General features: G+C 71.5%; 53 protein-coding genes and 2 pseudogenes (2 of these 55 running past the window's edge). 26 read left to right on the top strand and 29 right to left on the bottom strand.

Going from position 1 to position 56653, the window contains the following annotated elements; all coding sequences use genetic code 11:
* Positions 1 to 1727 carry the 5' portion of a transglycosylase domain-containing protein gene (locus ACFP3R_RS02575; protein WP_380632299.1) on the bottom strand. It extends 733 nt beyond the left edge of the window, so only the first 1727 of its 2460 coding nucleotides appear in the window; the start codon lies at positions 1725 to 1727; its stop codon lies beyond the left edge, outside the window.
* A gap of 260 nt (positions 1728 to 1987) precedes the next feature.
* Here ACFP3R_RS02575 and ACFP3R_RS02570 point away from each other — a divergent pair, with 260 nt between their 5' ends.
* Positions 1988 to 2278, top strand: coding sequence for a WhiB family transcriptional regulator (locus ACFP3R_RS02570; protein WP_380632297.1), 291 nt, complete (start codon positions 1988 to 1990; stop codon positions 2276 to 2278).
* Between the two features lie 15 nt (positions 2279 to 2293).
* Here ACFP3R_RS02570 and bagB read toward each other — a convergent pair whose 3' ends face one another.
* From bagB to ACFP3R_RS02555, 3 genes are read right to left on the bottom strand one after another with little or no spacing between them, the layout of a single operon-like run.
* A complete protein-coding gene (gene bagB, locus ACFP3R_RS02565) occupies positions 2294 to 3406 on the bottom strand; it encodes an ATPase BagB (RefSeq protein ID WP_380632296.1) in 1113 nt (370 codons plus the stop codon).
* The gene (gene bagA / locus ACFP3R_RS02560) at positions 3403 to 4395 is read right to left on the bottom strand and encodes an ATPase BagA (protein WP_380632295.1); all 993 of its coding nucleotides are present in this window, start codon (positions 4393 to 4395) and stop codon (positions 3403 to 3405) included. Before bagA ends, bagB begins: the two co-directional genes overlap by 4 nt.
* Positions 4396 to 4451: 56 nt before the next feature.
* Entirely contained in the window at positions 4452 to 4703 is a 252-nt protein-coding gene (locus tag ACFP3R_RS02555) for a hypothetical protein (RefSeq protein ID WP_380632293.1), read from the bottom strand.
* A gap of 288 nt (positions 4704 to 4991) precedes the next feature.
* Here ACFP3R_RS02555 and ACFP3R_RS02550 point away from each other — a divergent pair, with 288 nt between their 5' ends.
* The 4 genes from ACFP3R_RS02550 to ACFP3R_RS02535 all read left to right on the top strand — a co-directional run bounded on the left by ACFP3R_RS02550 (position 4992) and on the right by ACFP3R_RS02535 (position 7634).
* Positions 4992 to 5147 (top strand): DUF4177 domain-containing protein, encoded by a 156-nt coding sequence (locus tag ACFP3R_RS02550; protein WP_380632292.1) that lies wholly within the window; start codon positions 4992 to 4994, stop codon positions 5145 to 5147.
* Positions 5144 to 5605, top strand: a complete 462-nt coding sequence (locus tag ACFP3R_RS02545; protein WP_380632291.1) for a RidA family protein — start codon at positions 5144 to 5146, stop codon at positions 5603 to 5605. The genes ACFP3R_RS02550 and ACFP3R_RS02545 overlap by 4 nt, the downstream gene beginning before the upstream one ends.
* Position 5606: 1 nt before the next feature.
* Positions 5607 to 6209, top strand: a complete 603-nt coding sequence (locus ACFP3R_RS02540; protein WP_380632290.1) for a hypothetical protein — start codon at positions 5607 to 5609, stop codon at positions 6207 to 6209.
* A gap of 87 nt (positions 6210 to 6296) precedes the next feature.
* Positions 6297 to 7634: a hypothetical protein gene (locus ACFP3R_RS02535; RefSeq protein WP_380632288.1), complete on the top strand. Its 1338-nt coding sequence runs from the start codon at positions 6297 to 6299 to the stop codon at positions 7632 to 7634.
* A 275-nt stretch (positions 7635 to 7909) separates the two neighbouring features.
* Here ACFP3R_RS02535 and ACFP3R_RS02530 read toward each other — a convergent pair whose 3' ends face one another.
* Both ACFP3R_RS02530 and ACFP3R_RS02525 read right to left on the bottom strand, forming a co-directional pair.
* Positions 7910 to 8851 (bottom strand): Gfo/Idh/MocA family protein, encoded by a 942-nt coding sequence (locus tag ACFP3R_RS02530; protein WP_380632286.1) that lies wholly within the window; start codon positions 8849 to 8851, stop codon positions 7910 to 7912.
* Complete coding sequence (locus ACFP3R_RS02525) at positions 8848 to 9228, bottom strand: hypothetical protein (RefSeq protein WP_380632284.1); 381 nt, start codon at positions 9226 to 9228, stop codon at positions 8848 to 8850. Before ACFP3R_RS02525 ends, ACFP3R_RS02530 begins: the two co-directional genes overlap by 4 nt.
* 69 nt (positions 9229 to 9297) lie before the next feature.
* Here ACFP3R_RS02525 and ACFP3R_RS02520 point away from each other — a divergent pair, with 69 nt between their 5' ends.
* Together ACFP3R_RS02520 and ACFP3R_RS02515 are read left to right on the top strand one after the other, a co-directional pair.
* On the top strand, positions 9298 to 10062 hold the full coding sequence (locus tag ACFP3R_RS02520; protein ID WP_380632831.1) for an NUDIX hydrolase: 765 nt from the start codon (positions 9298 to 9300) through the stop codon (positions 10060 to 10062).
* Positions 10063 to 10205: 143 nt separating this feature from the next.
* Positions 10206 to 10973 carry an MBL fold metallo-hydrolase gene (locus ACFP3R_RS02515; protein WP_380632830.1) on the top strand — a complete coding sequence of 256 codons (768 nt, stop codon included), beginning with the start codon at positions 10206 to 10208 and terminating at the stop codon, positions 10971 to 10973.
* A 274-nt stretch (positions 10974 to 11247) separates the two neighbouring features.
* Here the strand turns inward: ACFP3R_RS02515 and ACFP3R_RS02510 are convergent, their stop codons facing one another.
* From ACFP3R_RS02510 to ACFP3R_RS02490, 5 genes are all read right to left on the bottom strand, one after another.
* On the bottom strand, positions 11248 to 11832 hold the full coding sequence (locus tag ACFP3R_RS02510) for a hypothetical protein (protein ID WP_380632283.1): 585 nt from the start codon (positions 11830 to 11832) through the stop codon (positions 11248 to 11250).
* 30 nt (positions 11833 to 11862) lie between these two features.
* A complete protein-coding gene (locus ACFP3R_RS02505; protein ID WP_380632281.1) occupies positions 11863 to 12147 on the bottom strand; it encodes a hypothetical protein in 285 nt (94 codons plus the stop codon).
* A 510-nt stretch (positions 12148 to 12657) separates the two neighbouring features.
* The gene (locus tag ACFP3R_RS02500) at positions 12658 to 13902 is read right to left on the bottom strand and encodes an MFS transporter (protein WP_380632280.1); all 1245 of its coding nucleotides are present in this window, start codon (positions 13900 to 13902) and stop codon (positions 12658 to 12660) included.
* A 465-nt stretch (positions 13903 to 14367) separates the two neighbouring features.
* Positions 14368 to 15042, bottom strand: a complete 675-nt coding sequence (locus ACFP3R_RS02495; protein ID WP_015097742.1) for a Crp/Fnr family transcriptional regulator — start codon at positions 15040 to 15042, stop codon at positions 14368 to 14370.
* A 201-nt stretch (positions 15043 to 15243) separates the two neighbouring features.
* Positions 15244 to 15495 (bottom strand): hypothetical protein, encoded by a 252-nt coding sequence (locus tag ACFP3R_RS02490; protein ID WP_015097743.1) that lies wholly within the window; start codon positions 15493 to 15495, stop codon positions 15244 to 15246.
* Between the two features lie 206 nt (positions 15496 to 15701).
* Between ACFP3R_RS02490 and nth the strand changes: the two genes are divergently transcribed.
* Genes nth through ACFP3R_RS02470 form a run of 4 tightly spaced genes read left to right on the top strand, consistent with a single transcriptional unit; the run spans position 15702 to position 18905 of the window.
* Entirely contained in the window at positions 15702 to 16469 is a 768-nt protein-coding gene (nth, locus tag ACFP3R_RS02485; RefSeq protein ID WP_380632279.1) for an endonuclease III, read from the top strand.
* On the top strand, positions 16466 to 17053 hold the full coding sequence (locus ACFP3R_RS02480; protein ID WP_380632277.1) for a TlpA family protein disulfide reductase: 588 nt from the start codon (positions 16466 to 16468) through the stop codon (positions 17051 to 17053). The genes nth and ACFP3R_RS02480 overlap by 4 nt, the downstream gene beginning before the upstream one ends.
* Positions 17054 to 17088: 35 nt before the next feature.
* Entirely contained in the window at positions 17089 to 17721 is a 633-nt protein-coding gene (locus ACFP3R_RS02475) for an NUDIX hydrolase (protein WP_380632827.1), read from the top strand.
* A complete protein-coding gene (locus ACFP3R_RS02470) occupies positions 17718 to 18905 on the top strand; it encodes a MarP family serine protease (RefSeq protein ID WP_380632275.1) in 1188 nt (395 codons plus the stop codon). Before ACFP3R_RS02475 ends, ACFP3R_RS02470 begins: the two co-directional genes overlap by 4 nt.
* A 33-nt stretch (positions 18906 to 18938) precedes the next feature.
* On the opposite strand, the gene ACFP3R_RS02465 is transcribed toward ACFP3R_RS02470, so the two are convergent.
* The 4 genes from ACFP3R_RS02465 to ACFP3R_RS02450 form a co-directional block, all read right to left on the bottom strand.
* Entirely contained in the window at positions 18939 to 19874 is a 936-nt protein-coding gene (locus ACFP3R_RS02465; RefSeq protein ID WP_380632274.1) for an alpha/beta fold hydrolase, read from the bottom strand.
* Positions 19875 to 19879: 5 nt separating this feature from the next.
* Positions 19880 to 20356, bottom strand: a complete 477-nt coding sequence (locus tag ACFP3R_RS02460) for a phage holin family protein (protein ID WP_380632272.1) — start codon at positions 20354 to 20356, stop codon at positions 19880 to 19882.
* A gap of 182 nt (positions 20357 to 20538) precedes the next feature.
* Entirely contained in the window at positions 20539 to 22515 is a 1977-nt protein-coding gene (gene acs / locus ACFP3R_RS02455; protein WP_380632270.1) for an acetate--CoA ligase, read from the bottom strand.
* A gap of 202 nt (positions 22516 to 22717) precedes the next feature.
* Complete coding sequence (locus tag ACFP3R_RS02450; RefSeq protein ID WP_380632269.1) at positions 22718 to 23287, bottom strand: GNAT family N-acetyltransferase; 570 nt, start codon at positions 23285 to 23287, stop codon at positions 22718 to 22720.
* A 91-nt stretch (positions 23288 to 23378) separates the two neighbouring features.
* Here ACFP3R_RS02450 and ACFP3R_RS02445 point away from each other — a divergent pair, with 91 nt between their 5' ends.
* A complete protein-coding gene (locus tag ACFP3R_RS02445; RefSeq protein ID WP_380632268.1) occupies positions 23379 to 24104 on the top strand; it encodes a Fic family protein in 726 nt (241 codons plus the stop codon).
* 214 nt (positions 24105 to 24318) lie between these two features.
* Here the strand turns inward: ACFP3R_RS02445 and kynU are convergent, their stop codons facing one another.
* Both kynU and ACFP3R_RS02435 read right to left on the bottom strand, forming a co-directional pair.
* On the bottom strand, positions 24319 to 25440 hold the full coding sequence (gene kynU / locus ACFP3R_RS02440; RefSeq protein WP_380632266.1) for a kynureninase: 1122 nt from the start codon (positions 25438 to 25440) through the stop codon (positions 24319 to 24321).
* Positions 25437 to 26252 (bottom strand): tryptophan 2,3-dioxygenase, encoded by an 816-nt coding sequence (locus ACFP3R_RS02435; protein ID WP_380632264.1) that lies wholly within the window; start codon positions 26250 to 26252, stop codon positions 25437 to 25439. The genes kynU and ACFP3R_RS02435 overlap by 4 nt, the downstream gene beginning before the upstream one ends.
* Before the next feature lie 107 nt (positions 26253 to 26359).
* Between ACFP3R_RS02435 and ACFP3R_RS02430 the strand changes: the two genes are divergently transcribed.
* A complete protein-coding gene (locus ACFP3R_RS02430; protein ID WP_380632262.1) occupies positions 26360 to 26809 on the top strand; it encodes an Lrp/AsnC family transcriptional regulator in 450 nt (149 codons plus the stop codon).
* On the opposite strand, the gene ACFP3R_RS02425 is transcribed toward ACFP3R_RS02430, so the two are convergent.
* The 6 genes from ACFP3R_RS02425 to ACFP3R_RS02400 all read right to left on the bottom strand — a co-directional run bounded on the left by ACFP3R_RS02425 (position 26778) and on the right by ACFP3R_RS02400 (position 34776).
* Complete coding sequence (locus ACFP3R_RS02425) at positions 26778 to 27713, bottom strand: N-acetylmuramic acid 6-phosphate etherase (RefSeq protein ID WP_380632260.1); 936 nt, start codon at positions 27711 to 27713, stop codon at positions 26778 to 26780. The two genes, ACFP3R_RS02430 and ACFP3R_RS02425, sit on opposite strands and share 32 nt — an antisense overlap.
* Positions 27710 to 28627 carry a MurR/RpiR family transcriptional regulator gene (locus ACFP3R_RS02420; RefSeq protein WP_380632258.1) on the bottom strand — a complete coding sequence of 306 codons (918 nt, stop codon included), beginning with the start codon at positions 28625 to 28627 and terminating at the stop codon, positions 27710 to 27712. Before ACFP3R_RS02420 ends, ACFP3R_RS02425 begins: the two co-directional genes overlap by 4 nt.
* Before the next feature lie 78 nt (positions 28628 to 28705).
* Positions 28706 to 30352: a serine hydrolase domain-containing protein gene (locus tag ACFP3R_RS02415; RefSeq protein ID WP_380632256.1), complete on the bottom strand. Its 1647-nt coding sequence runs from the start codon at positions 30350 to 30352 to the stop codon at positions 28706 to 28708.
* Positions 30353 to 30363: 11 nt separating this feature from the next.
* Complete coding sequence (locus ACFP3R_RS02410; protein ID WP_380632254.1) at positions 30364 to 31623, bottom strand: exo-beta-N-acetylmuramidase NamZ family protein; 1260 nt, start codon at positions 31621 to 31623, stop codon at positions 30364 to 30366.
* 6 nt (positions 31624 to 31629) lie between these two features.
* The gene (locus ACFP3R_RS02405; protein ID WP_380632252.1) at positions 31630 to 33387 is read right to left on the bottom strand and encodes a glycoside hydrolase family 3 protein; all 1758 of its coding nucleotides are present in this window, start codon (positions 33385 to 33387) and stop codon (positions 31630 to 31632) included.
* Positions 33388 to 33963: 576 nt separating this feature from the next.
* Positions 33964 to 34776, bottom strand: a complete 813-nt coding sequence (locus ACFP3R_RS02400; protein ID WP_380632251.1) for an HAD family hydrolase — start codon at positions 34774 to 34776, stop codon at positions 33964 to 33966.
* Between the two features lie 481 nt (positions 34777 to 35257).
* Here ACFP3R_RS02400 and ssd point away from each other — a divergent pair, with 481 nt between their 5' ends.
* The 4 genes and pseudogenes from ssd to ACFP3R_RS02380 all read left to right on the top strand — a co-directional run bounded on the left by ssd (position 35258) and on the right by ACFP3R_RS02380 (position 39333).
* A complete protein-coding gene (gene ssd / locus ACFP3R_RS02395; RefSeq protein ID WP_380632250.1) occupies positions 35258 to 36313 on the top strand; it encodes a septum site-determining protein Ssd in 1056 nt (351 codons plus the stop codon).
* Positions 36303 to 36743 (top strand): hypothetical protein, encoded by a 441-nt coding sequence (locus ACFP3R_RS02390; RefSeq protein ID WP_380632248.1) that lies wholly within the window; start codon positions 36303 to 36305, stop codon positions 36741 to 36743. The genes ssd and ACFP3R_RS02390 overlap by 11 nt, the downstream gene beginning before the upstream one ends.
* Positions 36736 to 37590 (top strand): annotated as a pseudogene (locus tag ACFP3R_RS02385) (TadA family conjugal transfer-associated ATPase); the annotation flags it as partial. The gene ACFP3R_RS02390 and the pseudogene ACFP3R_RS02385, both read left to right, overlap by 8 nt.
* A 288-nt stretch (positions 37591 to 37878) precedes the next feature.
* Positions 37879 to 39333 carry a TniQ family protein gene (locus tag ACFP3R_RS02380; RefSeq protein ID WP_380632246.1) on the top strand — a complete coding sequence of 485 codons (1455 nt, stop codon included), beginning with the start codon at positions 37879 to 37881 and terminating at the stop codon, positions 39331 to 39333.
* Positions 39334 to 39401: 68 nt separating this feature from the next.
* On the opposite strand, the gene ACFP3R_RS02375 is transcribed toward ACFP3R_RS02380, so the two are convergent.
* Positions 39402 to 39929 carry a hypothetical protein gene (locus tag ACFP3R_RS02375; RefSeq protein ID WP_380632245.1) on the bottom strand — a complete coding sequence of 176 codons (528 nt, stop codon included), beginning with the start codon at positions 39927 to 39929 and terminating at the stop codon, positions 39402 to 39404.
* A gap of 500 nt (positions 39930 to 40429) precedes the next feature.
* On the opposite strand from ACFP3R_RS02375, the gene ACFP3R_RS02370 reads away from it, so the two are divergent.
* The 5 genes from ACFP3R_RS02370 (at position 40430) to ACFP3R_RS02350 (ending at position 46310) form a co-directional block, all read left to right on the top strand.
* Entirely contained in the window at positions 40430 to 40576 is a 147-nt protein-coding gene (locus ACFP3R_RS02370; RefSeq protein ID WP_380632243.1) for a hypothetical protein, read from the top strand.
* Positions 40577 to 41097: 521 nt separating this feature from the next.
* Positions 41098 to 42561, top strand: a complete 1464-nt coding sequence (locus ACFP3R_RS02365) for an exonuclease domain-containing protein (RefSeq protein ID WP_380632241.1) — start codon at positions 41098 to 41100, stop codon at positions 42559 to 42561.
* Between the two features lie 261 nt (positions 42562 to 42822).
* Positions 42823 to 43344 carry a hypothetical protein gene (locus ACFP3R_RS02360; protein ID WP_380632240.1) on the top strand — a complete coding sequence of 174 codons (522 nt, stop codon included), beginning with the start codon at positions 42823 to 42825 and terminating at the stop codon, positions 43342 to 43344.
* A gap of 126 nt (positions 43345 to 43470) precedes the next feature.
* Positions 43471 to 44559 (top strand): hypothetical protein, encoded by a 1089-nt coding sequence (locus ACFP3R_RS02355; protein WP_380632238.1) that lies wholly within the window; start codon positions 43471 to 43473, stop codon positions 44557 to 44559.
* 23 nt (positions 44560 to 44582) lie between these two features.
* A complete protein-coding gene (locus ACFP3R_RS02350) occupies positions 44583 to 46310 on the top strand; it encodes a hypothetical protein (RefSeq protein ID WP_380632237.1) in 1728 nt (575 codons plus the stop codon).
* Positions 46311 to 46427: 117 nt separating this feature from the next.
* On the opposite strand, the pseudogene ACFP3R_RS02345 reads toward ACFP3R_RS02350, so the two are convergent.
* From ACFP3R_RS02345 to ACFP3R_RS02335, 3 genes and pseudogenes are all read right to left on the bottom strand, one after another.
* Positions 46428 to 47009: pseudogene (locus ACFP3R_RS02345) on the bottom strand (phosphotransferase family protein); the annotation flags it as partial.
* 563 nt (positions 47010 to 47572) lie between these two features.
* Positions 47573 to 48124: a hypothetical protein gene (locus ACFP3R_RS02340; protein WP_380632235.1), complete on the bottom strand. Its 552-nt coding sequence runs from the start codon at positions 48122 to 48124 to the stop codon at positions 47573 to 47575.
* Positions 48125 to 48274: 150 nt separating this feature from the next.
* Entirely contained in the window at positions 48275 to 48610 is a 336-nt protein-coding gene (locus ACFP3R_RS02335; RefSeq protein ID WP_380632233.1) for a hypothetical protein, read from the bottom strand.
* Between the two features lie 91 nt (positions 48611 to 48701).
* On the opposite strand from ACFP3R_RS02335, the gene ACFP3R_RS02330 reads away from it, so the two are divergent.
* The 4 genes from ACFP3R_RS02330 to ACFP3R_RS02315 are packed head-to-tail and all read left to right on the top strand — an operon-like array spanning position 48702 to position 54550.
* Entirely contained in the window at positions 48702 to 50528 is a 1827-nt protein-coding gene (locus tag ACFP3R_RS02330) for a TniQ family protein (protein WP_380632232.1), read from the top strand.
* On the top strand, positions 50525 to 51307 hold the full coding sequence (locus ACFP3R_RS02325; protein ID WP_380632229.1) for a TnsA-like heteromeric transposase endonuclease subunit: 783 nt from the start codon (positions 50525 to 50527) through the stop codon (positions 51305 to 51307). The genes ACFP3R_RS02330 and ACFP3R_RS02325 overlap by 4 nt, the downstream gene beginning before the upstream one ends.
* A complete protein-coding gene (locus ACFP3R_RS02320; protein ID WP_380632226.1) occupies positions 51304 to 53433 on the top strand; it encodes a hypothetical protein in 2130 nt (709 codons plus the stop codon). The genes ACFP3R_RS02325 and ACFP3R_RS02320 overlap by 4 nt, the downstream gene beginning before the upstream one ends.
* A 1-nt stretch (position 53434) precedes the next feature.
* A complete protein-coding gene (locus tag ACFP3R_RS02315; protein WP_380632224.1) occupies positions 53435 to 54550 on the top strand; it encodes a TniB family NTP-binding protein in 1116 nt (371 codons plus the stop codon).
* Between the two features lie 92 nt (positions 54551 to 54642).
* Here ACFP3R_RS02315 and ACFP3R_RS02310 read toward each other — a convergent pair whose 3' ends face one another.
* Positions 54643 to 55338 (bottom strand): hypothetical protein, encoded by a 696-nt coding sequence (locus ACFP3R_RS02310; protein WP_380632222.1) that lies wholly within the window; start codon positions 55336 to 55338, stop codon positions 54643 to 54645.
* Between the two features lie 615 nt (positions 55339 to 55953).
* Positions 55954 to 56653: the 3' portion of a tetratricopeptide repeat protein gene (locus ACFP3R_RS02305; RefSeq protein ID WP_380632221.1), read on the bottom strand. 44 nt of this gene lie beyond the right edge of the window; the window shows 700 of its 744 coding nt (coding positions 45-744); its start codon lies off the right edge, out of view — the gene reads right to left on this strand; it ends in the stop codon at positions 55954 to 55956.

Genomic DNA, 56653 nt, shown 5'->3' with positions numbered 1-56653 from the left:
ACCTGCTCGCCGTTGCGGTCGAGCACCTTCGAGACCGGCGACGGCGGGCACCACACGCCGCCGCTCATGATGGTGGCCGCCACGTTCGCCAACTCCAGCGTGCTGGTCGGCGCGGGACCGAGGGTGAACGACGCGCTGCCGCCGTTGGACTTGTAGAACTCGGTCTGCGACACCCGCAGCTTGGCGTCCTTGGCCCGCGTGTCCGGCCGCACGCCCGAGAGGTTGGTGGCCATGGTCTCGCGCAGCCCCAGCCGCCCCGCCATGTCCACCACCGGGTCCATGCCCAGCTGCTCCTCCAGGATCACGAACCCGGTGTTCGGGGAGGTCTGCAACGCCGTCTGCAACGACATCTGCGCCGGGTAGCTGCTGTCGTAGTTGCGCAGGCAGTACCAGCGGGTGTCCGGCTCGCCGGTGGACGGGCAGCCGGGCGGGCCGCCCTTGAACACCCGCGACACGTGCGAGGTGGGCGTGGCGACGGTGTTCTCGATGCCCATGCCCTTCTCCAGCGCCGCCGCCGCGGTGAACACCTTGTAGACGGACCCGGCGCCGAACTTGTTCTCCACCCCGGACGGCAGGTCGAACTGGGTCTGGAACTGGTCGGCCTTCAACCCGTAGTCGCGGTTGGCCACCAGCGCCACCACCTCGTGGCGCTCCCGGCCCGGCCGCACGATCGCCAGCGTGTTGGCGATGCCGTTGGTGGACTTGGACACCTGCGCCTCGGCCGCCTGCTTGGCCTGGGAGGTGATGGTGCGGTCCAAAGTGGTCTGCACGGTGTAGCCGCCGGTCTTGAGCTGCTCCAGGCTGAAACCGTTGCGCTCCAGGTAGTTCAGCACGTAGGAGCAGAAGAACCCGTTCTCCGGGCCCGCGCCGACGCAGCCGTTGGGCGGCGTGCGCACCGGCGTGGCCAGGCCCAGCGGCTCCCCCTTCGCCGCCTCGGCCGTGTCCCGGGACAGCTTGTCGTTCTCGACCATCTTGTCGATGACCTGGTTGCGCCGCTCCAGCGCCTTCTCCGGGAACACCTCCGGGTTCAGCGCGGACGGGCTGTTGACCATGCCGGCGAGCATCGCCGACTGCGCCACGGTCAGCCTGTCCGGAGTGGTCTCGAAGTATGCCTGGGCCGCCGCGGCGATGCCGTAGACGGTCGAGCCGAACGGCACCACGTTCAGGTAGCGCGCGAGGATTTCGTCCTTGCCCAGCTTGGTCTCCAGTTGGATGGAGATGCGGGCTTCACGCGCTTTTCGCGCGATCGTCTGCTCCTGCGCCTTTTGCTGTTCCACCAGGTTGTTGCGCGCCACCACGTGCACGAGGTAGTTCTTCACGTATTGCTGCGTGAGCGTGGAGGCGCCCTGCGTGACCACGCCGCTGAACTGGTTGGTCAGGCCGGCCCGGATGGTTCCCCGCCAGTCCACGCCCTGGTGCTCGTAGAAGCGGCGGTCCTCGATCGAGACCAGGGCGGCCTTCATCGCGTCCGCGATCTTCTCCGGCGGGACCAGCACGCGGTACTGGTCGTACAGGTGGGCGATCGGCACGCCGTCCTTGTCCGTGATCGTGGTGATCAACGGCGGGTCGGTGGTGACCAGGTCCGCGGAGATGCTGTCGACGGTGTCGCTGGCCCGGTTCGACACCAGCCCGAGCGAGCCGACCACCGGGAACAGCAGACCCGACAGCAGCACCCCGGCCAGCAGACACAGGCCGAGCAGTTTCAGCACGCCGTTCCTGGCTCGCATGCAGGTCAGGGTACGCGCCACGGAAAGTGGGCGAGAGATCGCGCAGTGTTGATTACCCAGGATGAGTACTCGTACTCAAGACAGGTAACAGGTGGGCAACCCAGGGTTGGAGGTGGAACCGGAAGGCTCTACAGTCCGTCACTGTCCATGACAGCAGCCACGGGTTCGGCCACTCGACAGTGGTCAGCCTACGGCATCCGCGGCAGGGGTGTGGCGGATTTGGGAAGTCTGGGCACTGTGTGAACCGAGGTGGGGGAGATATGAATCAGGGGGATTGGCGGATCAAGGCGTCGTGCCGCGATGAGGAGCCGGACCAGCTCTTCGTGCGCGGCGCCGAACAGCGCAAGGCCAAGGTGGTGTGCCTCGGTTGCCCGGTGCGCACCGAGTGCCTGGCCGAGGCCCTGGACAACCGGATCGAGTTCGGGGTCTGGGGCGGCATGACCGAACGCGAGAGGCGGGCGCTGCTGCGGCGCCGCCCGGACGTCACGTCCTGGCACGAGCTGCTCGACAGCGCGCGCCAGGAGCACATCGAGGAGTCCCAGGTCGGCTGAGCCCCCCTCGGGGGTTCACTCGCCCGCCAGCCGCCGACCGATCTCGTGCAGGCCGTCCAGGTCGTGCACGTCGGTCGGCAGCGCGGGCACGCCGACCAGCGGAACACCGGGGTGCGCGCGGGTGAACCGCGCGAGCAGCCGCTTCTCCCGTTCGGCGACGGCGACGCGGTCCGCGTGCACCCGCAGCACCGCGGCGGCCAGCGGGGCGTCACCGGAGCGCTCCAGCCGGTCCGCCGCGGCCAGCGCGCTCGACGCCGGCAGGGGGGCCAGCACCGGGTGCGTCCGGTTCGCCACCAGACCGGTCAGCGGCATGTGCTCCGCGTTCAACCGCTCCACGAAGTAGCTGGCCTCCCGCAGCGCGTCCGGTTCGGGCGCCGCGATCACCAGGAATCCCGTGCCCGGTGACCGCAGCAGGTCGTAGGTGGCCTGGGCGCGCTGCCGGAAGCCGCCGAAGGTGCTGTCGAGCGCCTGCACGAACGTCGAGGCGTCGTTCAGGAGCTGGTTGCCCACGATCGTCGACACGGCCTTGGTGAACAGGCCGAAGCCCGCGCCGACGATCTTGCGGATGCCGCGCCCGCCCGCCCGGGCGGGCGCCGACAGCATCCGGATCAGCCGGCCGTCGAGCACCGTGGACAGCCGCTGCGGCGCGTCCAGGAAGTCCAGCGCCGACCGGCTGGGCGGGGTGTCGACGACGATCAGGTCCCACTCGTCCCGCGCGACGAGCTGGCCCAGCTTCTCCATCGCCATGTACTCCTGCGTGCCGGAGAACGAGGTGGAGATCGTCTGGTAGAAGGGGTTGGCCAGGATCTGCTCGGCCCGCTCCGGGCCCGCGTGCTGCCACACCATGTCGTCGAACGTGCGGCGCATGTCGAGCATCATCGCGTGCAGCCCGCCGGGGAACCCGCCCTCGACCCGCCGGGGGTTGTTGTCCAGCTCCCGCAGGCCCAGCGACTGGGCGAGCCGGCGGGCCGGGTCGATGGTCAGCACGACCGCCCGCCGACCCCGCTCCGCGGCCCGCACCGCCAGCGCGGCGGCCGTCGTCGTCTTGCCCACGCCGCCCGAGCCGCAGCACACCAGCACCCTGGTCGCCGGGTTGTCCAGCAGCGCGTCCACGTCCAGCAGGTTCACCGCACACCCCGCCCGACCATCACCTCGGCCAGCTCGTAGAGCGCGGCCACGTCCACCCCGTCGGTCAGCTCGGGCAGGTCCAGGGTCGGCAGGTCCGACTCGGCCAGCTTCTCCTTGGCCCGCTGCTCCGCGCGCACCCGCGCGGCGTGCTCCCCGGTCTGCTCGACCAGGCCCTCCAGCACGTCCTCGGCCAGGTCGAGACCCGCCGCCACCAGGCCCGCGCGCACCTGCTCCACGTCGACCCGGCCCGCCGCCGCCGCGGCCACCGACCGGGCGGGCAGCCGCGGCGGGCGCACCCGGTTGACGAACACCGCGCCCGGCCGCAGGTCGGCCCCGTCCAGCTCGGCCACCGCGTCCAGGGTCTCGCGCACCGGCATCTCCTCCAGCAGCGCCACCAGGTGCACCGCCGTGTCGCCGGAGTGCAGCAGCCGCACCACGCCCTCGCTCTGCCCCTTGATCGGGCCCACCTTGGCCAGGTCCGCCATGGCGCGGGTGACGTCGAGGAAGCGGACCACCCGGCCGGTGGGCGGCGCGTCCAGCACCACCGCGTCGTACTCGTGCCGCCCGGTCTTGCCGGTCCGCCGCACGCACTCCTTGACCTTGCCGGTCAGCAGCACGTCCCGCAGGCCCGGCGCCAGCGTGGTGGCGAACTCGACCGCCCCCATCTTCTTCAGCGTCCGGCCGGCGAAGCCCAGGTTGTAGAACATGTCCAGGTACTCCAGCAGCGCCGCCTCCGGGTCCACGGCCAGCGCCCGCACCTCCCCGCCGCCGGGCGCGGAGACGATGCGCTGCTCCGCGTAGGGCAGCGGCGGCCGGTCGAACAGCCGCGCGATGCCCTGCCGGTTCTCGACCTCCACCAGCAGCACCCGCCGCCCGCCGGTGGCCAGCGCGAGGGCCAGCGCCGCGGCGACCGTCGTCTTGCCCGTGCCGCCCTTGCCCGTCACCACGTGCAGGCGGGCGCGGGTGAGTTCGTCGGTCCAGCCGTCCACCGGGTCAGCCTAGGCGCGCGGTCGGGTGATCCGCTGGTCGGAGGAGGGCCGCCACGTCAGTCCCACATGGTGATGAAGACCACCGCGAGGGCCGTCGCCCCCACCACGCCCCACGCCACCACCGACGGCAGCAGGTAGGCGATGAGCACCGCGACGACCGCGACCACGACCAGCCCGATCAGCGCCGCGCGCCGCACGTCCCCCGGGCGGGCGCCCTTGCGGTCGCGGGCCTGCGCCATGCCCACGAGCACCATCACCAGCCCGCCCACCAGGAACGCGCTGGTGGCGACGATCCGCCACGTTTCCACGTGATCAAGGTAGCGCCTGGTGACCGCGTCGTCACCTGCGGAAACCGCAGTTCTGCGTAAAGGGTGGTCCCTAGACTCGACCGGGTGACCGTGTGCGACGGGATCGGCGGTGCGGTGCCCGGTGCGGTGATCCGGGCCGACCCGATCATGCCGCGGCGGGGCCGGCACCGGTGGGGACGACCCCACCGCGGCGGCGGGGCGTCCGGGAACCGCGGCCGGAGGTCCGGGCCGACCCCGATGCCCGCCAACACCCGCCGCCACCCGGGGGATGCCGCTAGGCTGCCCGCCATGCAGACGTGGGAGTACTCGACCGTCCCGCTGTTGATCCACGCCACCAAGGCGATCCTGGACCAGTGGGGCGCCGACGGCTGGGAACTGGTGACCGTGCTGCCCAACCCGACCGGCGAACAGCACGTCGCCTACCTGAAGCGGCCCAAGGCATGAGCTGGACCGCGCGCCTGGCCGAGCTGGGCATCGAACTGCCCGGGGTGGCGGCCCCGCTCGCCGCGTACGTGCCCGCCCAGCGCAGCGGCACCCTGGTCTTCACCTCCGGCCAGCTGCCGTTCGTCGAGGGCTCCCTCGCGGCCACCGGCAAGGTCGGCGGCGACGTCAGCCCCGAGGAGGCCAAGGCCCACGCCCGCACCTGCGCGCTGAACGCGCTCGCCGCGGTCGACGCCCTGGTCGGCCTCGACTCGGTCGTCCGCGTGGTCAAGGTGGTCGGCTTCGTCGCCTCCGCCGAGGGCTTCACCGGGCAGCCCGCCGTGGTCAACGGCGCGTCCGAGCTGTTCGGCGAGGTGTTCGGCGACGCCGGTCGGCACGCGCGGTCGGCGGTCGGCGTGGCCGAGTTGCCGCTGGGCGCGCCCGTCGAGGTGGAACTGATCGTCGAGATCGGCGGGGAGTGAGATGTCGGACACGTGCCACGAGCTGCTGCTGCGCCTGGCCGGGAGGCTCCCGGACGAGGTGCTGTGGCGGTTCCGCGACTGGGCCGCCACGGACGGGATCCTGGTGCTCGCCCGGGTCCTGCCCCGCACGCTGCTGCACGACCGCGTCGGCCTGACCGACCAGGAGCAGCGCCTGCTCGTGGACGCCCTCGTGCCGCACGGGGCCGACCGCTCCGCCATCAGTTCCATCAGGGGACTGGACGAACTGCCCGATCCCGGCTACACCTTCTCCCCGGAATCACCCGATCGGGTGTCAATGGGTGACTCCGCGACCGTGGTGCTCGGAGCGACCCTGCGCGGGCGACCCGGGGTCGGCGAAGTCCGGGCCTCGTGGCGGCTGGGCGGGAACGGCCCCAGGAGGCTCGTCCTGGTCACCGCCACGTCAGGGTTCGCCCGGCTGGCCGGTGAGCTCCAGCGGGTGCTGCGGGCGCTCGGCGAGCACGACCCGTGTGTCGAGGTCCTGCCCGCCGGACTGGACCTGTCGCCCTACCACCGGGCGGCGTTGGAGGCTTCGGAGCTGGTGTGCACCGGCGCGGAGGCCGACGGGCACCTGGTGCCCGTCTAGAGCTCGGCGCTCCCCGCGCGGGCCGGAAGGAGAGCAGGCGTGACGAACGACGGAGTGGGACTCCCCGTCCGTTTACACGACCTCCTGTTGGCGTTGGCCGGACGCGTCGACGACGACGCGTTGACCCAGGCCCGTGAGCTGCTGGCGGTCGCCGAGCTGGACAGAGCCGTGGAGCTGCTGGTCGGCTGCCTGCTGGCGGGGCGCATCCCGGTGTCCCCGGAGGAGCGGCACGAGGTCGGTGAGCTGCTCGCCGGGGTCCGCTCCGACCCCGGGCTGGCCGACCGGCTGTTCGCCGTCGAGCAGGTGCCCGTGCCCCGGCACCGCTTCACCGCGGAGTCGGACCCGGCCCAGGGCCTCGGCGAGGTGCTCGGCCGGACCCTGTCGACGCTGCCGGACGTGCGGGGCGTGCGGGCGACCTGGCGGTCCAGCCCGTCCGGCGCCACGCCCGGACCGCTGCCCCAGCGGGTCGTCCTGGTGGACATCGGCCCGTCGGGCTTCGCGCCCGCCACCGCCTACCGGGTGGACACCGTGCTGCGGCAGGCGGGCATCCGGGCCGCGGTCGAGGTGCTGACCGTGGGCACGCCGCTGGGCGAGTACCACGCCGCGGCCACCACCACGGCCCGCGAGGTGTTCTTCCCGTCCGGCTCCACCACACCCGAACCACCGCCCGACCCGACCACCTGGTTCGATGGCGACGTCCGGGACCAGGCACCGGTGGTCGAGCCGGCACCGGTGCCTGCCGAACCCCAGACCGGCTCCAAGTCACGACGCGCCCGCGTCGACTCCTACGAGGGCGCACAACCGTTCCCGCCCAAGCCGGTCAAGCGCCTGCCCGTGCGCGAACCGGCCGAGGAGGAACGGCGCCCGGTCGAGCACGCGGTCCACGCGGCTCACGAGCACTCGGTCCACGAGCACGCGGCTCATGACCACCCGGTCGGCGAGCCCGGGTTCGACGAACCTGCGGTCCACGAGCCCGCGTTCGACGAGCCCGCGTTCGACGAGCCCGCGGTCCACGAGCCCGCCGCCGCGGAACCCGCCGTGACCGCCGAACCGGTGGCCGCCGAGCCCGCGACCACCGAGCCGGAGCCGGAGCCCGAGCCCGTGCTCGTCGAGCCGCTGTCCATCGCGCCCGCGATCGCCACCCCGCTGCCGCTGCCCGACGACCACCCGCTGTCGCGGTCCGAGGTGACCATGGAGCTGGGCCCGGACGACCTGGCGGCGCTCCAGGCGGCGCTGGCGGACGGGCACGCGCCCGCCTCCGTGCAGCTCCCGCCGACCGTGGACGCCAAGCTCAGCGACCGGGAGCGGGCGCTGCTCCAGCAGTTGCACGAGGAGCTGGCGCAGCGCGAGCAGCAGACGTGGCCCGGGGGACCGGAGTTCGTCAACGGCCTGCCCAAGCGGAACAACGGCAGGCAGTCCGGCTAGCAGCCGCACCGCGTTCGACGACTCGGCCCCGGCCCCCGCTCAGCGCGGGCGCCGGGGCCGAGCCTCGTGCCCAGCGCCCAACCCGGCCGTATGTCCAGCCCCGCGCCTGGCCCAGCGCCCAGCCCTTCCGTTCGACCGCGCGCTCAGCCCTCCCGCCCGGCCCGCGAGGCCGCGCGCTCAGCCCTCCACCCGGCCGTATGCCTCGCCCAGCCCCGCGCCTGCCCCTGCCCGGCCGGTTCGGGCCTCACGCCCAGCCCGGCCGACCGGCCCGGACCTCACGCCCCGCCCGTCGCCTTCCGGCGCGCCAGCTCGATGACCCGTTGCAGGTGCAGGCCGCGCCGCACGTCCAGCGGGTGCTCGGTCGTGCCGCTGTCGACCATGGCCACGAAGTCGTCCAGCAGGTTGGTGAAGCACTGCTGCGCGGTCGAACCCCGGTCGGCCAGCACGCGGTGACCGTGCTCGCCGTAGACCACGACCTCGGAGATGCCCGGGTTGATCGGCAGCGTCATGGTCATCGTGGCCACGCTCGTGGCGCCGCCCTCGTGGCGCAGGACCACCTGCCACAGGCCGTGCTCGGAGCGGTCGGCCGCGACGACGTCGGTGATCGGGCCCAGGGCGGCGTCGAGCAGGTCGAAGGCGTGCGGGCCGACGTCGTCCAGCGGGCCGCGCTCGTGCCGCCACGCGGAGTGCGAGAACGGGCCGCCGAGCAGGGCGCCGGTCAGCCAGCGGGCACTGCCGCCGACCCAGCCACCCGCGTCACCGAGCTGCGCCAGCTGCTCCCGGGTCTCGGGGGCGTAGCGCCTGGTGAGCACGACGAGCGAGGCGACGCCGTGCCGCTCGACGGCGTCCGCCAGGCGCTCCGCGTCGTCCAGGGTCGCGGCGATGGGCTTCTCCAGGATCAGGTGCCTGCCCCGCGCGGCGGCCTCGGTGGCGATCGGGGCCTGCACCTCCGGCGGCACCGCGAACGCGACGGCGTCCACCTGGTCGAGCAGGTCCTCGGGGGTCGGCGCGGTGGTCGCCCCGTAGGTGCCCGCCAGGTGCTCGGCGGCCTCCGGGCGCCGGGCCCAGACGGTGGTCAGGCGGGTGCCGGGGTGGTCGGCGATGCCCGGCGCGTGCACCTGGTTCGCCCAGGGGCCGGCGCCGATGAGCCCTACGCGCAGTTGATCGTCCACACCGCAGATCCTAGGTCGCGCGCCGTCCGGCCACCCGACTTTCATCGGCCACCGACGTAAGCCTCCGCCGGCACGAAGATCCGCCCACCCCGGATGTCACCGTTCCCCGCACCGGTGGTGAACCGCAGCTCCACGCCCTCCGGCGTCCGGACGACCTCGGGCGAGGTCCCCCACGCGTCGGGGACGGGGACGACGTGGCCGTAGTCCGCGGTCTGCCCCAGCCACACCTCGTGATCGGTGCCGCCCAGCAGGCGGGACCGCTCCTTGACGTACACGTTCGGGGTTCCCTCGTCCGTGGAGATCGTCGTGCTGGAGGGCAGGAAGAGGAGCACGGCCGCGACCGCCGTCAGACCGGTGCCGAGGACCGCGCCGAAGCCGAACAGCAGGACGTTGAGCAGGCAGCCTTTTCGCGTGGTGTCCACGGGGGGTGATCCTCGTCGTAGGCTCGGACCGTGCGCGAACTACCCGACGAACTGGTGCTGCCGCCGGAGATGGCCCCGGAACCGCTCGACGGACCGCCGGCCACGCCCCGCGACGCCGCCACGGTGGTCCTGGTGCGCGACGGCGGGGCGGGCGTCGAGGCGTTCCTCCTGCGGCGCGTCGCCGGGATGGCGTTCGCGGGCGGGATGACGGTGTTCCCCGGCGGCGGGGTCGACCAGCGCGACGCCGACACGTCCGTGGCCTGGGCCGGGCCGCCGCCGTCGTGGTGGGCGGAGAAGTTCGCCTGCCCGCCCCGGCTGGCCCGTGCGCTGGTGTGCGCGGCGGTCCGCGAGACGTTCGAGGAGTCCGGGGTCCTGCTGGCCGGCCCCTCGCCCGATTCGGTGATCGCGGACACCTCCGGTTACGCGCGGGCACGAGCGGCCCTGGTGGCGCGCGAACTCTCACTGGCCCAGTTCCTGGCCTCGGCCGGCCTGGTCCTGCGAGCCGACCTGCTGCGCCCGTGGGCGAACTGGGTGACCCCGGAGGAAGAGCCCCGCCGCTACGACACCAGGTTCTTCGTGGCGGTGCTGCCGCCGGGGCAACGCGCGGACGACCAGACCACCGAGGCGTCCGACGGCCAGTGGCAGAGCCCCACCGAAGCCCTGGCCGACTGGAAGAACGGTCGCCGGGCGCTGCTGCCACCCACCTGGGTGACATTGGCGGACCTGGCCGAGCTGGGTTCGGTGGCCGAGGTCCTCGCCGCGCCGCGCGAGGTGTTGAAGATCATTCCGAAGATCGTGCGGGAGGGCGGGGTGCTGAGGGTGATCGTGCCGTGAGCGCAACCGAGGACAGCCACCCCGCCGAGGACACCCGCCCCGCAGGAAACCGCCGCCCTGCTGAGGATCGCCACCCCGCCGAGAACCGCAGCCCCGCCGGGAATCGCCACCCCACCGAAGCCGGCCCCGGCGCCCGGTACGGCGTGCTGCGCGAGGTCACACCGTTCGCGTCGGTGGTGCTGGCCGAGAACCCCGGCGTGATGACCCTGGAGGGGACCAACACCTGGGTCCTCCGCGCCCCGGGCTCACCGACCTGCGCCGTGGTCGATCCGGGCCCCCTGGACCGCGCCCACCTGGACCGGGTGGCCGCCTGCGGCCCGGTGGACGCCGTCCTGCTCACCCACGGCCACTCCGACCACGCGGAAGGGGCACGAGCCTTCGGCGAGCTGGTCAACGCCCCCGTGCACGCCGTGACCCGCTCCCTGGGCACCGCCGCCGCGGCCCTGACCGGCGGCGACGTCATCGAAGCGGGCGGCCTGGAGATCCGGGCCCTGGCCACCCCCGGCCACACCGACGACTCGATCTCCTTCCTGACCCACGACGCCGTCCTGACCGGCGACACCATCCTCGGCCGGGGCACCACCGTCCTCGACGGCAAGCTGGGCGACTACCTGGCGTCCCTCAAGACCCTGGCCGCACTCCCCGCCGGCACCACCGTCCTCCCCGGCCACGGCCCCGAGCTGCCCGACGTGGTGGCGGTGGCCCAGGCGTACCTGAAGCACCGCGAGCAGCGGCTGGCCCAGGTCAGGGCCGCGGTCGAGCGCCTGGGCGGCGCACCCACCGCGAGGCAGGTGGTCGAACTCGTGTACGCCGACGTGGACCGCTCCCTGTGGCCCGCGGCCGAGTGGTCGGTGAGGTCGCAGCTGGAGTACCTGGGGCTGCCACCTGATGGGCCCGCGCCCCTGATCTGACGGGCGGCCCGTGCCCTGCTCTGGTGGGCCGGTGTCCTGCTGGGCGGGGTTCCTGCTTCGGCAGGGTCTGTGTCCTGCTCTGGCGGGGGCGGGCCCTGGCCGGTGTGCTGGGAACGGGCTGGGTGGGGTGGTCGGGTGGTGGTGGGGCGGGAGGCTTGGGGAGTCGGGGTGGTTCGCGGCTTCGTCATGTCTAACCGATGATCGGTGACGGTGTTTCCGTACATTTTCCGTCGATGATCACCTCATCGTGTGACCTTTGCCGACGCCTCGGTTGTCAGGGGTTGGTGCGCAGGGGGACCACCAAATAGGTCAGCTCCATGCCGTCGACGCCGGTCGGTGACGTGAGGACCGTGGAGCGCAGGCCGTCCTGGATGCGGAGTTCCACCGGGCGGCCGCTGAAGGCCCGGAGGGCGTCCGCGAGGTACCTGGCCTGGAAGGTCTTGGTCACCGGGTTGCCGTCGATGGTGGCCTTCACCGACTCTTCCGACTCGCCCGCCTGCGGGTCGCTGCCCCGCACCCGCAGCTCACCGTCGTGGAGCTGGAGGGTCACCGAGCCGTGCGCGCCCGCGTAGGGCACCGCGCGGCGCACGGCGCCCGCCAGGACGTCCGCTTCCACCAACACCGTGCTGTCGATGACCGCCTCCAGCAACTTGCGCACTCGATCGTCGGGGAACGGCGCAGCCGGCAGCGCGGTACTCGTGCTGCCACCTGGCCAGGACAGGGCGATGCGGTCGGCATCGGCGTAGACCGCCACCTCGGCACCGCGGTCGGGCTGCCCGGACGCCTCGGCCGGGACCACCGCCGGGGCCAGGACGTCCAGCTCGCCTGTCCGTGCCCACGGTAGCGAAGCGAATGCCATTCGATAACGATCCGTCGCGATCGGTTCCAATCAGGATGCCGTACCGTGCACGCGCACGCCCGTGAAGAGAGGTATGGCGTCGTCCTTCGGCGCGGCGCTCGACACGGCGGCCAGGGTGGTGGCGAGCGTGCGCGCGGGCATCGAGCCGGTCACCGGCGGCAGGACCGGGACGCCGGGGTGGGGGCCCAGGTCGAGTGGCGGGAGCGCGACCTGGGCGTCGGTCGTGCGGACCGCCGGGCGCGAGCCTTCCACGGCCAGGCGGACCCGGGGGTCCTCCAGGTCGCGGCGGGTGTCCGCCAGGGGCTTGGCCGACACCAGGACGGCGCCGTCCGAGCGGACGGTGGCGGGGCCGGGTCAGGCGGACGGCGTGTTCGCGGTCACTGCACGCCAACTCGACCCCGCGCCGGTCGGCCCGCGGCACGAGCCCCGCCAACACCGGGTCGAGCACCCTGCCGGGGAGCAGGCGCGCTGTGTCGGCGGCGGCCGAGGCCAGGTCCGTCGTGGTGGCGGTCACGTCCATGGGATGAAGTTAGAGCCGACCACCGACAAAACCGGGCTCGGTGGCCCACCTGTGGACAACTCCGGCTGAGAGGGGCCACCAGCTCCAGCCGGGGAGGGGGGAGAAGCCGCAGGAGGCAGGAGAGGCCCCGGAGAGGGCGAGGAGGCTGCGACTGGGCAAGGGGAGAAGGGCTGAGGGCGGGAAGAGCCGCAGGGAGGCAGGGGAAGGCCCAAACGAGTAGGGAAGCCAAGCAGGCAGGGGAAGCCAAGCGGGCAGAGGAGAGGAAGCCCCAAGCAGGCAGAGGGCGAAGAGCGCGGGCGGCGGCCTCAGCGGGACGCGGCCAGCTCCACCTCGTCCCGCTCCGGCAGCCCCGGCACACCGGCCGCCACCGTGCCGCGGAACAGCCACACCAGCCCCGCGATCGCCACCCCGGCCACCCCGGCGGCCACGAACGCCACCCCGGTCCCGTGCGTCTCCACCAACTGCCCGCTCGCCGACTGCCCGATCGCCAACCCGACCGTCACCGCGGTCACCACCCAGCCGAACGCCTCGGTCGCCGTCCCGGCGGGCGCGACCTGCTCGATCGCCGTCGAGTGCGTGGTCGCCTGCGGCGTGATCAGGGTGCCCACCACGAGCAGCGCGACGCCCAGCCCGATCAACCCCGTCGGCACCGCCAGCAGCAGCGACAGCAACCCGAACCCGCCCAGCAGCACGGGCAGCCGCAGGTGCATCGCCCGGGGGAACGGCCGCATCGAGTACAGCACGCCGAACAGCACCGAGCTGACCGACCACAGGCTCAGCAGCAGCCCGCCCGCGCCGACGTGGCCCGCCCGGGTCGCGGCGGCGGGCACGGCCACCTCGATGAACCCGATGGTCACGCCGAAGCCGAGCGCGGCCAGCGCGACCGTCCGCATCCCCGGCGACGCCAGGGCGCCCAGCAGGCTGCGCCGCGCGGGCTCCGGCCGCACGCCCCGCACGGTCGGGTTCAGCGCGAACCACACCGCGCCGACCACCATCGACACCGCGCCGATCACCACGCCGGTACCGCCCCACGGCGCCGCGACCAGCAGACCCGCCAGCCCGGGGCCGAGGATGAAGAAGACCTCCATGCTGATGGCCTCGTAGGCGTACCCGGCCAGCCGCGTGGGCCCGGCGGGCACCACGTGCGCCCACAGCGCGCGGGACGCGGACCCGACCATCGGCTCGGTCGCCCCGACGGCGAACGCCAGCGGCACGAGCGCGGGCAGCGCCACGCCGGCCTCGACCGCGGTCACGGCCACCGCCACGAACACCGCGAACAGCGACACCGCGCAGAGCAGCGGTCGCGTCGGCCCGAACCGGTCCATCAGCCTGCCCTGCACGATCGACCCGACCGCGACGCCCACCAGGGCCGCCGCCGACACCAGCCCGGCGATGGCGAACGAGTTCCGCTCGCGCTGGACGTAGAGCAGCAGCGAGAGGCCGATCATGGCGATCGGCAGGCGGGCCAGCAGGGACGCGGCGACGGGGCCGCGCATGGCGGGGGTGGTGAGGGCGGCGCGGTAGTCGGAGAGGCGGGCAGAGTGGGACATGCGTACCAGTATGCGACCACTGGTACGCCCGTACCAGTCATTTACCGGTGCGTTTCCTCACGGGACGCCGCCGGCGTGTCACGGACGAGCGCGTCATGGCCTCACCCGCGTGGGGTGCCCCGAAGGGGGGATCTCGTTGCGATCAGATAACAACAATGGGATGACCGGGTGAAACCCTGCAACAAAACCGCTGAACAGGGGGTCCTCCAGGGTGAACACCCTTGAGCGCGGGGAGGGGTCTCGTGCGATCGTTGACGAAACAGCCTTCCCGCACCCGTTTCGGCCCAGGTCGCGACGGGTAGCCAAACCTCCTTCCGGCGCTGAAGGGTCGGGGCCTGCGGGCGCCGGAGGTGTGGAGGCGTGGTCTGTCGGGGGATGGGCCGCGCGACAACAGAGCCGGTGCGCCGCGTCGGGGGCGGCGCCCGGCTCTGTTGTTCCCGCCGGTGGGCCGGCGGGCGCGTCCTGCTAGCGGGCCCGGCGGGCCAGCCGCTCCGGGTCCAGGATCAGCACGCTCTTGCCCTCCAGCCGCAGCCAACCGCGGTGGGCGAAGTCGGCCAGGGCCTTGTTCACCGTCTCGCGCGAGGCGCCCACGAACTGGGCGATCTCCTCCTGCGTCAGGTCGTGGGTGACCCGCAGCAGCCCGGCCTCCTGGCTGCCGAAGCGCTGCGCGAGCTGCAACAGCGCCTTGGCCACCCGACCGGGCACGTCGGTGAAGATCAGGTCCGCCAGCATGGAGTTCGTCCGCCGCAGCCTGCGGGCCAGGGCCCGCAGCAGCTGCTCGGCGATCTCCGGCCGGTTGGTGATCCACTGCCGCAGTGCCGGCCGGTCCATGCTGACCGCCCGCACCTCCGTCACCGTGGTCGCGGTGGACGTGCGGGGACCCGGGTCGAAGATCGACAGCTCGCCGAACATGTCGGACGGGCCGAAGATCCCCAACAGGTTCTCCCGGCCGTCGGGGGACTTCCGGCCGATCTTCACCTTCCCGGACTGGATGATGTAGAGCCGGTCGCCCGGCTCGCCTTCCGCGAAGATCACGTGGCCACGCGGGAATTCAACGGACTCCAGCGTCTGCGCCAGTGCCTCCGCTGCAGCCGGTTCAACCCCCTGGAAGATGCCCGCACGGGCCAGGGTCTCGTCCACCTCGTCCCTCCTGTCGAGACACGGCGGCATGGTCGAGCGCGTTCCGCCTTCTGGCGGAGCAGCGCCTTGCCGCCGATCACTGAGAGCAGTCTAAGGGCTGTGGTGGGGATCGCCTTTCGGCGCGCCGCCAACAGCGCCCTGGACAGCGCGACGAGACCCGCCGGGGGTGACCCCCGAGGGCCTCGCCGATGTGGTCCCCGCTTAGCGGCGGGTGCGCCGCTGACGCAGGTTCCTGGCCCGGCCACCGAGCCTGCGCAGCCGGAACAGCTCCAGCGCGCGGCCGATGCCGTGCCCGTAGAGCGCCCTGACCTCGTCGGGGCGCGCCGACTCCAGGAACTCCTCGACCTCGTCCTCCTGCACCGCGACGTGCCGGAGACGAGCTTCGACGCGCTCCATGAAGAGCGCGAAGAACATGATCACGATCGGAACGGCGATGACGAACCAGGCAGTCATGATGGCTCCGATCCTTGCGCATCCGCCCGGGCGCGCATGAGAGGGGGTCACTCCGGCGAGTCGTCGTGCGTTCTTACAGGGGACGTCCGGTGCGGGGTGCTGGTTGCTCGCCGTTGCTGTTCCCCGCGATCGTGAGCCGGCAAACGCCCCGCGGTGGGACCCGCCGCCACGAGAGGTGACGCCGCCCAACGCAGTAGTGTTCGGGCATGGCCAAGAGCGCGGTGAAGCAGCCGGAGACGAGGCTGGGGCTGGTTCGCCGGGCGCGCCGGACGACACGCGTCCTGGCCCTCGGCTACCCCGACGCGCACTGCGAGCTGAACTTCACCAACCCGCTCGAACTGCTCGTCGCCGTCGTGCTCTCGGCCCAGACCACCGATGTCCGGGTGAACCAGGTCACGCCCGCGCTGTTCCGGCGCTACCGCACGGCCCTGGACTTCGCCTCCGCCGACCGGACCGAGCTGGAGGAGATCCTGCGCCCCACCGGCTTCTACCGCGCCAAGGCGAACTCCGTGATGGGGTTGGGCGCCGCGCTGGTGGAGCGGTTCGGCGGCGAGGTGCCCGGCCGGCTGGAGGATCTGGTCACACTGCCCGGCGTGGGCCGCAAGACCGCGAACGTGGTGCTCGGCGACGCGTTCGGTGTGCCCGGGATCACCGTGGACACGCACTTCGGCCGGCTGACCCGCCGCTGGGGCTGGACCACCGAGGAGGACCCGGTCAAGGTGGAGCGCGAGGTCGGCGGGCTGGTCGAGCGCCGGGACTGGACCCTGATCTCGCACCGCACGATCTTCCACGGTCGGCGCGTGTGCCACGCCCGCACCCCCGCCTGCGGCGCGTGCCTGCTGGCGCCGCTGTGCCCGTCCTACGGCATCGGCCAGGTCGACCCGGCCAAGGCGCGGAAGCTGGTCAAGGGCGACGAGGCGCCGCACCTGATCGAGCTGGCCGAGCGCGTCCGGGCGGGGGAGAAGTTGGCGTGAGCGCCGGGCTTCGGTGGGCGGTCGTCGCCCTGGTGCTGGTGGTGGCGGGTGCCGTCGCGCTGTGGCCGCGCGCCTCCGACGACCCGGTGGGCGCCGGCCCGCCGTCCCGGACCGCGCCGGACCTGGGCCCGCTGCGCGACCGGGCCGGGCTGCCGCCGTGCGCGGGGGAGCCGGGCGGGCCCGAGGTGCTGCGCGGCCTGGCGGTGACCTGCCTGGGCGACGGCGGGCAGGTCGACCTGGCCGGCGCGCTGCCCGGACGGGCCCTGGTGAACTTCTGGGCGACCTGGTGCGTTCCCTGCAAGGAGGAGTTGAAGGTGCTCGACGCGTACTCGCGCGAGCCTGGCGCCGTGCCGGTGCTGGCGGTGCTCGTGGCGAGCAAGGAGGGTGACGGTCTGGAGCTGCTGGCGAAGCTCGGGGTGCGCCTGCCGGCCGTCCACGACGCGGCCGACGTGGTGCGCGGGGCCGTCCGCGTGCCGCCCACGCTCCCGGTGAGCTACCTCGTGGGCGAGGACGGCTCGCTGACCGAGGTGGCGGAACCGACCGTGTTCACGTCGGTGGAGCAGGTGCGCGGGGTGGTCGGGTGACCGCCCTGGTCGACCCGGGCGAGGTCCCGGACTGGATGGCCGGCCTGGTCAAGGCCACCGCCGAGATCGACGCCCGCACCTTCACCCGCATCCTGCCGCCGCCGCCCGGCACGGGCCGCCCGGCCGCCGTGCTGATGCTGTTCGGGGAGGGGCACGACGGCCCGGACGTGCTGCTGCTGCGCCGTTCCGACACCCTCGGCTCGCACCCCGGCCAGGTCGCCTTCCCCGGCGGCGCGGCCGACCCGACCGACGACGGCCCGGTGGACACCGCGCTGCGCGAGGCGTTCGAGGAGACCGGCGTGCTGCGCGAGGGCGTGCGGCCGGTCGCGATGCTCCCCGAGCTGCACGTGCCGGTGTCCAACTTCGTGGTGACGCCGGTGCTGGCGCACTGGGCCGAGCCGTCGCCGGTGGTCGCGGTCGACCCGGCGGAGACGGCCGCGGTGGCGCGGGTGCCGATCGCGCACCTGGCGGACCCGGCCAACCGGTTCCGGGTGCGCCACTCGTCCGGCTACGTCGGGCCCGCGTTCTCCGCACCCGGCATGCTGGTGTGGGGGTTCACCGCCGGGCTGCTCAACGGCCTGCTGGGGCTGGGCGGGTGGGAGCGGCCGTGGGACGCCGCGGACGTGCGTGACCTGGACCTCGCCCTGCGTGCGACGGAGGTGCCGTGAACTGGGTCGACCTGCTCGTGCTGGCGCTCGCCGCCTTCGCCGCGGTGTCCGGCGCCCGACAGGGCGTGGTCGTCGCGCTGCCCGCGTTCGTCGGCGTGCTCATCGGCCTGGTCCTGGGCACCCAGCTCGCGCCGCTGGTGGTGGCCGAGTTCGAGAACGTGGTGACCAAGGTCGTCTTCGCGGTCGGCATCGTGGTGCTGCTGGTGGCCCTGGGCGAGACGCTGGGCGTCTACGCGGGGCGGACCTTCAAGTCGCGGGTCAGCTCCAGCCCGCTGCGCGGCGTGGACAGCGCGCTGGGCGCGATCGTGCAGGCGTCCGTGGTGTTCGTGGTGGCGTGGATGATCGCGCTGCCGCTGACCATGGTCGCGGGGATGCCCGGTCTGTCCAGGGGCCTGAACCAGTCGGTGATGCTGTCCACGGTGGACCACGCCATGCCGCAGGCGGCCCGGAAGCTGGCCGACGACCTGCGCAACCTGTTCGACGTGTCGGGTTTCCCGGCGGCGGTCAACCCGTTCGACCGCACCCCGCTGCGGGACGTCGAGCCGCCCGACCCGGCGCTGACCGAAGACCCGGTCGTGCAGCGGCTGCGGCCCAGCGTGGTGAAGGTGCGCGGGCGCGCGCCGGCGTGCTCGCGGGCGCTGGAGGGCACCGGTTTCGTCATCGCGCCGGAGCGGGTGATGACGAACGCGCACGTCGTCGCGGGCACCACGGACGTGTCGATCGAGGTCGGCCTGGGGCGCTTCGACGCGACGGTCGTGCACTACGACGCGCAGACCGACGTGGCCGTCCTGGCGGTGCCGGACTTCGACGCCGCGCCGCTGGAGTTCCGCACGGACGAGATCGAGCCCGGCGAGGACGGGATCGTGCTGGGCTACCCGCTGGACGGCCCGTACACCGCGTCCGAGGCGCGGGTGCGCGAGCGGATCCCGGTGCTGCGCGGGCCGGACATCTACGACGCGCAGACCGTGACGCGGGACGTCTACACGGTGCGGGCGGAGGTGCGCAGCGGCAACTCCGGCGGGCCCCTGGTGGACCCGCGGGGGCGGGTGATGGGCGTGGTGTTCGGCGCCGCGGTGGACGACCAGGAGACCGGGTTCGTGCTGACCGCGCAGGAGGTCGCGGAGGAGGTGGAGCGGGCGCCGGGGCTGGTGCGGCGGGCGTCCACGCAGACCTGCGCCTCGTAGCCCGGTCCTCGTGGCCAGGTCCCCGTGCGTTGTTCAGGCGGGGCCCGGACCGGACCCCAGGAACTCGCTGATCAGCTTCGTCGTGGTGCGCGGCGACTCCTGGTGCGGGAAGTGCCCGACCCCCGGCAGCACGTGCAGCGCCGAGTTCGGCCCCGCCCACTGGCCCGACGCGGTCGCCGTCGACTCCAGCACCACCGGGTCGAGCGCGCCGTGGACCTGGAGCACCGGCACCTCCAGCCGGCGGTCGATGGCCTCGGCGAAGCGGCGGCCGTCGCTGCGCAGCTGCGAGCGCACGGCCCAGCGGTAGTACTCCAGGGCGCTGTGCGCGACCCCCGGCACCAGGACCGCCCCGCGGTTGCGCCGCACCACCTCGTCGAACTCCGGCGACGCCGTCCACTTCGGACCGGACCAGGCGGTGAACAGGCCGCCGACCGCGGCGGCGCCGTCCCTGGTCAGCCCGCGCTCGGGCAGCAGCGGCAGCTGGAAGCGGAACACGTGCGCGCTGGCGCGCCCCTGGCGGCGGGGGTGGCGGCGGATCGCCCGGCGCAGGGCCAGCGGGTGCGGCGCGGCCACCGCGGTCACCGAGGAGACCAGGCGGGGGTGCATCGCGCCGACCGTCCAGGCCAGCATCCCGCCCCACGCGTGCCCGACCAGGTGCGCCCGCGTCGCGCCGAGGGCCTTGACCAGCCCGGCGACGTCGCCGGCGAGGGTGAACCCGTCGTAGCCGCGCGGCGGCTTGTCCGAGTCGCCGTAGCCGCGCAGGTCCACGGCCACCGCCCGGTACCCGGCCTCGGCCAGGGCGGGCAGCTGGTGCCGCCACGTCCACCAGAACTCGGGGAACCCGTGCAGCAGCAGCACCAGCGGCCCGTCGCCCAGCTCCGCCACGTGCAGGCGGATGCCGTTCGCGGACACGTCCCGGTGCGCCCAGGGGCCGGGTACCCGCGAGCTCGACGGGTCGGGTGGCGGCACGGCCGTCAGCGGCTCTCGCCGCGGTGCCGGATGGCGGCGACGGTGTCCCTGGCCGAGTCGATGGTCCGCTGCGGCGCGCGCAGCTTGCGCACCTTGCGCACGCCGAGGAACGCGAACCCGCCCGCCACCAGCAGCATCAGCAGGAACGTCACCAGGAACGAGAACGAGGTGGGCCAGTCGAACACGTCGGTGAAGAAGAACGCGAGGGCCATGAACGCGAAGAACGAGCTGAACAACAGCACCGTCAGCGCGACGATGAAGTAGACGCTGCCCTTCACGCCCTTCTTGATCTCACCCGCGACCTCGGACTTGGCGAGCTCGACCTCCGCCCTGACCAGGGTGGACAGGTGGGCGGTCGCATCGCGCACGAGACCGCCGATGGAGGTCTCGTGGGCGATCGTCGCCGGGCTCTCCGCGGTCAACGGGATCGACGGGACAGGTGGCAGCCCGCTGCCGTTGGTGTTCTCCCGAGCGCTGGTCACCGCGCCATCGTGCCATGCACGGGCGGTCGAGGCCGCTCGACCGGCGGATCACTTACCGGCGTCGGCGCGTCGGCACGTCGGCGTGCGCGGCTGCGCCGGACGAGCGGGCTCACCGGGAACCACCCCGGCGCGGGCGAGGGGGCGCCCCCGGACCGGGAGCGCCCCCTCGCGTCACCTCGTGCTCAGTCCTCCGAGGCCCCGGACTTCAGGCCGCTGGAGATGAGGTCCATGACGGACGAGTCGGCCAGCGTGGTGACGTCGCCGATCTGCCGGTTCTCGGCCACGTCGCGCAGCAGCCGGCGCATGATCTTGCCCGAGCGGGTCTTCGGCAGCTCCGGCACGACCATGATCTGCCGGGGCTTGGCGATCGGCCCGATCTCCTTGGCCACGTGCTCCCGCAGCGCCTTGATCGCCTCCGCGCCGTCGGAGCCCTCGGCCACGCCGCCGCGCAGGATCACGAACGCCACGATGCCCTGGCCGGTGGTCGCGTCGGTCGCCCCGACGACCGCCGCCTCGGCCACGGTCGGGTGCGAGACCAGCGCGGACTCGACCTCGGTGGTGGAGATGCGGTGCCCGGACACGTTCATCACGTCGTCCACCCGGCCGAGCAGCCAGATGTCGCCGTCCGCGTCGTACTTGGCGCCGTCGCCCGCGAAGTAGAAGCCCTGCTCGCCGAACCGGGACCAGTAGGTGTCGCGGTAGCGCTCCTCGTCGCCCCAGATGCCGCGCAGCATCGACGGCCACGGCTCGTCGAGCACCAGGTAGCCGCCACCGCCCTTGGCGACCTCGACCCCCTGGTCGTCCACGACCTTCGCCGAGATGCCGGGCAGCGGGCGCTGCGCCGAGCCGGGCTTGGTGGAGGTCGCGCCGGGCAGCGGGGAGATCATGATCGAGCCGGTCTCGGTCTGCCACCAGGTGTCGACGACCGGCGTCGTGCCCGCGCCGATGTTCTCCCGGTACCAGATCCACGCCTCGGGGTTGATCGGCTCGCCGACGCTGCCGAGCACGCGCAGGCTGGACAGGTCGTACTTGGCCGGGATGTCCGCGCCCCACTTCATGAAGGTGCGGATCAGGGTGGGCGCGGTGTAGTAGATCGACACGCCGTACTTCTGGATGATCTCCCAGTGCCGGCCCTCGTGCGGGGTGTTCGGGGTGCCCTCGTAGACGACCTGCGTGACGCGGTTGGAGAGCGGGCCGTAGACGATGTAGGTGTGCCCGGTGACCCAGCCGATGTCGGCGGTGCACCAGTAGACGTCGGTGTCGGGCTTGAGGTCGAACACGGCGTGGTGCGTGTACGACGACTGGACCAGGTAGCCGCCCGAGGTGTGCAGGATGCCCTTCGGCCGGCCCGTGGTGCCCGAGGTGTAGAGGATGAACAGCGGGTGCTCGGCGTCGAACGCCTCGGGGGTGTGCCGGTCGGACTGGCGGTCGACCACGTCGTGCCACCACACGTCGCGGCCCTCGGTCCACTCGACCTCGGTGTCCGTGCGCTTGACCACGAGCACGTGCTCGACGCTGCCGGCCTTGGCCACGGCCTCGTCCACGGCGGGCTTGAGCGGGGCCGGCTTGCCGCGCCGGTACTGGCCGTCGGTGGTGATCACCAGCTTGGCCCGGGAGTCCTCGATGCGGGTGCGCAGCGCCTCGGCGGAGAAGCCGCCGAACACGACGCTGTGCAGCGCGCCGAGGCGGGCGCAGGCGAGCATGGAGAAGATCGCCTCGGGGACCATCGGCATGTAGATGGCGACCCGGTCCTCGGCGCCCACGCCCAGCTCGGTCAGCGCGTTGGCGGCCCTGGAGACCTCGCGCTGGAGCTCGGCGTAGGTGATGGCGCGGCTGTCGCCGGGCTCGCCCTCCCAGTGGATGGCGACCTGGTCGCCGTGGCCGGACTCGACGTGCCGGTCGACGCAGTTGTAGGCGACGTTGAGCTTGCCGCCGACGAACCACCGGGCGAACGGGGCCTTGGACCAGTCGAGCACCTGGTCCCACCCGCCGGCCCAGGACAGCCGCCCGGCCTGCTCCGCCCAGAACGCCTCGCGGTCGGCGTTCGCCCGGTCGTACAGCTCGGCGGTGGCGTTGGCCTGCGCGGCGAACTCCTCGCTGGGCGGGAACGTCCTGTTCTCCGTCAGCAGGTTGTCCAGGGCGGCGTGCGGCTCTGTCATGGCGGGGCGTACCTCCTGAATCCGTGGGGTGCGCACCGACCGTAGTGCGATCCAGCTCACTGCGCACCCAAAAGGTTCAGACCAATTTCGGCGGTCTCCGAAACGCGTGGGTAACTGTGTAACCCGCTCGGAGGCCCCTGACCATGGTGTTCCCGACGAACGACACCAAAGTTGCGACAAACGGCACGTGGCGTGAGCCTGGTCACGCGCTGAGGCGGGCCTTCAGCGAGGGCCACTCCTCGGCGGTCATCGAGTACACGACCGTGTCGCGCAACGTCCCGTCCGGCCGGACCCGGTGCACGCGCAGGACGCCCTCGCGGGTCGCGCCCAGGCGTTCGACGGCGCGCTGGGAGCGCTCGTTGCGCAGGTCGGTGTGCCAGCCGACGCGGTGCGCGCCGAGCTCCTCGAACGCGCGCCGGAGCAGGAGGGACTTGGCGTTGGTGTTCAGTGCGGTGCGCTGCCAGCGGGTGCCGATCCAGGTGTGGCCGATGTAGAGGCCGCGGTGCCGCGGGTCGATCTCGTAGTAGGAGGTGGTGCCCGCGACCTCGCCCGTGCGCGGGTCGACCTGGGCCCAGGCGAGGCGGTCGGGGTCGGCCAGGGCGCGCTCGACGTAGGCGCGGGTGTCGTCGAGGTCCCTCGGCTGCGGCGTGTTCATCCAGGTCCAGGTGTCCGGGTCCCGCCCGGCCGCGTGCAGGCCCTCCACGTGGTGGAGGTCCAGGGGCTCCAGGCGGACGTGGTCCCCGATGAGGAGGGGGCGGTCGTACCAGGTCATACCCCGAAGCTAGTCCCGGAAGTGGCTATCCGTAATGGCCAATCCCAACGTCTTTCAAGAGTCCATTTACCGACGGGTAGTGTTCGGTGCCGTGACCGACCCGCTCGCCCCGCTGCTGGACCTGCCCGGTGTGCCCGAGGCCGTCGCCTCGGCGCGCGACGCCGTGTTCCAGGTGCACCGGCACCGCGTGAACCTGCGCGGCTGGGCGACCACCGCGGCCGAGGCGTCCGTGCGGGCCGCCCGCGCGTCGGCGGCCGTCGACGGCGGCCCCACCGAGATCCCGGCCGACGGCGAGGTGGCCGACCCGGTGCTGGCCGGCTCCCTGCGCGTGGCCGAGGCGCTGGGCGTGCTCCTGCCGACGTGGCAGCGCGCGCCCCTCCAGGCCCTGGCCAGGCTGCACGTGCTGGCCGCCGCCGACCTGGACCCCGACCCCGGCCGCCCGCGCCTCGTGCCGGGCGTCGCCGAGCGCCTGGACCTGCTGGCCCACCTGGTCACCGGCGGCACGTCGGTCCCCGGCCCGCTGCTGGTGGCCGTCGTCCACGGCGAGCTGATGGCGCTGTCGCCCTTCGCCACCGCCAACGGCGTGGTCGCCCGCGCCGCCGCCCGCCTGACGTCGATCTCGACGGGCCTGGACCCCAAGTCCCTGGGCGTCCCCGAGGTCCTGTGCCTGCGCCGCCGCACCGACTACGACACCGCCCTGCACGCCTTCTCCACCGGCACCCCCGAGGGCATCACCCAGTGGGTCCTCTTCTGCTGCCAGACCCTCCAGTCCGGCGCCCGCGAGGCCCGCGGCATCGCCGACGCCGCCACCCCCTGACCCGCGCGAGTCGTACCTCCAGCCCGCGCGAGTCGTACGTCCAGACCCCCCGAGTTACACGTTCAGACCGCGCGAGTCGAACACTCGCGACCACCGTGTCGAACGCTCAGGACCCCCGAGTTCCCCGTTCGCGCCCTTTCGGGGGTACCTGAACGTAGAACTCGGGGGTCCTGGAGGTACGACACGGTCGTCCTGGACGTACGACTCGCGCGGGTCAGAGGAGTTTGGCCAGGGTGGTGGCGGCTCGTTCGGCCTCGTCGAAGGTGTTGTAGAGCGGGGCGAAGCCGAAGCGGAGCACGTCGGGCGGCCGGTGGTCCCCGATGACCCCGTGCTCGACGAGCTCGTCCACGAGGCGCAGGGCCTCGGGGTGGCGCAGCGAGACCTGGTGACCCCGCCACTCGTCGGCCGGGGTGATCACCTCGACGCCGGGCAGGGGCTCCACCAGGGCGCGGAAGCGGGCGGTCAGCGCGAGGCCCTTGGCGCGGACGTCGACCAGGGACACGTGGTCCCACACGTCCAGCGCGGCGTCCAGGGCGAGCATCGAGATGATGTCGGGGGTGCCGACCCGCGCCCGGGACACGCCCGGGTCGGGCCGGTACTCCGGGTCCATCGCGAACGGCACCTCGTGCCCGGTCCACCCGGTCAGCGGCTGCTCGAACCCGGCCTGCCCGTGCTTCGGCACGTAGATGAACGCCGGCGACCCCGGCCCGCCGTTGAGGAACTTGTACGTGCAGCCGACCGCGAGGTCCACGCCCAGCGCGTCCAGCTCGATCGGCAGCACGCCCGCGCTGTGGCACAGGTCCCACACCACCTTCGCGCCCACCGCGTGCGCCTGCCGGGTCAGCGCCGCCATGTCCAGCAGCCGCCCGGTCCGGTAGTCGACGTGGTTGAGCAGCACGACCGCCGTGGTGTCGCGCAGGTCCAGCTCCTCCGGCGGCGCGGGCCGCAGCGCCAACCCGGTCAGCTCGGCCACCGACCGCGCCACGTACCCGTCGGTCGGGAACGTCCCGGCGTCCACCACGATCTCCGACCGGTCGGTGTTGCGCACCGCCGCCATGAGCGCCTTGAACAGGTTCACGCTGGTCGAGTCGGCGACCACCACCTGCCCGGGTCCGGCGCCGATCAGCCGCCCGATCCGGTTGCCGACCCGCTCCGGCGCCTCCCACCAGCCCTCGGACCAGCTGCGGATGAGCCGCCTGCCCCACTGCTCCCGCACCACCTCCTGCACCCGCGCGGCCACGTTCCTCGGCGGCGCCCCCAGGGAGTTGCCGTCGAGGTAGACGACGTCGTCGTCCAGGTCGAACAGCTCGCGGACGTGCGCCAACGGGTCGATCACACGTAGCTCCTCGCGGTCCACAGCTCCGGGAACACCGAGCGCCGCGTGCGCTTCTCCAGCCACGCGACCCCCGCCGAGCCGCCGGTGCCGGCCTTCGCGCCCATCGAGCGCCGCGTGGCCAGCAGGTGGTCGTAGCGCCAGCGGGCGAACTCCTCGGCGATGTCGGTCAGCGCCTCGCCCAGTTCGAGCAGGTCGCGGGAACCGCCGCGGTAGACGTCGGCCCACACCCCCTCCACGGCGTCGCTCGGCTCGTACGCCTGGCTGAGGTCGCGCTTGAGCACCTCGTCGGGGATCGGCAGGCCCTGCCGCTGGAGCGCGGCGAGCACGTCGTCGTACAGGCTCGGCTCGTGCAGCAGCGCCTCCAGCGCGTCGTGCTGCGTCGGCACGGCCCGGTGCGGCCCCAGCATCGAGCGGGACTTCTCGCCGAGCAGGAACTCCACCTCGCGGTAGCGCCCGGACTGGAAGCCGGAACCCTCGCCGAGCGCGTCGCGGAACGAGTTGAACTCCGCCGGGGTCATCCGCGCGATCGGCCGCCACGCCGCGTTCAACGCCTGCATGTGCAGTTCGCTGCGGCGCAGGGTGCGCACGGCGGCCCGCAGGTCGTCGGCCCGCAGCTCCTTCTGCGCCTGCCGCCACTCGAAGCACAGCAGGCCGAAGTACAGCTCCATGACCTGCGTGATCACCAGGAACGACATCTCGCGCGGGTCGTCGGACCACTGCCGTTGCAGGCCGTGCAGCACGGAGGCGTGCACGTAGTCCTCGTAGGGCGTCGTGCCGCCGAAGTCGAGCTTGGGTGAGACGGGACAAGTCATGAACCCAATGATGGGTGGACGAAAGGGTGAACTGAATGGGCAACACACGTTGTCGACCAGCCATCTTCTTGCGTCCGTGAACCCATGGGGCCGGTAGCTTTCGGTTCGTGAACATCGAGCTTGACCGCGTGGACTGGGCCCTGCTGGCAGCCCTCCAGGAGGACGCGCGACTGTCCTACAACGAGCTGGCCCGGCGCGTGCACGTCTCACCGCCCACGGTCGCGCAGCGCGTGCGGCGGCTGGAGAACGCGGGCGTCATCACCGGCTACCGGGCCGCGGTCGACCCGACGGCGGTCGGGCGCCCGGTGGTCGCCCTGGTGCGGATGAAGTGCTACGGGCCGCGGTGCATCACGGTGCACCCGGAGCTGCTGGACGACTGCCCCGAGGTGGTCGAGGTGGTGCGGCTGACCGGCGACATCTGCTCGGTGGTCAAGGTGGTGACCACCTCGGTCAGCGAGCTGGAGCGGTTGCTCGTGCGGCTGGGCGGCTACGGCGAGACGTCCAGCGCGATGGTGCTGTCGACGCCTATCCCGTGGCGCCCGGTGACAGCCGGCTGAGCGCCTGCCGGACGTGCCCCTGGGTGATCTCCAGCGCCTCGGCCGCCAGAGCCGCGGGCGCGCCGGACAGCAGGTGCACCAGGGCCACCTTCAGGTCGCCGCCCGCGTCGGTCAACGCGGTGGTGCACTCGTGCTCCGGCAGCCCGGTCGCCTCGCGCAGGATGCGCACGGTCCGGCCGCGCAGCTTGGCGTTGGTGGCGCGCATGGACACCATCAGGTTCGAGTAGGTGCGCCCCAGGCGGACCATCACCGCGGTGGAGAACGAGGTCAGCACCAGCTTCTGCGAGCTGCCCGCCTTCATCCGGGTGGAGCCCGCGATCGCCTCGGGACCGGTGTCGACCGCGATCAGCACGTCCACGTCGACCGGCGCGGGCGCGGACGGGTTGTTCGACACCAGCACCGTGCTGGCGCCCAGCAGCCGGGCCTCCGCCAGCGCCGCCAGCACGAACGGGGTGCGGCCGGACGCGGTCACGCCCAGCACCACGTCGCCGGGCGCGGCGTGCTGCCGGATCTCGGCCGCGCCGCTGGTCGCCTGGTCCTCCACGTCCTCCACGGCGTGCACCAGGGCTTCCCGCCCGCCCGCGTGGTGGGCGACGAACCAGTCCGGCGGCGAGTTGAACGTCGGCACCAGCTCGGCCGCGTCGAGGGTGGCGAGCCGGCCGGACGTGCCCGCGCCCACGTAGTGCACCCGCCCGCCCGCGCGCAGCGCGACCACGGCCAGGTCGGCGGCCCGCGCCAGCTCGGGCAGCACGGCCGCCACGGCGTCCGGGACCAGGTGGTCCTCGGTGTTGATCAGGCGCAGGACCTCCAGCGTGGAGAGCCGGTCGATGTCGCCGGTCCTGGGGTTGCGGGCCTCGGTCGGGGAGTCCACGCGGACCGCGACGTCGTGCCGGGGCGGCGTCATTTACCGGTCTCCCGCCGGCGCCTGCCGTCCGGCCGGGCGCCCAGGCGGTGCCCGGACACCGCGTGGTAGGTCGCCTCCAGGGCGGTCTTGGCGCTGTCCACGTGCAGCTGCGCGACGCCGATGAACAGGCAGTCGATCACGGTGAGCTGCGCGATCCGGCTGGCCATGGCGCCGGAGCGGAACGTGGTCTCGCGCGCGGCCGTGGTCAGCACGTGGTCGGAGACCTCGCTGATCGGCGAGCGCGGGAAGTTGGTCAGCGCCACGGTGGTCGCGCCGTGGTCGCGGGCGACCCGCAGGGCCTCCACGGTCTCCGAGGTGGAGCCGGTGTGCGAGATGCCCACCGCGACGTCGTCGCCGGTCAGCACGGCCGCGGAGGTGAGCGCGATGTGCGTGTCGTTCCAGGCGAAACAGGTTCGCCCGATCCGGTGAAGTTTCTGCTGGAGGTCGAAGGCGACGAACGCGCTGGCCCCGAAGCCGTACACGTCGACCCGCCGGGCGCCCGCGACCGCGTTGACGACCGCCTGGAGCGTCTCGACGTTCAGCTGCTCGGCGGTCTCCTCGACGGCCCGCGCGTCGGCGAACGCCACCTTGCCCACGACCTGCCGCAGGTCGTCGGCCGGCCCGATGTCACCGCCGAGGTCCCGGTCGGTGCGCGCGGCCGTGCGCGCGGTGTCGGCGGCCAGCGCGATGCGCAGCTCCGGGTAGCCCCCGACGCCGATGGCCTTGCAGAACCGGGTCACCGTGGTCTCGCTGGTGCCCGCGGCCTCGGCGACCTCGGTGATGCTGCGGTGGGCGACGGTCGCCGGGTTCTCCAGCACCACCTTGGCGACCCGCTGCTCCGCGCGGGCCAGGCCCGGCAGGAGGGAGCGGATGGTCACCAGGGGACTGGCCTCGGCGGTGTTCTCGGTGGACACGTGGGAAACTTACTAACCATTCAAGGAGCGGTCAACGGAGAGTGGGCCCATAACACCCCAAACCGTGACCTTGGGTGACTACCGGTCCGCGACTCGCCACCCAACGGAGTGAAGTCCGGCAGGTTCCCGCTCCGCGTCCAGCAACACACCGTGTTGGTCGGTGACGCGCACGGCGTCCACGTACACGCCGCGACCGCCGTAGCCCGTGCCCCGGGTATACCGCCAGCGGTAGTTCAGCGCCGCCTCGGTCACCACCTCGACCCGCTGCCACCGCCGCTGCCCGTAACCGGCCAACACCTGGACATCGCGCCAAGTGGCGCCGTCGTTAGTCGCCTCCACGACAACCCGGTCCCCGGGATCGAGGTCGACGAACGCGGAGAACGACAACCGCTGCTCACCGGCCTGCCGCGCGAGGTCGCGGGTGGCCAGCACGGCGCCGTCGGCCTCCGGCGTCCACGCGGTGCCGCGCCGCGGCGACACGGCCAGCGCCCGCGCCAGGCCGTCGGCCACCACGCGCCGGGCCGGGTTGATCGAGCCCCAGTCGCGGGTCGGGTGCACGCGGTTGGTCAGCAGGATCGCCATCGACCGGGACAGCGGGTCGAGCACCAGCGTGGTGCCGGTGAACCCGGTGTGCCCGGCGGCCCGCGGCGAGGTCAGCGCGCCCATGTACCAGCGCTGGTCCAACTCGAAGCCCAGGCCGTGGGAGTTGCCGGGGAAGCCCTGGTTGAAGTCGGTGAGCATCAGCTCGACGGTCTCCTCGCGCAGGATCCGCCTGCCCGCGTGGTGCCCGCCGTTGAGGATCGCCTGGCCGAGCACGGCCAGCTCGCGCGCCGTGGAGAACACGCCCGCGTGGCCCGCGACGCCGCCCAGCGACCACGCGTTCTCGTCGTGCACCACGCCCCTGACCACGCCCCGGCCGGCCTGGTGCTCGGTGGCGGCGATGCGGTCGAGCTTGCTCGCGGGAGGGTTGTAGCCGGTGTCCCGCAGGCCCAGCGGCGCGGTGATGCCCTCGCGGACCAGGTCGGCCAGCCCCCTGCCCGACCACTTCTCGGCCAGCAGGCCGAGCGTGATCAGGTTGAGGTCGGAGTAGACGTACCTCGTGCCGGGCGGGTTGACCGGCCTGGTGTCCATCACGGCCTTGAGCCGGGACGGCACGTCCGGGTACTGCGACCACAGCGGCAGCCACGCCACCAGGCCCGACGTGTGCGTGAGCAGCTGCCGGACGGTGACGGCCTCCTTGCCGTTGACGCCGAACTCCGGCAGGTGGCGGGCGACCGGGTCGTCCAGCTCGAACTTCCCCCGTTCGTGCTGGCGCATCACCACGATCGAGGTGAACAGCTTCGAGATCGACGCGAGGTCGAAGATCGTGTCGCGGGTCATCGGCACCCGCTGGTCCTCGGGCAGCTCGGTGGCGGCGTCGGCGTAGCGGACCGCCCAGCCCGTCGGCTCGTGGGTGACCACGGCGCCCTCGTGCGCGTACAGCGTGACCGCGCCCGAGAACAGCGGGTGGCCGCTCGCGTCGGCCCGCGTGTAGCGCTCCACCCGCGCCAACGCTTCGTCCAGGGGTGCCGGGTCGAGTCCCACGCGCTCCGGGGTACCCGATCGCAGCACGCTGTTCGACCACCCCTCGTGCGGTCGGTCGAACCGGGCCTCGCGACCCCCGGCGGCATGCGCGGGCACGCCGGTCAGCAGGGTGGTGGCGATCAGCAGGGCGGGGACGCGCATCGCTCCTCCATCTACCGGTAGCGCAGGTGGGGCCTTCGGGTGCGCTCGAACGCGGCCAGCTCGTCCTGCCAGGCCCCGACCACCTCGTCGGTGCCCGCGCCCGCGTCGACCATGCGGCGCAGCCGGTCGGAGCCGCTGAGCTTGTCGATCCAGTTGTCCGGCCGCCACCCGAACCGGTCGGGGTAGCGGGCCTTGGCCGCGACGATCATGGCCACGGCGGTGCGGGGCGCGTCGAACCGGCTCGGGTCGGTGAGGTGCAGGGCCACCCCGCCGCACAGCTGGTTGGCGAACTTGTGGAAGGTCGGCGTGAAGTACGCCTCGCGGAACCGGACGCCGGGCAGCCCCAGCGCGTTCAGGTCCTCGGCCCACCGCCAGTCCAGGCCCGGCGCGCCGATGGTCTCGAACGGGCGGGTGGTGCCGCGGCCCTCGGAGAACACCAGGCCCTCGAACAGGCACGTGCCTGGGTAGACCAGCGCCGTGTCCCGCGTGGGCACGTTCGGGCTCGGCGGGACCCACGGGAGGCCGGTGTCCAGGTCGTCGCGCCGCCAGCCCCGCACCTCCACGACGTCCAGGCGCTCCACGCGACCGCCGTCGTCGGGCAGGAACTCGGCGTTGAACAGCAGGGCCAGCTCGCCCACGGTCAGGCCGTGCTGCTGGACGACGGGCTTGCGGCCGACGCCCGTGGCGTGCGCGGGGTCGAGCTGGGGGCCGCGGGACGTGCCGCCGACCGGGTTGGGGCGGTCGAGCACGACGAACTCGGCGCCGATGGCCGCGGCGGCCTGCATGGCCGTGTACATGGACCAGATGTAGGTGTAGAAGCGCGCGCCCACGTCCGCGATGTCGAACACGACCGTGTCCACGCCCGCCTTGGTGAACATGCCGGCGAGCTTGGTGGCGTTCGCGCCGTACGCGTCGTAGACCGGGATGCCGGTGCGCGGGTCCCGGTAGTCGCCCTCCGAACCGCCCGCCTGGGCGGTGCCGCGGAAGCCGTGCTCCGGGCCGAACGCGGCGGCGGGCGGGCGACCGGCGGCGACCATGGAGTCGACGACGTGGGTGTGGTCGCGGAGCACGCCGGTCGGGTTGGTGACCACGCCGACCCGGCGGCCCGCGAACCGGTCCCAGCCCCGCGCGGCCAGCTGCTCCGCGCCGGTCTCGACCCGGCGCGGGCGGCTCGGCCCGCGGTGGTCCTCCGCGCCCGCCGGCGCGGGTGCGGACAGGGCGGGCACGGCGAGCGCGCCGGCCCCGGCGACGAGGAAGTGCCTGCGGTCCACCCGGACTCACCAACCCAGGCCGTGGCCGAAGGGGTACGGCCGCGGTCCCGGCACGGCCACCGGGAGCTTGCCGCTGGGTCGGACCTCGCCGGTGATCACACGGGCGAGTGAGGCCATCGCGACGGTCCCGGAGGCGTAGGTGGCCAGCCACGTCGGCGCGTCGGTGTGCGCCACGTCGTACGGGTTCTGCACGGCCACGGCGACCACGGGGGTGCCGGTGGCCAGGAGCGCGGTCAGCAGGGCCCGCTGCGCGGGTTGCCGGGACAGCGCGTTGGTGAGCACGACGACGAGGTCGGCGGCCCCCGCGGCGCGCACCGCGGTGGCCACCTGCGCTTCGGTCGGCGCGGTGCCGGTGGGCAGCGCGGTGCCGCCCAGGGTCGAGGCCAGGGTGCGGGTCGCCGTCTCGCCCCAGCCGGTGACCAGCGGCGCGGTCGGGCGGGTGGCCAGGGGCAGCACGCCGGCGTCGTTGCGCACGGCGGTCACCGTGCGGTCGGTGATCTCCCGCGCGGTGGCCAGGTGCGCGGCCGCGCCCACGGTCGAGTCGACCCGCGCGGGGCTGGTGGGCGGGCTGGTGAGCACGCCGCGCAGGAGCTTCATCCGCAGCACCCGCAGCACGCTGCGGTCGATGCGCTGCTCGGTCAGCTCGCCGGCGCGCACCGCCGCGACCACGCTGCCGATCGCCTCGCCCAGGTTCATCGGCATGAGCAGCTGGTCGACGCCCGCCTTCAGGGCCAGCACGGGGATCTCGGCGTCGGGGTGGAGCTGCCGGACGCCCGCCATGGCCAGGGAGTCGGTGATGACCACGCCGTCGTAGCCCAGGTCCTCGCGGAGCAGGTCGATGGCGGGCTTGGACAGCGTCGCGGGCTCGCCCGACGGGTCGATCCCGGGCACCCGGATGTGCGCGGTCATGATCGAGTCGACGCCCGCGGCGATGGCGGCCTCGAACGGCGGGGCGTCCAGGGCGCGCCACTGCTCCACGGTGCGGTCGACCACCGGCAGGCTGGTGTGGCTGTCCTCGGCGGTGTCGCCGTGGCCGGGGAAGTGCTTGGCGGTGGCGCTGACCGCGTGCGGGGACAGCGGGTGCTGCTGGTAGCCGCGCACCTGGGCGGCGGTCAGCTCGGCGGCGAGCGCCGGGTCCGAGGAGTACGAGCGCACGCCGATGACCGGGTTGGCCGGGTTGGAGTTGACGTCCGCGTCCGGTGCGAAGTTCTGGTTGACGCCCATCGCGCGCAGCTCGCGGGCGGTGGTGCGGGCGGCGCGCTCGGCGTCCCGCGCGCTGCGGCCCGCGCCGAGGGCCATGTTGCCGGGGAACTGGGTGGCGGGCGGGCCGATGCGGGTGACGAGGCCCATCTCCTGGTCGGTGGAGACGGCCAGCGGGATCCGGCTCGCCGCCTGGAGGCCGTTGGAGAGGGCGGCGATCTGGCGCGGGGTGTCGATGTTGTCGTAGCTGGAGTTGTTGAAGTAGACGACACCGCCCGGCTGGTGCCGCGCGACCACCTCGGCGGGGGTGGCCACGCCGAAGTCGCGCAGGTTGCCGGGGTGCGCCTCGTCGGCCGACTGGCCGTGCACGTAGGTGACGAACAGCTGGCCGACCTTCTGCTCCAGCGTCATGCCGCGGACCAGGGTGGTGACGGCGCGGACCTGGTCGGCGGCGCCGGGGTCGGCCGCGGGGGCGGCGCCGGCCGGGGCGGACGCGGCGGAGGCCGCGACCACGACGGCGGCGAAGAGCGGACGGAGCACTTCGACCTCCCCACTGGGAATCATCCACCACTAGTGGCGACAATCGGCAAGTTACCCACGTAGCTGGGGCGGGTCAACGGTGTCGTGCCGCGGGGGAATTGTCCTGGGGGGCACCGACAGGATCGCGTCGTGCGCGGCCACCCGATCGGGCGAAGTTGGCGGAATTCGGGGTCATCACGGCGGTTCGGGTCCACGACAGCGGCGCGCAAACAGACGGTGGGCCCCTCCGGGGAGGGGCCCACCGTCGCAGCGCGGGCTGTCGAGTTACCAAGCGTGCAACTCGTGTCGTACCGACCTGGCCTCGGCGTCCGGCGTCCCGGTACGCAGGCCCTAGACGACAAGCCTCCCGCGGCGTGCTGCGCGTGGGTGTCTCGAAGTCCGCGCACGGAGCTCTGCCGGGGAGGGCGAGGCTTCTCCTCCGCTTCGCCCCTGGCCGACCCGAGGTCCGCACTTCATTTGTAATCCGTGTTCGGCGTCACAGCAAGGGCTCGATGGGGTGCACCGTTCAAGCGACGTTCCGTAGCGGCTTCCCCGGTGGGGCAGGGGTTTCCGCTCACGCGCCCGGGTTCGGTACCGCTGTCCGGGGCATGGCCGGGTGAATCAGCTCCGGCGGCGCCTGCGCAGGCCGTACCAGGCCACGCCGGCCGCCGTCGCCGCGCCGAGGCCGAGGGCGGTCACCGCGACCGCCGTGCCCGAGGGGCGCGGGATGCGGGCCCGCAGCGAGACCGGGTCGGAGAAGGTGAGCACGGGCCACCCGCGCTGCGCCGCGACCTTGCGCAGCGCGCGGTCCGGGTTGACCGCGGTGGGGTGGCCGACCGCCTCCAGCAGCGGCAGGTCGCTGATCGAGTCCGAGTAGGCGTAGCAGCGGGACAGGTCGTAGTCGTGCTGGTCGGCCAGCTGCTTGATGGCGATGGCCTTGTTCTCGCCCGCGCAGTAGAAGCCGACCTCGCCCGAGTAGCGGCCCTCGGCGACGACCATCCGCGTGCCCACGCTCAGCGTCGCGCCGATCATCGTCGAGATGGGCGCGACCAGCTCCTCGCCCGAGGCCGACACCACGACGACGTCGTGGCCCTCCTCGCGGTGGTCGCCGATGAGCTGCGTGGCCTCCTTGTAGACCAGGGGGTCGACGATGTCGTGCAGCGTCTCCTCCACGATCGAGCGCACCTGCCCGACGTCCCAGCCCTCGCAGAGCGCGGTGATGTGCGAGCGCATCCGGTCCATCTGGTCGGCGTCGGCGCCGGCCAGCATGAAGACGAACTGCGCGTAGGCGCCCTTGAGCACCGCGCGCCGGTTGATGAGGCCCTCTTGGAAGAAGGGCCGGCTGAACGCCAACGTGCTCGACCTGGCGATGACCGTCTTGTCCAAGTCGAAGAACGCGGCGACTCGACTGCCCTCGTTGGCGCGATCGGTCACCGGCCAAGCTTAGGCGGGGGGAGGGTCCGGTCCGCCGGCACTTGTTCGGCGTTTTACGAACTGAATGTGCGGTCGGCCGAATTTTCGGCGTCCCTCGAACGGAAGACACGCAAGACCCCGCCCCAGGGGGATACAGTAGACGGGTCCGGTTCGACCGGACAGGTTCAGTCCGACCCCCCGGGACTGAACCATCGGCGACCCCCGTCCCTCCCCCCTGGCGGGGGTCGTCCCATGTCCGGGGTCGGTTTCCCGGCTCCACCGCGTGGACCGCCGAAGGCGTTCGCGGCCGGTTCCATCGTCTTCTGAACTTTTTTCGCGTCTGTGGGGCGGGTTAGCCCGATCGGGTGCATCTGGGCCTGATCCGGCCGACCTGTCCACAGGCCCCCGAGTTGTCCACAGCTTGATCTTGCCCCGTTGTGTCCTTCCTCACCGCCCGAGACCGTGGAACCCGAACATCCACGACTCGTGCTCGGGAGGGGCGATGAAGCGACCGGTGGCCTTGGTGGCCGACGCGGTGCTGGTCGACGAGGTGCTGCACGCGGCGGCGGTGGTCGGCTGCGAGCTGGAGCGGGTGGCCGACGCGGGCGAGCTGCGCGGCCGCTGGGCCGGCGCGCCCGCGGTGGTGCTGGACGAGGGCGCGGTGGTCGCGTGCGCGGCCGCCGAGCTGCCGCGCAGACCCGGGGTGCTCGTGGTGAGCACCGGTCCACCGGGCTCGGCCACGTGGCGGTGCGCCCTGGCCCTGGGCGCGGAGCAGGTGTTCGAGCTGCCCGGCGGCCTGGCCGGGCTGGGCGCGGCGCTGGCCGACGCGGTCGAGGGCTCGGCGGGCGGCGGCAGGGTGCTGGCGGTGGTGGGCGCGCGGGGCGGCGCGGGGGCCTCGGTGCTGGCGGTCGCGGTGGGCCAGGCCGTGCTGGCCGCCGGTGGCCGGGCGCTGCTCGTCGACTGCGACCCGCTCGGCGGCGGGCTGGACCTGCTGCTGGGCGCGGAGCGGCAGGAGGGCCTGCGCTGGTCCACGTTGCAGCTCAAGGAGGGGCGGGTGCCCGCGGCGGCGCTCCACTCGGCCCTGCCGGGACGCGAGCGCGGGAAGGGCAGGCTGTCCGTGCTGTCCTGCGGCAGGAGCGGCCCGGGGCCCGTGCCGGAGGCCGTGGTGGCGGTGGTCGAGGCGGGCAGGCGCGCCGGCGGGACGGTCGTGTGCGACGTGCCGCGGCAGCTCACCGGGGCCGCGTGCGCGGCCCTGGACCGGGCCGACCTGGTGGTGCTGGTGGTGCCCGCGGACGTGAAGGCGTGCATGGCCGCCAAGGGCCTGGTCGAGCAGGTGGCGGCGCGGGGCGTGCGGATGCGCGCGGTGGTGCGCGGCCCGGCGCCCGGCGGTCTGTCGACGGCCGAGGTGGCGGACGCGGTCGAGCTGCCGCTGCTCACCACCATGCGCTCCGAGCCGGGGCTGGCGGCCGCCCTGGACAACGGGCGCGTCCCGCGCACCGGCCGGGGACCGCTGGCCAAGGCGGCGCGTGAGGTTCTGGCGGTGCTCCATGCGCGCTGACCGCGAACCGACCGTGGTGCGGCACCCGCTGCACCGCCCACCCCCGGGGTTCCGCACCTGCCGCCCGCACGTGCCGCCGGACGAGCGGGGCGAGGCGTCGGGGCTGCCGTTCCCCGGGGCGCCGATCGAGGACCGCTTCGCGCGCCTCGTGCGGTCGGCGGGCGCCGTCCTGTCCGCACCGCTCGGCCCGGCTCACGTCGACGTCCCGGCTCGCGTCGACGTCCCGGCTCGCGTCGACGTCCCGGCTTGCGTCGACGTCCCGGCTTGCGTCGACGTCCCGGCTTGCGTCGACGTCCCGCGCGGTGACGCGGCCACCCCGTGGGCACCTCCCCGCCTCACGACCGGATTCCCGTCCGGCACCCCGGTCGCCCACCCCGTTCCCCCTGCCGGGCAGCGGGAACCCGACCACGAGGAGTCAGGCCATGGCTGACCTGGTCGAACGCGTTCGCCAACGCCTGGCCAACGGACCCGCCGACCTCACCCCCGCCTCCGTCGCGGCGGCGGTGCGCGGCGAGGCGGGCGGCGTGCTCGGTGACGAGGACGTCCGGCGCGCGCTCACCGTGCTGCGCCAGGAGTTCGTCGGCGCCGGTCCGCTCGAACCGCTCCTGCGCGACCCGGGCACCACCGACGTCCTGGTCACCGCGCCCGACCAGGTGTGGGTCGACGGTGCCCGGGGACTGCGCCGCACCGGGGTCGCGTTCCCCGACGAGCCCGCCGTCCGGCGGCTCGCCCAGCGGTTGGCGGTGGCGGCGGGCCGCCGGCTGGACGACGCCGCCCCGTACGTGGACGGCTGGCTGCCCGGCTCGGTCCGGCTGCACGCGGTGCTGCCGCCCCTCGCGCCGACGACCTGCCTGTCGCTGCGCGTCCTCCGACCGGCCGCGCACGACCTGGCCGCGCTGGAGGCGAGGGGCACGTTCAACGCCGAGATCGCCGCCCTGCTCCGGGCGATCGTGGTGAGCAGGCAGGCGTTCCTCGTGGTCGGCGGCACGGGCTCGGGCAAGACCACCCTGCTCGCCGCGCTCCTCGGCTGCGTGCCGCACCACGAACGAGTGGTCTGCGTCGAGGACGCGGGTGAGCTCCAACCCGGGCACCCGCAGTTCGTCCGCCTGCTGGCCAGGGGGCCGAACATCGAGGGCGCGGGCGAGGTGACGATGCGCGACCTGGTCCGCCAGGCACTGCGGATGCGCCCGGACCGGATCGTGGTGGGCGAGGTGCGCGGCCCCGAGGTGTGCGACCTCCTGTCCGCCCTCAACACCGGCCACGACGGCGGTGTCGGGCGCCACCGAAGACTTCAGTAGAGCACCACAACTTTTCAGTGGACGTTGCAGTGGGGCGGCCAAGATTTCAGTATCCGGCGAGTCGCAGCGAGCGGTTGACCTGGGTCGGGTATCTCTGCACCTGTGTTCGCTTGGCAGCGAGACCGGCTCCGACTTCTGGAGACCGCCGATCGCATAGAGACGACGAGGGCTGCCAGGGCGGCTCGGCGTGAGCATGAAAAGGCAGTGCGCGCTGCCATGCCCCTATGGGCTCGGGACGGGCGGCTGAGAACGGGTCGGCTGGCCTGCGTGCCGGTTCCGCACGGCGGTGAGGCGTTCACCTCCTGGGTTGCTCGTTCGGCGGATACGCACAAGATCACGATCGACCAGATGCTGGCATATCTAGGCTTGCCGTTCAGCCTGCCGGTGGTGCGCAACGGCGTGGAATTGACCGCCGAGCACTTGGAGTCGGTCACGGCCGCGACGGGCCTCGACGAGCAGCGGGTGCGGGCGATGCTCCTGACGGCCCAGGGAAGCGGAACCGGTCCCCGCTTATTGAGCTGGAATTGGAACCGGTCGCGTCACCGGACTCCGTGGCCGTTGCGGCCGACCGGATCGGCCGTGTGCCCTGAATGCGTCGCGCAGGAGCCGACGATCTGGAAGAGGGACTGGCGGTTCCTCACCGTCGTCGCGTGCCCCGAACATCGCCTTTACCTGCACAGTTGGTGTCCTGCTTGCCGAGCGCCCATTCAGATCGGTGGTCAATCGCGCTACCTGAGCACCTGTGGAGGGCCGTCGGCGGAGTTCATGCGGCGCCGGTCGCCCGACGGAAGATGGCATCGGCCGAACTCGCGGCCCAGGGGTCGTCGCGCGTCTGGTTGCGGTGCGCAGTGGGCCGAGTTGCCCCGCTACCCGGTCACCAGCGACCGGGTGCTCGCCTTGCAGGAGGTGCTGACCGGCCGGTTGGGGGCGGCAGACTTGTCGCCTGGGTACGGGCACGACCTGCACATGGCGCTGAGATTGGCGGTGCAGCTCGGTGTGGTGGACATGCTCGGACCGGATGTCGACCCGCCGGTGTGGTTGGCGTATTCGCTGTTCCAGCCAGTGAGGGACCAAGTCGCCCGGATGGCCGGCGTCGAGGCGGAGTTCCAGTATTCGAGCATGTACCGCCTTCAGCCTGGGCCGATGTTGATGGCGGCGGCGATGAGCATCCTGGACGCGTTGTGGGACGACGACAGCCAGCCGATCCAGGCTGCCCACTACATCGTCGAGTACTACACGAACAGGCTGGCCACGCCCGCGTTCCGGCTGCTGGAGCGAGCCTTGGTCGAAAACTACGTGTTCGGCAGGGCAGCCGTACAGGCGATACCCGGCCTGCGGGTCCTGGACATGGAACCGCAGGTGGGCTGGAGGGACGAGCTGCTGTTCGACGAGGACGAGGGTGTCGCCAGGCAGTTCGCTGACATCGAGCTGCTGGTGGCGTTGGGGGAATGGGCGATCGCGGTGACTTCTCCGGCGATCGTCCCGCCGTCCGTGTGGGAGAACTCGGACTCCGCGGATGGCACGGCACCGGCGGACGCCGGCACGACCGGACGGCCTGTGGTCCTTGCCGAAGATGACGGGACGCCGCAGGCCACCGAGACGGACCGGCTGCCGTGGGGATGGGTGGACCGGCCGCGGCAGCGTTGGGAACTGCGGCGGAGAAACCTCCTGACGAGGCCGGTGTCTACGACTTCGTTGAGCGGCCGGGCAACACCGTGGTGAGCGCCGTGCCGCTTGGTCACCGATGGGCGAGGACCGGATGCGGTGTTGCAGTTCGACCGACGAGTCGGCTATTCGCAGGCGCCGGGACCGTCCGCGCACGCGATCATCTCCGGCCACCTAGCCACATGCTGCTCGATGCCGTCGAGTTGACCGGCCAGTTGGGTCAGCCCCGCGGTGTCCAGCGAGAAGTTCCGCTCCGGGGGTGCTGCATGTTCGGGACAGGCCAGATCCCGGTCGCGGCCGGCCATGTCCACGTGGATTTCGAAGTCGCGCAAGTAGCCTCCAGCTTCGCTGGAGCGGGCGCACACGAGCACCACGGTTGGATGGATTCCATCAGGGTCTGCTGCGCCTCGCGGTGCGAAGTCGATTAGGGACTGCGGGAACTCGAACCACATCTGCGCCAGCACACCGTCTGGCGGCTCCTCAACCCACCCGCGGCCCAGCAGCATCGACCGCAGCGCCGCCACCGGGTCCGTCCCGTCGGCCAGCTCGATCGGCTTCGGCGGTCGCGGCGATGCCAGAAGATCGGTCCCGCGGTGGGCGCGTTGGTTCTGACTCGTTCGGCGCTGCTTCTTTAGCCTGCTTCCCTTGCCCATCGCGCAACGATGACCGGTATGGGGCCGCGCCGCGGTCCATCGACACGCCATGATCACCCGTTCAGGCGGCAGGTCCGTCCTCCGCGCGGTGACCGGACCTGGTTCCTCTGAGGTTTCCGGGCTCGGCGCGGAGCACGTCGACGCGACCGGTTCCCATGCCGGTCCCAGCCTTGGTGATCACATGGACAGTGTCACCAGTGGTGGCCGACACCGTCGTGGTGGGTACGGCCGTCGGTACAGGCTAGGCTTACGCGGTCGAGACCTTGAGGTTGCCGCCTTGGGGTTCTGGACGTTCACACGGTATGCGCATGCGGTCCGGCAGGGGATGCCTCTCCGGTCCGTTGCGGCTCGGCGGGCGACGCGTCCGTTGCCGGGTCGCATGCGACCCGGCCCGTTTATCTGAACGGGCCGACACCGTATGAACGGCGGAACGAACCCAGATGGTCACTTCTTCAGGTGACGACGACCGAGCAGTCCCTCCGGAGAAGCCGGACCGCAGTATGCGGTACGTCCTGGCGGTGACGCTGGGGACTGATCTCGTCGTGATCACGACGAGCAGCAGCCCGGCGCTCGCCGCAGTTACGACGGGGGCCGGGCTGCTCGGCTTGCTGGTCCGCTGCTGGGTGGAGCTGCGCAGGCGCAGCTAGGCCGCGGAACCGGTGCGCACGGCCGGGAAGGTGTCCATCCAGGTGTCCTACCACCTGGTAACGCGGAGCTTTCCCGGCCGTTGTGCTGTCCGACGTGCGAACCGGGACGGGACCATGATCCCCTCACGGTTCACTAGCCGGGATTCCGCCGGCTGTCGAACCCTGCCAAGACTAGCCGACTCAGTACGGTGCGACATACCCGAAGCACCGTGATCTGAGCATGTCGGCACCGCCGAGGCATGTCCGACAGCATGGCCCTATACCACTGCCTGGATACTGAAGTCAGGCTCTGACCAGCGGATATGCCTCGTCCGTCACTTGCCGGGCACCGCAGAAGCATGATCAAGGGATGGCAACGCTACGAAGGGGAGTGCCCGGACTGCCGGGCCGCCGGCATCTTCGGCTGACCCGTATCCCCCGATCGAACACATGTGCGGCTCCGGTGCGGCGTGTCGCCTGTCACCACGGGTGTCGGGGGCCATGCTGACCGCCACATCGAGAAGGCCGAGGAGGCGCGAGCGGTGAGCACGGTGTACCGGAACCGCGTGCCCGAGCATTTGCAAACGACGGACCAGCTGCGGCGATCGGGTTTGCGACCCGGCGACCCGGCTGTCGCAGGCGGTTGGCTGGAGAGGGTGTTCGAGGGCGACGTGTGGCGCACCGCGCTCTACGACGTGCGATCGGCCCGCCCCCTATCACCGCCGACGCCCGCTCCGAGGTGGGACTCGCTCCCGGTGCACGGTTTCACGCCGAACACCCCACCGGAGGCCGGGGAGGACGAGGCGACCTGGGCACGACGTGTGCTCCGCGACCCGTCGGCGGTCATCCTGGACACCGAGACCACCGACTACCACGGCAGAGTGATCGAGATCGCTGTGCTGGCCACCGACGGAACCGTGCTGCTGGACACCCTGGTCGACCCCGAAGGCGCGGTGATCAACCCCAAGGCCCAGCAGACCCACGGCATCACCGCGGCCATGCTCGTCGGCGCACCGACGATGGCACAGCTGTGGCCGCGCCTGGACGAACTGCTGCGGGACCGGCCGGTGATCGCGTGGAACGCGCCGTTTGACCAAGGGCGCCTCCGAGCCGAGCACCAGCAGGTCATGGGCGGCACCGCGCAACCGGCATGGTTGGCAGGGGCGTGGGAGTGCGCGATGCGCCGCCACGCGGCCTGGGCCGGCGACCGGAACAGCCGGGGTACCGGATTCCGCAACCACAAGCTGGAGGGCGGGCACCGGGCCGCGGGAGACTGCCGGGCCGCACTCGACCGGCTGCGGTCGATGGCAAACTCCCTTCCCGCACCGCCGAGCACCGCTGTCGGTCAGGCCGGTACCGGCCCGGACGCACACGCCATGCGCGAAGCATGGCCACGAGTGCTGGAACAGATTAGGAGGCACAGCCGGTCCGCTGAGGCCATGCTGACCAACGTCGTACCGGACCTGGTCGAAGACCGCACGCTCATCGTGCGGCACCAATCCGCCCCGATCGCCCGTCGACTGGCCGAGGAACGCAACCTGGGACTGCTGCGCGATGCTGTGGCGGCCGTGACGGGGCCGGGCTGGAACGTGCACGTGGAGGCGTCGGGGATGCAGCCCTCGACGTCGAAGCCGGTCCGGCATCGTGCACGGCCGTCGTTGCCGGCTCCGCACCGTCCGCGCCCCGCGGTCCCCATCGACTACGACCTCGTCGATCCGGACGGAGCGGATGCACACGGTGGCAAGCCGTACCACGACTGGCAGGACTGCCCCGGAGGAATGAACCTGGAGAGCTGGATCTGCATCGACCCCAGCGCGCTGTGCCCTGCGGTAGTGGAGCCCCAGCACTCCGACTCGGCCAACGCGCGGGCCATGGCCTTCTACGACGTCAACCACACCGCCCACTGCGCCCCCGACGCCATGTGCCGGGCCATCCTGCGGCTGGCCGAGGAAGGACGTTTCGAGGAGGCGGAGAACTTGGCCGAGGACCACGTCCTCGGTGCGTGAGACGCGATCTCTCGCAACGTCCTGGACCCGGCCATCGAGGCGGAGGACGACGACTCCTCCACACCCATCGGGTCGCAGGCCCACCGCGACGTGCCACCGCTCACGACGAACGGACCAGGCAGCTGAACGGTGCAGCCCTGCCGAACTGGCCGGCTGGCGACCCGGGACGACACGGGCGCGCGGTCACGACCTACGGTGACCGGTCGACACGCCAGTCCGGGGTCGCAGTCCATTGACGCCTTACCGTGTATCTCTTCACCTGTGTTTGCTTGGCAGCAGGCCCGGGTTCGGCTTCTGGAGACCGCCAACCGGATGGAGGTGGCCAGGGCGGCTCAGCGTGAGCAGGAGGAGTTGCGCGCCGCCAGGCTCCGGTGGGCTCGCGAAAAGGGGCTGAAGTCCCGTCGGCTGGCCTGCGTCCCGACTCCGCAATGCGGTGAGGCGTTCGCCTCGTGGGTCGCTCGCTCGGCGGATACACCCAAGGTCACGATCGACCAGATGCTGGGGTATCTGGAGTTGTCGACCAATGTGTCGGTGGTACGCAACGGCGTGGAGTTGACTGCTGAGCGCTTGGAGTCGGTGACGGCCGCGAGCGGGTTGGCCGAAGGCCAGGCGGACGTAGGCCCCGAGAGCCTGCAGATCGGTGATGTCGCGCAGCGGAGTCCGGTCGGGCCGCCCGCCCAGGGCGAGCTGTTCAGCGGAACGCCCTACTGGCACTGTCGGCGGATTACCGAGCCGAGGACATCGCCGCCCCGCCGCGCGTGCAGCCCTACGGATGGCAGTTGAGACCGAGTTGGGCAGCCTGAGCGCTTGTCGGTGTGGTGGCCGCAGACACCGCCACACCGACCCTCGCCTCACGGCTTCCCCAAGTGCCTGCCAGCCGCGATTGTCTCCATGGCTAACCTTCCTCATGTGGCAGACGACGAGCGAGAGACCCCGCAGGAGATCGAAAAGGCCCCCGAGGGCGCCAGAGTTGCTCAGTTGACACCAGAGCAACAGGAAGAACTTCGCAAAAGCCTGGCGCAGGTCCAGCAGTTCCTAAGTCGAACGGCCGCCTCACTGTCCGTCAACAGTGAGGCCCTGGTGGCGGTCGCCAGGGCGCAACAGGTAGTCGCTGAAAGCGTCGCCGCACCTCTCCTCAGTGCACAGAGTGCAATGCAGAAGCAACTCTCCACCATTATCAACAGCGACCTTTTCAAGACCAGGGCGCTCCTGCAGGCGAACCTCAACGGCATCGCCGAACAGTTGATCAAAAACGTTGACTTCCGCATCGGCGGCATGGCAACCGGGGCCCTGTCGAATTTCGCCGGACAATACGCCGACTTTCTGGCGAATGTACAAGCATCGCTTGTCAAGGTAGAGTTTTCCTTCTACCCCCCGAACCTGCGGGAAATCAAGAACCTTAAGTTCGAGCAAGTTGAAAGCGTCGTCATGGTTGACGGCATCCCGCTCTACGGCATCCCGCGCGCTTCCACTGCCGAGGAACTGATTATCGCCGACAGTGCGAGCAAGCGCAGAATGCTCCTTGAGCAGCACTGGAAGAGCATCTCGGAAGACTGTCGCGAACTGGTCGCCGCCTGTACGGCAGAATTCACCGCGCCGTATGTGCCGTTTGTGGTTGCCGCCCTCGACGCCCTCGACGCGGGCCATGCCGAGGCTGCGCAGGCGCTGGCGAGTTCCCTCATCGACGCCCTCGTTGGTGTCCGCTTCGGAGACGATCGCAAAAACTACACCCCCGATCGAAGCGGGAAACGCACCACAGAAGCCTACGACGACCTCGAAATTCACGAGTTCATCGCATTCGCCCCTCTGTGGCAGGCGTACCAGCAGTTCTTCGTAGAGAAAGGCGACGCCGTGCCGGAGACCTACAGTCGCCACGCAACGGCACATACCGTCAGTCCTCGTCAGTACAATAGGTGCAACGCCATGCAGGCGCTGATGTTCGCCTGCTCTATGCTGTCTTACCTGGATTTCGAGAGGTCGCAAATTCGGGCAGCCTAAAGCCGATTTGTCCGGAGAGGTGCGTGAGCTCAAAGATCGGCGTCAGAGTGAACGAGAATAAACAGGGCGAAGGAAGTCGAGACGACAGTCGGCCGGTGGCCGACGATTTGGAATCATTTAGCGACAGGGCTTTTTCGGCGGTGCCGGAGCTTGGTTCGGGGCGGCGCTGGCAGGACGCGCTGTACAATGTTCTTTCCTGGATCGACAGTTCATGGCGCGCAAAGCTAGTTCCGCACCGGGGGCGACGATGGATCAATCGTCGCATGGTGTCGTTGATGACTTTTCGCCAGGCGGAAGTGTACAGGGCGTGGAGTCTGGACGACCCTAGGCAGAACCTGATTGTGGCCGATGACGAGCATGTCCATATTCCGGCGCTGTGGTTGGTGGAGTTCTTCCCGCCAAGTCAGTTTGAAAACCTCGCCTCCGCGTTGAAGCGTAAGTCGTGGGGAGAGGATCACGCATGGACGGGCAGCGGGCCTACGGGCAGGGAAATTCTTGAGCAATCCCGTACGGGGAAGGGTTGGTCGTGGTGGAGACTCGCGGATGTGATCGACCCGGACTCGGATAGATGGTCGCCGGACAGCCTGCGCGAGAAGCTTCCCGACCAATTTGACCAAGTGAGTCTGATCGCTATCCAGATCGGAGCGGGTCTCACTGCCGTACTGGCCAGGTTCGACATAAACAAGGAGTCCGCGAAAGCGGTGGACGATATATGGCACGAAACGCATGAGCCGGAGGTCGTGCGAAACTTCGGCCGACCGATGGCCCAGGGTCGAATGTGGACGAAGTTCCGAAAAACCCAACAGGCGAGGAGGTCAATCCACGACGCGGCTCGTAGATGGCTGGCGGACTCGTGTCCAGGATTTTTCGCCGCACACTCCAGGCTGCATCCTCTAGTCGATCTCATACTGACGGAACAGGGCGATCCGTTCGCGGATTCCGACTCTGAAGCTGCGCAGCGGGAATCCATGCGGGCGCTCGGATTGACCGATTACTCCATTCGTTCTCGGACTTCGGAGGATCTGCCGGGACTGGTGGTCGAGCCTGCAAGCAAGACTCTCACACCTACTATAGGTGGTGCGGAAACGTGGGCGATCTGGGGAAACAGGAACACCGTGGAGGAGCGAATGGAAAATCTCGCTGCTTACGGAGGCGGTAGGATCGACGGTATCGTTCACGTCACCCAAGAGCACGCTCGGAACTTTTTCGTGTTGCTGGCAGTGTCGCGTATGACCATGCATATGGACGAAGACTATGCAAGGCTTCGGGATGAAGCGCAGACCCGGCACGGCCGCTTTAAGGGAAAAGGGCTGAAACTGCTTCGGGCGTCATTTCTCACACTCAGCCTGGACTTGACGAGCGTCGCTCGCGATCTGCAACGGTTCCATGGTCGGAAGTGGCGCGACACAGGAGATGCGCAGTTCATGGTGGGCTGGTTCCCGCAGAGCGCTGACGCTTATGCCGCCCAGGGGGGCAAAGTGCCCGAGCCGACCAGTATGAATAAGGAACTGGAGCAACGCCAGTCCGAGTGGTTCGAAGATCTGATTGCTGCGGACAGGGACTACCGGGAGATTCTTTCCACCGTGGCGGCGCTTGGTGCGTCCAATGACTCTCTTAAGATTAGTCGTGTCGCGCTCTGGCTTGCATTCGTTTCCCTTATGATTGCGATGGTCACTCTTCTGGTCGCCGAAGTCAAGCCGCAGAATCTGCTGTCATTTATAGTCGAATGGGTGGCGTCGCGGTTGCGTTAGCTTGGAAAGGTTAAGAATCCCATACGAGGGTGCGCGAACCGGTGGTGCGGGTTCGGAAGACCATGCTGCGCGTGGGCGACCCCCGCCGAGGTGTGGGTTCCGCCGATGGTCGGTTGGTCAGGGGATCGCGCGCCAGCGGGCGGACCGGTCTCCGGTGCGCAGGGACCGGACGCGGTGGCGCAGTTCGGCGGCAGCGGCCGACTTGCCGGGGGCCAGGCGGATGTAGGCGCCGAGGGCGTGGAGTTCGGTGATGTCGCGCAGCAGCACCCAGCCGGGCCAGTCGAGGATGTTACGGCCGTAGGCCGCCAGGAACCGGGTCCGCTCGGCTTCGGGTTCGTGGACGTGGTCCGGGATGCCGGTGACCAGGTCCAGTTCGCGTGGGCCGAGGCAGGCACCGTCCCAGTCGATGAGCAGCCAGTGGTCGTGGTCGCGGACCAGGTTTTCGCTGTGTGCGTCGGCGTGGACGAGCCCTTCGCCCAAGGGGAAGGAGGTGGTGGTGAAGGTGTCGACCAGGGTGTGGGCGCGGTCGAGCAGCCAGGCGCGGTCGTCGTCGGTGACGGCCGGGTGCGGGCGCCTGCGGTCGAGGTCCACGGCCTCGAACAGCCGCAGTAGCGGCTGGTAGCGGGGCAGCGGGAACGGCGGGATGGGCAGCGTGTGCAGGCGGCGCAGCGACGCCGCCAGGTCGGCCGGCGTGGTGGGCCGGTGGCGGCCGGGGCCGGGGCGGCGATGGCGCCAAGGTCCGGTTGGTCCTGCCCGGTGGACTCACCGGTAGGTGTGCTGCCGGAGCGGGCGATGCGATGGACGTGGTGGGCGCGCTCGGCCAGCCGGGTGGCGACGGGTTGGCCCTCCCATACCAGCAGTTCGGCGCGGCCGAGCCCGGCGAGTTCGGCGAAGCGGCCGTCCGCGCTCCCGACGAGGAAGTTCCGACCACCTTCGGCGTGGACGTAACGGGCGTGCGCGAGCAGCGCCACCTCGGCGGCGTCGGCGCCGGGCGGCACGCGCAGCGGCGCGATGTGCAGCTCGGCCAGCAGCGACGCCACCGCGTTGGTGTCCTCGCCGGTGGGCAGGGCGTAGGCGGCGACGACGTGGTGGGTCTCGCCCGCGGCGGCGAGCAGCGTCTCCAGCCGGGCCCGCAGCGGCCGGGGCCGCAGCCGCACGGTGCCGAGGGTTTCCAGGTCCAGCAGCAGGACGCGATCGTCGGCGTTCACGACGGCTCGACGGGGAGCGGAAGGTCGGTGCTGTGCATGGTCGTCCCGCCGGGGCTACGAGCCGTAGGGCCGGTAGGGCAGCACGCGCGGTTCGCGCGGGGGAGCGACGAGGTCGTCGCCCGGCCAGAAGGGGCCTTCTGCGGCGAACCGGTGGACGTGGCCGGTCAACTCGTCCAGGTGCTGTTGCCGGTCGTCCGGCCCGGCCTGGGAGCGGGAGCCGTCCGGGTGGTACAGCTCGTGCACGGTGTTCGGGCCGCCGCCCAGCAGGACGGTCGCGACCTGCGGCAGGCCCAACGGCATGGCGTCGCAGCCCTGGTGGCGGGCGATGTGCACCACGGCGTCGACGACCCGTTCCCAGTCGGCGACCTGCGGCCACAGCCGCCCGCCGTCCAGCTCGAAGGTCAGCGTGGACAGCGGCACCACGCAGCCGAGTGTGCGGCCGGGGAACTCGGTCAGGCACCGGTACATCCGGCCGCCGTCCGGCTGCGGCACCGCCGGGTGCAGCAGCGTCAGGGCGTGCACGATCGTCGCGTCGATCGGCACCGGGTGTTGCGGGGACCGGTAGGGCTCGTGCAGGGCGAGCAGGTACACGTCCTGGACCGTCACGTGTTCCCTTCCGTCGGCGTCCGGTGCGCGCGCCTGGTCGGCGGGCCTGGCGAGGCGTCCGCCGCCCATCCTGTCGCATTCCGGATTCGTCCGGTCGCCAAGGGTGAGAGCCTGGCAGGCGCGGTGGTGCGCGCAGGTCCGAGGCGGTGCTCAGGTCCCGGTCGTCGGGCGGCCTGCGTCGGGTGCGGTCCGGGCGACCTGCCGTGCCGTGTCGATGATCGACCACCACGGGTGGTCGGGGACCTGCTCGTAGAACAGCCGGGCACGGCTGATGCGGGGGAGTTCGCGGACCATGCCCAGCGTGACCAGGGTGGCCAGTTCCTTGCGGATGTAGGGCTGGTGGGTGCCGACGCCCTCGGCGGCTTCTCGCTGGAAGAACGGCCCGGTCCGGCCACGGACCCACACGGCCAGCGGCAGGCGCACGGCGCGGCCGAACAGGGCGGCGCTGAGTTCGTGCAGCGCGTCCGGCGGGACCCGGTCCGGCATCACACCCACTCTCTGATAGTTTCTATAAAATATATGCACGTTGCCCTGGTGCTACCGGAAGGGTAGGCGGAGGATGGCAGGCTCGGCAGCGGTGTCACGCTCGCCGTCGTCTCCCGGCATCACCTTCCCGGCCGTCGCCGTCGCGGACACCGCACCGGCCTCCGTCACGGTCCTTCCCGCCGCCCTGCCGCGTCGCGTCGCCGTCGTGATCCTGCCGCGCGCTGGGGAGTCGTTCGCCTCCTGGATGGACCGCTTCGCCGCCGAGCACCAGATCCCGCCGGGCACGGCCGCGACCCTGCTCGGCCTGGAGATCCGCGGCTACCACACCTCCGACGTACGGCCGGTGTTCTACGGCCTAGCCCTGTCGCAGACCACCCGACGCAGGCTGGCCGCCGCGACCGGCCTAGAGGCGGAGGTGCTCGACGACATGCAGCTCGCCCGCTACGACGGCACCGCCCTGGACCTGACCGGGCTGGATCTGAACAGCGAGGCCAGCCTGCGGCGGCTGCTCAAGCGGGAGTGGTTCCTGCCGCACGGCAGCCGGGCCTGCCCGCGCTGCCTGGCCGAGGCGCCGGTGTGGCCGACGTGGTGGCGGCTGGGGATCGCCGCAGTCTGCCCGGTGCACCGGGTGCTGCTGCTCGACACCTGCCCGAGTTGCGGCATCCCGCTGCGCCGCGGCTATGCCGGTCACCCCCGCGGGCTGTCCAGGGCGGTCGTCGCCGCCCCGGACGTGTGCGGCAACCACGTCGGGCCGGGCCGCTGCGCCCAGCCGATGGGCACGATGCCCGCCGTCCCGGTAGAGGAGCATCTGGTCGCCGCCCAGCAGGCGGCGCTGCGGGCGGCCGACGGCTGGCCGGTGCCCATCGCCGGAGAGCCGGTGGAACCGACCCAGTGGTTCCAGGCGGTGAAGTACCTCGCCGGGATGATCCGGTTCACCGGCGCCGTCGTGCGCCTGCCGCGTCGGGCCGAGGCGAGCACGCGGGCGTGGATGCGTACGTTCGCTTGCGAGTACCAGCAGCGCCGTGAGGCCGGCAAGGTCGTGCCTGGCAGCCTGCGCGCCATCCCGGCCGGCGCCGAACATGCCGCCGGGCTGCTGGCCGCTGCCCACCACGTCCTCGCCGCCCCGGACCGCCGGACGTGCGCTCAGGGCATCGCCCCGCTGGTGGAGGCAATGACCGCCACACGGCGCAGGACGGGCGGGCACAACCCGCTGCGGCACGTACGCGCCCCCGAACCGCTGGCTACGATCCTGGACAGGCTGGCCCCGCCGTCCTCGCGCGTCGCAGGGACGGTCCCGGTCCTGGCCGATCGCGGCGAAGTCGAACTCCGACACGTGCCCCAACAACTCGACCGCACCGACTACCGCGAGCTGATCGCCCGGCACCTGCCGGGCACGGCCGAACCAAGCGGACGCAGGCTCGCCGCCCTGGCCATGGCCCGCCTGGTCGGGGCCACAAGCTGGGTGGACGCCGGGCGACAGCTCGACATGAGCCAGCGCAAGGCCGCCCGGGCCTCAGACGCCGTGCTGCGCCGGATCAGCGACGTCCCCGCGTTCTGGAACGCGATCACCCAGGCCGCCCGGCGCTTGAGGCGGCGTCCGCTGGTCGACTTCGCCGCCCGCCGCACTGCTCTCGCGAACCTGGTCGAGGTGCCCGCCGAGGTGCTGGCCACCGGCTGCCGCCCCTTGGGGTTCCCAGTCACCCCGCAGCGCCGCCGCCACGCTGCGGCCTGGGTCTGGGCGGAGTTCACCTGCGCCGACGTGCGCGACGCCCCCGCCTACGCCGCCGAGTGGCCCAGCGCGACACCCGAGTCGATCCGCGAAGGCGCACGCAGGTTCGACACCTGGCTGCCCGCCCCGGTCGAGGCGGACCTGCGCCGATGGGCCACAGCCCTTCTGAACGGAGAGGAAGCCCGATGAGCCGGATCGAGTGGCCCCGAGCACGACGGCGGGTCGGTGTGTTCGGGCCGCGGCTGCGCATCCGCTACATCGACCAGCACTTCGTCGAACACGCCGTGGCGGCCGACGCAGCGGCCGGTATCGCGTTCGAGCGATCCCGGATGGTCCGGCGCATTCCGAGCTACCCCGGCCAGAAACACACCCCCGGCCGCTACTGGTCGGCCACCTTGGGGCATCTCATCGAGTTCGAGAGCTGGCTGGAATGCCAGTGGCTGACCGTCCTGGACTTCGATCCGCAGGTCGTGGGCATGGCCAGCCAGCCGCTGGAGTTCGACGGCGCCGACCCCGACGGCGCGTGGCGGCACGTCCCGGACATCTTCGTCCGCCTCGCCGACGGCTCGGCCCGGCTGGTCGACGTGAAGAACCCGGACCACCACGACCGCGACGACGTGCAGCGCCAGGCCCGCCGCACCCGGGCCGCCTGCGCCGACCTCGGCTGGGGCTACCAGTTCGTCGGCGCGATCGAGGCGCAGCGGTGGCGCAACATCTCCTGGCTGTCGGCCTACCGCCGCCCGCTGCACGGCGGCATCGACCTGATCCCACGCATCCTGGCGCTGACCACGAGGCCGGTCACCCTCGCCGAACTGCTCAGCTTCCTGGACGAATCGGCGATCGTGTTGCCGGTGATCTTCCACCTGTGCTGGCGCGGCCAGCTCGTCTTCGACCTGGACGCCCCGATGCGCCAGAACACCGTCCTACGCCAACCGGAGCACACACCGGCGGAGGTGCCGTCCCGATGAACAGCGCGTGGAAGCTGAAGCTGTCGGTCAACGACTGGATCGAGTTCGAGGACGAGCGCCACCAGGTCACCCGGCTGCGTGAGACCGTCGTGCACCTGCGGTCGGAAATCGGCGTCCCGCAGATCATCGCCGTGGCCGCGCTGGTAGCCGACCCGACCTTCCAGGCCAAGACTGTCCCGCCCGACAAGCCCGCCGGCCCGGTGCTCGACCACACCGCGATCCTGGATGGCCTGCCCGAGGCCGAACGCAGGCGCGTCATCGGGATGCAGGCCCATCTCCGTGAGGTCACCACCGGATTCCGCAGCGGCGACCCCGACACTGCCGCCGATGGGGAACCCCGCCCGCAGTACGCCCCGGGCCTGCCGCTGAACACCCGCATGGAAGCCAAGGCCGCGGAACTGGGCCTCACCACGCGCCGCCTCTACCAACTGCTCGACGCCTGGCGCTCCAACGGGCTGTGGGGCCTGGTCGACAAGCGTAAGACCCGCGCGAGCAACCCGTTGTCCGGCACCGACAGCCGGATCATCGAGGCCATCCGCGAGCAGTACCAGGCGGAGATCTCCGACTCCGCGGGCACCGTCGGCAACCGGTTCCGGCGCCGCGTGCAGAACCGGCTGGACGCCACCCACGGCCCCGGCACGGTCACCCTGCCCTCGAAACGGACCTTCTACCGGCTGGTCGACCACATCCTCGACCGCTCGCCGGGAGCACCTAGCGGCACCAAGCGCAGCGCGGCCAACCAGCCCGACAGGCCGTTCTCGTCGATCATCGCCGAACGGCCCGGCCAGATGGTCATGATGGACACCACCCCGCTGGACGTGCTCGCCTACGATCCGGCCACCAACGACTACGTCGGCGTCGAACTCACCTACGCCCTCGACGTCGCCACCCGCTGTCTGCTGGCCTGGCGCCTGACACCCACCGGCACCAAGGGCATCGACATCGGCGGGCTGCTGGCCGACGCGATCACCCCGGAGCCGATGCGCCCGGACTGGCCGAACACCCTGCGGTTCTCCATGCTGCGCGTGCCCTACGAGCGGATGCTCGACTTCGACGCCCGTCTGGCGCAGGCCGCCGCCCGCCCGGTCGTCTACCCCGAGGCGATCATCGTCGACCACGGCAAGCCCTACCAGTCCGACGTGATGATGCGCGCCTGCGACCGGCTGGGCATCAGCATCTTCGACGCCCGCAAACTCCAGCCCACCGACAAACCGCACGTCGAATCCACCTTCCGCACCATCCGCCTGGACTTCAGCGAGCACGTCGCTGGCTACAAGGGCCGCGACGTCGCCCACCGTGGCCGGGACGTCGAGAAGATCGCCCGCTGGACCATCGCCGAGCTGGAGGAGTTCTTCGCCGAATACGTCGTGGCCGTCTACCAGCGCCGCTGGCACAGCGGCCTGTTCCTGCCCGGCTTCCCCGACCTGCGCATGTCACCCAACGAGGCGTACGCCCAAGCGCTGGAACGCACCGGCTTCGTGGTCTGCCCGACCGACCCGAACCTGTACTACGAGCTGCTGCCCATCCATTGGCGCACCATCCAGCCCTACGGCGTGGAGATCGACGGGCTGATCTACACCGACGACCACTACGCCCTCTACAACCACAAGGGCGCCAAACCTCCGTACAACGGCAAGCACGCCGGCAAGTGGCCAATCCGCCAGGACCCGCGCGACCGGCTGCACGCCTACTTCCAGGATCTCGAAGGCGACTGGCACGTGCTGCGCTGGACCCACGCCCTCGACGAGCACCAGCCGTTCACGGACACGACCCTGCGTGAGGCCAAGCGGCTGCTGACGTTGCGCGGCATCAACAACGCCGAGCAGGACGACATCGCCGCCACCCTGCTCGACCTGCAAAACCGCATGGATGCCGCGGAATCGTGGACCCGCAGCGACCGCAAGCGCATGTCCCGCGACGCCGAACGCGCCCGCGCCGCTGCCCGCGACCGCCACCAGGCCAACCAAGCCCACGGCGAGCACCACCCCAGCAGCCTTGCGCCGCTGGCCCTCGTGCCGGACCTGGACGAGCCGGACGAGATCGACCAGACCAGCTCGGTCATCGACCTCAGCGACCTGGAGTCGCTGGAGGTCTGGAATCCGCACACCGCCGGGGAAGGGGACTGACGTGTTCGCCGACGAAGAAGACCAGTCGGAACCCAAGACGAAAGAGGAGTGGCGCGCCTACATCGACCTGGTGCCGCCACCCCGCCCCGACCTGCCGTCGCTCGCCGACTACGAGGCGATGTCCGACGACGCCCGTGAGGAGTTCGACGACGCCCGCGACGCGTACCACAGCGCCCTGGTGATCGTGCGGACCGAGCCGATGAAGCTCATCCACCAGGACATCAGCCTCAAGATGAGGATGAACCGCCGCGCGCCCGCAGGAGCCCGCCGCGGCGTGGTCATCGACGGCCCACCCACTGTCGGCAAGTCGACGATGGTCAAGATGTTCGGCGCGGACTATGAACTCGCCCTGCGACGCAAGGACCCCGAGAAGTTCACGAAGTCGATGGTGATCGACGGGTTCCTGTGTGACTACACCCCCGTCGTCTACATCAGCGTCCCATCCGAGGCGACGCCCAAGGACCTGTCCAAGGTCATCGCCGAATGGCTCAACCAGCCCTACCGGGCCGGTGCCACCAAGACCGACATCACCAACCTCGTGCTGCGCGCCATGAAACTCTGCGGCGTCAGCCTGGTCATCGTCGACGACCTGCACTTCCTCGACCTGTCGGCTAAGGAAGGCAGAGCCGTCAACGACCACCTCAAGTACCTGGCGAACTACTGCTCGGCCACCTTCGTCTACACCGGCCACAGCCTGGAGAAGTCCGGGCTGTTCCTGGAGGGCGCGGCCAGCAACCGGGCCACCCAGACCTCCGGGCGGTTCACCAAGCACAAGATCGACCTGTTCAAGGTCGGCACCACCCAGCAGATCCGCGAGTGGGCGTCGGTCATCAAGACGATGGAGGACGCCCTGGCCCTCTTCCGGCACCGGGCCGGATCGCTGGCCACCCAGCACTGGGAATACCTGCACAAACGCACCGGCGGTAGCATTGCGAGCCTGCACGCCCTGATCAGGCAGGCCGCGCTGCTGGCCACGGCCACCGGCAAGGAAGCTGTCACCAAGGCCCTGCTTGAGCAGATCACCATCGACGAGAACGCCGTCCGCGTCTACCAGGCGGCCACCCGGCGATCTGCGGTTCGCCAGACCCGGCCCCCTGCTGAACCCGCCGCTGGATAGCCCGGCGTCGGGCGGACGTCTCGCCTCGACGAGGCGGGGGACGAGCCCTGCCCGGCATCGCAGTCCACGAGTTCCATCCGGCCCGGCCCGTGTCACGGCGTGGCGGTCCGCCGACTGTTCCCGGCGCCCACCTTGGCGAGCAGTTCCATTAACCGCTGTCGTTGTTGCGGACTGTAGTCGGCCTCCACCGCCGCTGCGAGCATCTCCGGCGACGGCACCGTGCCGCTGACCAGCGGCAGATTGTCCAGCGACGGGCTGAAGGTCAACCGGCGGTGTCGGACCGGATCGAAGTGTTGCCACTCCGGCACGCAGAACGCCTCCGCGTCGTCGTTGTCGTGTACGCGGCAGCGCTGGATTAGGTACTTGCGGGCCACGTCGTCAGGCAAGGGGCCATACACCGACACCAATCGGGTGCCGGTGCTGAACGTCTCGTAGCCGGCCTGCTGGCCGCCATCAAAGGCGATGTTGTTGCAACGTGCGCCCCGCCTGGTACGGGCGGTGCATTGCCCACCGACCGTCCAGTCTGGAAAGACGAACAGCCGCAGCTCGCCGCCCACCACGATCGACACGACCAGGTTGTCCTCGTCCGAGTCGATCATGCCGTCGGCGCCGGATTCGACCTTAGACGCGACGTCCGAAGGTGCCTCCTGCGGCACCGTGTCCACTGGGTGCCCGTCCCGGACACCGGCCGTGTCGTCGACGAGACGACGCTGGACGCGCGTGTAGGACTCCCCGGTTTCTGCGATGACGTCGCGAACCGCCCGTTTCCGAGCCTTGTCCTTGGTCATGATCGGTCCCTGTTCGGCGAGTACCCACGCAACTCACCGGCTGGACTCGATAGCGACCGGTGACACACGACGCACGCGAGTCATGGACCCTTGTCCTCGTCGGCGTCCCCGGCGTGGGCGGGAACCCTCGGAAGCAGGCCAGCGTGCATGGCCGACCAGATTCTATGGGCATCTTCACAACTGCTGCCGGTGGGGCACGTCGCCCGGTGTCGAGGCCGGGTTGGCCCGGTGGGCATGGGTGCTCGGCCGCGTGCGAGGGCATCCGCCGCTCCGGGAAGATCGGCCCGCGGCTGGTCTCCGTGCTGGCAGACGGCGGCGGTACCGGGGAACTGCGCGCCCTGGCCGACGAGTCGGTGGTGGCCGAACTGGTCGCTCTAGCCTCCCGCGCCCGCAAGCAAGGGCTAGTCGAGAAGCTGCGCGGCACTGCCGACACCCTCGGCCACCGCGACATCGACGCGCCGCTGGGAGTGGCCGCGCCGGTGCTGGTTCCCGGTTCTCACCCCGCCGACATCTGTCGAGCTGCGGGGTGCAGAGTAGTTGATGTTGCTGGCGACCCTAGTGCGTTCCAGAGGCGCTGAGCGAGTCATCCCGACCGGAATGTGATGACGAACCTGACTACCGAGTTTGCATGCTACGGAAGACATCGGCCGCATCTTCATGTTGACCCTGGTGAGCGAGGGTGTTGCCGAGCTTCGTGAGAGTGGACGCGTCGATCCGGTGATGGCCAACTTCGCGCGCGAGGTTACGTGCCTGGCGCACGACCCTGCTGGCCTGGTCGTTCCGATCAAGGCTTGCCCAGCCGGCAGCCAGATCGGTGAGGGCGGCGACTTCAACCACCTGATCGCGAACGGTGCGCGCAAGCTCGCGGACTTGCTGGTAGTGCTTGATCGCCTCTGCATGTCGTCCCTGCTCAGCGAGAAGGCTGGCCAGTCGATTGAGGGCGAGTACTTCGGTCTTGTAGTCGTGGTTCGTTTGAGCCATGCGCCGGACAGCGTTGAACACGTCTTCGGTCGCCTCGGGGTGGCGGTCGACGATGTCAGCGAGGTCGCGTGCCAACTTCGCGGCTGCTGTTGGTCCACCTATGGCGTCGCCGGTTACTCCGCCGATGACGACACCGCGGGCCGACTGGCTGTCCGAGGGAATCTTGACAGGCCCCAAGACCTTGATATTGATCCCCGCAGCCGCAGGGTCACTCTGCGGCGGATCGCTGTCCCCACCTGCTGGAATGACATCCTGTGCCGAGGTCATGGCCGCGATCTCCCGGACGATGTCCGGGGTTTCCCTGCCCAGTTTTTGATCGACTACAAGTCGCAGC

The organism is Saccharothrix lopnurensis (genome assembly GCF_042658445.1).
In the GTDB taxonomy this organism is placed as follows: domain Bacteria; phylum Actinomycetota; class Actinomycetes; order Mycobacteriales; family Pseudonocardiaceae; genus Actinosynnema; species Actinosynnema lopnurensis.
The sequence above is the reverse complement of the archived record's forward strand: the minus strand, read 5'-3'. Positions and strand labels throughout refer to the sequence as shown.

Excerpts from the sequence above, each read along its gene's own strand:
- ACFP3R_RS02570 (WP_380632297.1), top strand. The coding sequence starts at position 1,988 with ATGAATCAGGGGGATTGGCGGATCAAGGCGTCGTGCCGCGATGAGGAG.
- ACFP3R_RS02335 (WP_380632233.1), bottom strand. The coding sequence starts at position 48,610 with ATGCCGGACCGGGTCCCGCCGGACGCGCTGCACGAACTCAGCGCCGCC.
- ACFP3R_RS02510 (WP_380632283.1), bottom strand. The coding sequence starts at position 11,832 with ATGGCATTCGCTTCGCTACCGTGGGCACGGACAGGCGAGCTGGACGTC.
- ACFP3R_RS02530 (WP_380632286.1), bottom strand. The coding sequence starts at position 8,851 with ATGAAAGTCGGGTGGCCGGACGGCGCGCGACCTAGGATCTGCGGTGTG.
- ACFP3R_RS02540 (WP_380632290.1), top strand. The coding sequence starts at position 5,607 with ATGTCGGACACGTGCCACGAGCTGCTGCTGCGCCTGGCCGGGAGGCTC.
- ACFP3R_RS02310 (WP_380632222.1), bottom strand. The coding sequence starts at position 55,338 with ATGACCAAGGACAAGGCTCGGAAACGGGCGGTTCGCGACGTCATCGCA.
- acs (WP_380632270.1), bottom strand. The coding sequence starts at position 22,515 with ATGACAGAGCCGCACGCCGCCCTGGACAACCTGCTGACGGAGAACAGG.
- ACFP3R_RS02520 (WP_380632831.1), top strand. The coding sequence starts at position 9,298 with ATGGCCCCGGAACCGCTCGACGGACCGCCGGCCACGCCCCGCGACGCC.
- nth (WP_380632279.1), top strand. The coding sequence starts at position 15,702 with ATGGCCAAGAGCGCGGTGAAGCAGCCGGAGACGAGGCTGGGGCTGGTT.
- ACFP3R_RS02405 (WP_380632252.1), bottom strand. The coding sequence starts at position 33,387 with ATGATTCCCAGTGGGGAGGTCGAAGTGCTCCGTCCGCTCTTCGCCGCC.
- ACFP3R_RS02425 (WP_380632260.1), bottom strand. The coding sequence starts at position 27,713 with ATGACGCCGCCCCGGCACGACGTCGCGGTCCGCGTGGACTCCCCGACC.
- ACFP3R_RS02545 (WP_380632291.1), top strand. The coding sequence starts at position 5,144 with ATGAGCTGGACCGCGCGCCTGGCCGAGCTGGGCATCGAACTGCCCGGG.
- ACFP3R_RS02500 (WP_380632280.1), bottom strand. The coding sequence starts at position 13,902 with ATGTCCCACTCTGCCCGCCTCTCCGACTACCGCGCCGCCCTCACCACC.
- ACFP3R_RS02450 (WP_380632269.1), bottom strand. The coding sequence starts at position 23,287 with ATGACCTGGTACGACCGCCCCCTCCTCATCGGGGACCACGTCCGCCTG.
- ssd (WP_380632250.1), top strand. The coding sequence starts at position 35,258 with ATGAAGCGACCGGTGGCCTTGGTGGCCGACGCGGTGCTGGTCGACGAG.
- ACFP3R_RS02325 (WP_380632229.1), top strand. The coding sequence starts at position 50,525 with ATGAGCCGGATCGAGTGGCCCCGAGCACGACGGCGGGTCGGTGTGTTC.
- ACFP3R_RS02320 (WP_380632226.1), top strand. The coding sequence starts at position 51,304 with ATGAACAGCGCGTGGAAGCTGAAGCTGTCGGTCAACGACTGGATCGAG.
- ACFP3R_RS02390 (WP_380632248.1), top strand. The coding sequence starts at position 36,303 with ATGCGCGCTGACCGCGAACCGACCGTGGTGCGGCACCCGCTGCACCGC.
- ACFP3R_RS02550 (WP_380632292.1), top strand. The coding sequence starts at position 4,992 with ATGCAGACGTGGGAGTACTCGACCGTCCCGCTGTTGATCCACGCCACC.
- ACFP3R_RS02475 (WP_380632827.1), top strand. The coding sequence starts at position 17,089 with ATGGCCGGCCTGGTCAAGGCCACCGCCGAGATCGACGCCCGCACCTTC.
- ACFP3R_RS02435 (WP_380632264.1), bottom strand. The coding sequence starts at position 26,252 with ATGACTTGTCCCGTCTCACCCAAGCTCGACTTCGGCGGCACGACGCCC.
- ACFP3R_RS02375 (WP_380632245.1), bottom strand. The coding sequence starts at position 39,929 with ATGGGCAAGGGAAGCAGGCTAAAGAAGCAGCGCCGAACGAGTCAGAAC.
- ACFP3R_RS02415 (WP_380632256.1), bottom strand. The coding sequence starts at position 30,352 with ATGCGCGTCCCCGCCCTGCTGATCGCCACCACCCTGCTGACCGGCGTG.
- ACFP3R_RS02370 (WP_380632243.1), top strand. The coding sequence starts at position 40,430 with ATGCGGTACGTCCTGGCGGTGACGCTGGGGACTGATCTCGTCGTGATC.
- ACFP3R_RS02490 (WP_015097743.1), bottom strand. The coding sequence starts at position 15,495 with ATGACTGCCTGGTTCGTCATCGCCGTTCCGATCGTGATCATGTTCTTC.